Source organism: Streptomyces sp. NPDC048191, assembly GCF_040652655.1.
GTDB lineage: Bacteria > Actinomycetota > Actinomycetes > Streptomycetales > Streptomycetaceae > Streptomyces.
Window position 1 is genome coordinate 1 of record NZ_JBEZMO010000016.1, and the last position, 56,453, is coordinate 56,453.

51 protein-coding genes and 2 pseudogenes (1 of these 53 running past the window's edge) are annotated in these 56,453 nt (G+C 72.8%); 25 read left to right on the plus strand and 28 right to left on the minus strand.

Going from position 1 to position 56,453, the window contains the following annotated elements:
• From AB0D93_RS24670 to AB0D93_RS24680, 3 genes are all read left to right on the plus strand, one after another.
• Positions 1-1,041 (plus strand): DUF6777 domain-containing protein (locus AB0D93_RS24670; protein ID WP_362122840.1); only part of this gene is annotated, 1,041 nt, incomplete at its 5' end.
• 85 nt (positions 1,042-1,126) lie between these two features.
• Entirely contained in the window at positions 1,127-3,208 is a 2,082-nt protein-coding gene (locus AB0D93_RS24675; RefSeq protein ID WP_362122843.1) for a SpoIIE family protein phosphatase, read from the plus strand.
• A 45-nt stretch (positions 3,209-3,253) separates the two neighbouring features.
• Entirely contained in the window at positions 3,254-4,117 is an 864-nt protein-coding gene (locus AB0D93_RS24680) for a DNA-formamidopyrimidine glycosylase family protein (protein WP_362122846.1), read from the plus strand.
• Positions 4,118-4,137: 20 nt separating this feature from the next.
• On the opposite strand, the gene AB0D93_RS24685 is transcribed toward AB0D93_RS24680, so the two are convergent.
• From AB0D93_RS24685 to AB0D93_RS24695, 3 genes are all read right to left on the minus strand, one after another.
• Positions 4,138-4,791, minus strand: coding sequence for a zf-HC2 domain-containing protein (locus tag AB0D93_RS24685; RefSeq protein ID WP_362122849.1), 654 nt, complete (start codon positions 4,789-4,791; stop codon positions 4,138-4,140).
• A gap of 161 nt (positions 4,792-4,952) precedes the next feature.
• A complete protein-coding gene (locus tag AB0D93_RS24690) occupies positions 4,953-5,468 on the minus strand; it encodes a hypothetical protein (protein ID WP_362122852.1) in 516 nt (171 codons plus the stop codon).
• A 142-nt stretch (positions 5,469-5,610) separates the two neighbouring features.
• A complete protein-coding gene (locus tag AB0D93_RS24695; protein WP_362122855.1) occupies positions 5,611-6,180 on the minus strand; it encodes a sigma-70 family RNA polymerase sigma factor in 570 nt (189 codons plus the stop codon).
• 215 nt (positions 6,181-6,395) lie between these two features.
• Between AB0D93_RS24695 and AB0D93_RS24700 the strand changes: the two are divergent.
• Positions 6,396-7,545, plus strand: a pseudogene (locus AB0D93_RS24700) (CapA family protein).
• An 11-nt stretch (positions 7,546-7,556) separates the two neighbouring features.
• On the opposite strand, the gene AB0D93_RS24705 reads toward AB0D93_RS24700, so the two are convergent.
• Positions 7,557-8,981 (minus strand): amino acid permease, encoded by a 1,425-nt coding sequence (locus AB0D93_RS24705; protein ID WP_362122858.1) that lies wholly within the window; start codon positions 8,979-8,981, stop codon positions 7,557-7,559.
• 215 nt (positions 8,982-9,196) lie between these two features.
• Here AB0D93_RS24705 and AB0D93_RS24710 point away from each other — a divergent pair, with 215 nt between their 5' ends.
• Positions 9,197-10,456: an MFS transporter gene (locus AB0D93_RS24710; protein ID WP_362122861.1), complete on the plus strand. Its 1,260-nt coding sequence runs from the start codon at positions 9,197-9,199 to the stop codon at positions 10,454-10,456.
• Here AB0D93_RS24710 and AB0D93_RS24715 read toward each other — a convergent pair.
• Positions 10,392-10,868, minus strand: a complete 477-nt coding sequence (locus AB0D93_RS24715; protein WP_362122864.1) for a universal stress protein — start codon at positions 10,866-10,868, stop codon at positions 10,392-10,394. The genes AB0D93_RS24710 and AB0D93_RS24715 overlap by 65 nt on opposite strands.
• Positions 10,869-10,990: 122 nt before the next feature.
• Here AB0D93_RS24715 and lysX point away from each other — a divergent pair, with 122 nt between their 5' ends.
• Positions 10,991-14,269, plus strand: a complete 3,279-nt coding sequence (lysX, locus tag AB0D93_RS24720) for a bifunctional lysylphosphatidylglycerol synthetase/lysine--tRNA ligase LysX (protein ID WP_362122867.1) — start codon at positions 10,991-10,993, stop codon at positions 14,267-14,269.
• On the opposite strand, the gene AB0D93_RS24725 is transcribed toward lysX, so the two are convergent.
• Positions 14,214-15,671, minus strand: a complete 1,458-nt coding sequence (locus AB0D93_RS24725) for an MFS transporter (protein ID WP_362122870.1) — start codon at positions 15,669-15,671, stop codon at positions 14,214-14,216. The two genes, lysX and AB0D93_RS24725, sit on opposite strands and share 56 nt — an antisense overlap.
• 202 nt (positions 15,672-15,873) lie before the next feature.
• On the opposite strand from AB0D93_RS24725, the gene AB0D93_RS24730 reads away from it, so the two are divergent.
• Positions 15,874-16,704, plus strand: a complete 831-nt coding sequence (locus tag AB0D93_RS24730) for a polysaccharide deacetylase family protein (protein WP_362122873.1) — start codon at positions 15,874-15,876, stop codon at positions 16,702-16,704.
• A 49-nt stretch (positions 16,705-16,753) separates the two neighbouring features.
• On the opposite strand, the gene AB0D93_RS24735 is transcribed toward AB0D93_RS24730, so the two are convergent.
• The gene (locus AB0D93_RS24735) at positions 16,754-17,425 is read right to left on the minus strand and encodes a class F sortase (protein ID WP_362122876.1); all 672 of its coding nucleotides are present in this window, start codon (positions 17,423-17,425) and stop codon (positions 16,754-16,756) included.
• 333 nt (positions 17,426-17,758) lie between these two features.
• On the opposite strand from AB0D93_RS24735, the gene AB0D93_RS24740 reads away from it, so the two are divergent.
• Positions 17,759-18,565 (plus strand): hypothetical protein, encoded by an 807-nt coding sequence (locus tag AB0D93_RS24740; protein WP_362122879.1) that lies wholly within the window; start codon positions 17,759-17,761, stop codon positions 18,563-18,565.
• 117 nt (positions 18,566-18,682) lie between these two features.
• Here the strand turns inward: AB0D93_RS24740 and AB0D93_RS24745 are convergent, their stop codons facing one another.
• Both AB0D93_RS24745 and AB0D93_RS24750 read right to left on the minus strand, forming a co-directional pair.
• Positions 18,683-19,447 (minus strand): DUF4239 domain-containing protein, encoded by a 765-nt coding sequence (locus AB0D93_RS24745; protein ID WP_362122881.1) that lies wholly within the window; start codon positions 19,445-19,447, stop codon positions 18,683-18,685.
• Positions 19,448-19,480: 33 nt separating this feature from the next.
• On the minus strand, positions 19,481-19,609 hold the full coding sequence (locus AB0D93_RS24750; protein WP_362122884.1) for a hypothetical protein: 129 nt from the start codon (positions 19,607-19,609) through the stop codon (positions 19,481-19,483).
• Positions 19,610-20,358: 749 nt separating this feature from the next.
• Here AB0D93_RS24750 and AB0D93_RS24755 point away from each other — a divergent pair.
• The 3 genes from AB0D93_RS24755 to AB0D93_RS24765 all read left to right on the plus strand — a co-directional run bounded on the left by AB0D93_RS24755 (position 20,359) and on the right by AB0D93_RS24765 (position 24,563).
• Positions 20,359-21,315, plus strand: coding sequence for an SCO0930 family lipoprotein (locus AB0D93_RS24755; protein ID WP_362122887.1), 957 nt, complete (start codon positions 20,359-20,361; stop codon positions 21,313-21,315).
• Positions 21,316-21,609: 294 nt separating this feature from the next.
• On the plus strand, positions 21,610-22,422 hold the full coding sequence (locus tag AB0D93_RS24760) for an SAM-dependent methyltransferase (RefSeq protein WP_362122890.1): 813 nt from the start codon (positions 21,610-21,612) through the stop codon (positions 22,420-22,422).
• A complete protein-coding gene (locus AB0D93_RS24765) occupies positions 22,419-24,563 on the plus strand; it encodes an EAL domain-containing protein (RefSeq protein WP_362122893.1) in 2,145 nt (714 codons plus the stop codon). The genes AB0D93_RS24760 and AB0D93_RS24765 overlap by 4 nt, the downstream gene beginning before the upstream one ends.
• Before the next feature lie 90 nt (positions 24,564-24,653).
• Here the strand turns inward: AB0D93_RS24765 and AB0D93_RS24770 are convergent.
• The 3 genes and pseudogenes from AB0D93_RS24770 to AB0D93_RS24780 all read right to left on the minus strand — a co-directional run.
• Positions 24,654-25,886, minus strand: a pseudogene (locus AB0D93_RS24770) (MFS transporter); the annotation flags it as partial.
• A gap of 47 nt (positions 25,887-25,933) precedes the next feature.
• Positions 25,934-26,392, minus strand: a complete 459-nt coding sequence (locus tag AB0D93_RS24775) for a MarR family transcriptional regulator (RefSeq protein ID WP_362122896.1) — start codon at positions 26,390-26,392, stop codon at positions 25,934-25,936.
• A gap of 75 nt (positions 26,393-26,467) precedes the next feature.
• Positions 26,468-27,352 (minus strand): LysR substrate-binding domain-containing protein, encoded by an 885-nt coding sequence (locus AB0D93_RS24780; RefSeq protein WP_362122898.1) that lies wholly within the window; start codon positions 27,350-27,352, stop codon positions 26,468-26,470.
• Positions 27,353-27,472: 120 nt separating this feature from the next.
• On the opposite strand from AB0D93_RS24780, the gene AB0D93_RS24785 reads away from it, so the two are divergent.
• From AB0D93_RS24785 to AB0D93_RS24805, 5 genes are all read left to right on the plus strand, one after another.
• The gene (locus AB0D93_RS24785) at positions 27,473-28,144 is read left to right on the plus strand and encodes a succinate dehydrogenase (RefSeq protein WP_362123373.1); all 672 of its coding nucleotides are present in this window, start codon (positions 27,473-27,475) and stop codon (positions 28,142-28,144) included.
• A 1-nt stretch (position 28,145) separates the two neighbouring features.
• A complete protein-coding gene (locus tag AB0D93_RS24790; protein ID WP_362122900.1) occupies positions 28,146-30,095 on the plus strand; it encodes a fumarate reductase/succinate dehydrogenase flavoprotein subunit in 1,950 nt (649 codons plus the stop codon).
• Positions 30,092-30,841: a succinate dehydrogenase/fumarate reductase iron-sulfur subunit gene (locus tag AB0D93_RS24795; protein ID WP_362122903.1), complete on the plus strand. Its 750-nt coding sequence runs from the start codon at positions 30,092-30,094 to the stop codon at positions 30,839-30,841. Before AB0D93_RS24790 ends, AB0D93_RS24795 begins: the two co-directional genes overlap by 4 nt.
• A 236-nt stretch (positions 30,842-31,077) precedes the next feature.
• Complete coding sequence (locus AB0D93_RS24800) at positions 31,078-31,848, plus strand: GNAT family N-acyltransferase (protein WP_362122906.1); 771 nt, start codon at positions 31,078-31,080, stop codon at positions 31,846-31,848.
• Positions 31,848-32,798, plus strand: a complete 951-nt coding sequence (locus AB0D93_RS24805) for a lysophospholipid acyltransferase family protein (RefSeq protein ID WP_362122910.1) — start codon at positions 31,848-31,850, stop codon at positions 32,796-32,798. Before AB0D93_RS24800 ends, AB0D93_RS24805 begins: the two co-directional genes overlap by 1 nt.
• Here the strand turns inward: AB0D93_RS24805 and AB0D93_RS24810 are convergent.
• From AB0D93_RS24810 to AB0D93_RS24820, 3 genes are all read right to left on the minus strand, one after another.
• Entirely contained in the window at positions 32,774-35,104 is a 2,331-nt protein-coding gene (locus AB0D93_RS24810) for an excinuclease ABC subunit UvrA (protein ID WP_362122913.1), read from the minus strand. The two genes, AB0D93_RS24805 and AB0D93_RS24810, sit on opposite strands and share 25 nt — an antisense overlap.
• 29 nt (positions 35,105-35,133) lie before the next feature.
• Entirely contained in the window at positions 35,134-35,328 is a 195-nt protein-coding gene (locus AB0D93_RS24815; protein WP_362122916.1) for an antitoxin, read from the minus strand.
• Positions 35,329-35,403: 75 nt separating this feature from the next.
• Complete coding sequence (locus AB0D93_RS24820) at positions 35,404-36,411, minus strand: LLM class flavin-dependent oxidoreductase (protein ID WP_362122919.1); 1,008 nt, start codon at positions 36,409-36,411, stop codon at positions 35,404-35,406.
• Positions 36,412-36,482: 71 nt separating this feature from the next.
• Here AB0D93_RS24820 and AB0D93_RS24825 point away from each other — a divergent pair, with 71 nt between their 5' ends.
• Entirely contained in the window at positions 36,483-36,974 is a 492-nt protein-coding gene (locus tag AB0D93_RS24825) for a hypothetical protein (RefSeq protein ID WP_362122922.1), read from the plus strand.
• A 22-nt stretch (positions 36,975-36,996) separates the two neighbouring features.
• On the opposite strand, the gene AB0D93_RS24830 is transcribed toward AB0D93_RS24825, so the two are convergent.
• Positions 36,997-37,212, minus strand: coding sequence for a dodecin (locus tag AB0D93_RS24830; protein ID WP_362122925.1), 216 nt, complete (start codon positions 37,210-37,212; stop codon positions 36,997-36,999).
• A 223-nt stretch (positions 37,213-37,435) separates the two neighbouring features.
• Here AB0D93_RS24830 and AB0D93_RS24835 point away from each other — a divergent pair, with 223 nt between their 5' ends.
• Positions 37,436-38,689: an extracellular solute-binding protein gene (locus tag AB0D93_RS24835; protein ID WP_362122928.1), complete on the plus strand. Its 1,254-nt coding sequence runs from the start codon at positions 37,436-37,438 to the stop codon at positions 38,687-38,689.
• 1 nt (position 38,690) lies between these two features.
• Here the strand turns inward: AB0D93_RS24835 and egtD are convergent, their stop codons facing one another.
• From egtD to egtA, 4 genes are read right to left on the minus strand one after another with little or no spacing between them, the layout of a single operon-like run.
• Entirely contained in the window at positions 38,691-39,650 is a 960-nt protein-coding gene (gene egtD, locus AB0D93_RS24840) for an L-histidine N(alpha)-methyltransferase (RefSeq protein WP_362122931.1), read from the minus strand.
• Complete coding sequence (egtC, locus tag AB0D93_RS24845; RefSeq protein WP_362122934.1) at positions 39,647-40,426, minus strand: ergothioneine biosynthesis protein EgtC; 780 nt, start codon at positions 40,424-40,426, stop codon at positions 39,647-39,649. The genes egtD and egtC overlap by 4 nt, the downstream gene beginning before the upstream one ends.
• The gene (gene egtB / locus AB0D93_RS24850; RefSeq protein ID WP_362122937.1) at positions 40,426-41,763 is read right to left on the minus strand and encodes an ergothioneine biosynthesis protein EgtB; all 1,338 of its coding nucleotides are present in this window, start codon (positions 41,761-41,763) and stop codon (positions 40,426-40,428) included. Before egtB ends, egtC begins: the two co-directional genes overlap by 1 nt.
• On the minus strand, positions 41,760-43,094 hold the full coding sequence (gene egtA, locus AB0D93_RS24855) for an ergothioneine biosynthesis glutamate--cysteine ligase EgtA (RefSeq protein ID WP_362122940.1): 1,335 nt from the start codon (positions 43,092-43,094) through the stop codon (positions 41,760-41,762). The genes egtB and egtA overlap by 4 nt, the downstream gene beginning before the upstream one ends.
• Before the next feature lie 279 nt (positions 43,095-43,373).
• On the opposite strand from egtA, the gene AB0D93_RS24860 reads away from it, so the two are divergent.
• Positions 43,374-44,267, plus strand: coding sequence for a TIGR02452 family protein (locus AB0D93_RS24860; protein ID WP_362122943.1), 894 nt, complete (start codon positions 43,374-43,376; stop codon positions 44,265-44,267).
• On the opposite strand, the gene AB0D93_RS24865 is transcribed toward AB0D93_RS24860, so the two are convergent.
• Both AB0D93_RS24865 and AB0D93_RS24870 read right to left on the minus strand, forming a co-directional pair.
• Positions 44,252-44,698 (minus strand): type II toxin-antitoxin system PemK/MazF family toxin, encoded by a 447-nt coding sequence (locus AB0D93_RS24865; RefSeq protein ID WP_362122946.1) that lies wholly within the window; start codon positions 44,696-44,698, stop codon positions 44,252-44,254. The two genes, AB0D93_RS24860 and AB0D93_RS24865, sit on opposite strands and share 16 nt — an antisense overlap.
• A 198-nt stretch (positions 44,699-44,896) precedes the next feature.
• Positions 44,897-45,310, minus strand: a complete 414-nt coding sequence (locus AB0D93_RS24870; protein WP_362122949.1) for a hypothetical protein — start codon at positions 45,308-45,310, stop codon at positions 44,897-44,899.
• 127 nt (positions 45,311-45,437) lie between these two features.
• Between AB0D93_RS24870 and AB0D93_RS24875 the strand changes: the two genes are divergently transcribed.
• The 3 genes from AB0D93_RS24875 to AB0D93_RS24885 all read left to right on the plus strand — a co-directional run bounded on the left by AB0D93_RS24875 (position 45,438) and on the right by AB0D93_RS24885 (position 48,311).
• Entirely contained in the window at positions 45,438-46,109 is a 672-nt protein-coding gene (locus AB0D93_RS24875) for a helix-turn-helix domain-containing protein (RefSeq protein WP_362122952.1), read from the plus strand.
• Positions 46,110-46,246: 137 nt separating this feature from the next.
• Positions 46,247-46,675, plus strand: coding sequence for a hypothetical protein (locus tag AB0D93_RS24880; RefSeq protein WP_362122955.1), 429 nt, complete (start codon positions 46,247-46,249; stop codon positions 46,673-46,675).
• Positions 46,676-46,736: 61 nt separating this feature from the next.
• Positions 46,737-48,311, plus strand: a complete 1,575-nt coding sequence (locus AB0D93_RS24885; RefSeq protein WP_362122957.1) for a hypothetical protein — start codon at positions 46,737-46,739, stop codon at positions 48,309-48,311.
• Between the two features lie 74 nt (positions 48,312-48,385).
• On the opposite strand, the gene AB0D93_RS24890 is transcribed toward AB0D93_RS24885, so the two are convergent.
• The 3 genes from AB0D93_RS24890 to AB0D93_RS24900 all read right to left on the minus strand — a co-directional run bounded on the left by AB0D93_RS24890 (position 48,386) and on the right by AB0D93_RS24900 (position 50,874).
• Complete coding sequence (locus AB0D93_RS24890; protein WP_362122959.1) at positions 48,386-49,807, minus strand: amidase; 1,422 nt, start codon at positions 49,805-49,807, stop codon at positions 48,386-48,388.
• Between the two features lie 116 nt (positions 49,808-49,923).
• Entirely contained in the window at positions 49,924-50,169 is a 246-nt protein-coding gene (locus AB0D93_RS24895) for a hypothetical protein (protein ID WP_362122961.1), read from the minus strand.
• A gap of 141 nt (positions 50,170-50,310) precedes the next feature.
• Positions 50,311-50,874 carry an NADPH-dependent FMN reductase gene (locus tag AB0D93_RS24900; protein ID WP_362122963.1) on the minus strand — a complete coding sequence of 188 codons (564 nt, stop codon included), beginning with the start codon at positions 50,872-50,874 and terminating at the stop codon, positions 50,311-50,313.
• 99 nt (positions 50,875-50,973) lie between these two features.
• On the opposite strand from AB0D93_RS24900, the gene AB0D93_RS24905 reads away from it, so the two are divergent.
• Positions 50,974-51,654 (plus strand): helix-turn-helix domain-containing protein, encoded by a 681-nt coding sequence (locus tag AB0D93_RS24905; protein ID WP_362122966.1) that lies wholly within the window; start codon positions 50,974-50,976, stop codon positions 51,652-51,654.
• Between the two features lie 7 nt (positions 51,655-51,661).
• On the opposite strand, the gene AB0D93_RS24910 is transcribed toward AB0D93_RS24905, so the two are convergent.
• Complete coding sequence (locus AB0D93_RS24910) at positions 51,662-52,819, minus strand: FAD-dependent monooxygenase (protein WP_362122969.1); 1,158 nt, start codon at positions 52,817-52,819, stop codon at positions 51,662-51,664.
• 16 nt (positions 52,820-52,835) lie between these two features.
• Positions 52,836-53,498 carry a TetR/AcrR family transcriptional regulator gene (locus AB0D93_RS24915; protein ID WP_362122972.1) on the minus strand — a complete coding sequence of 221 codons (663 nt, stop codon included), beginning with the start codon at positions 53,496-53,498 and terminating at the stop codon, positions 52,836-52,838.
• A gap of 152 nt (positions 53,499-53,650) precedes the next feature.
• On the opposite strand from AB0D93_RS24915, the gene AB0D93_RS24920 reads away from it, so the two are divergent.
• The gene (locus AB0D93_RS24920) at positions 53,651-54,664 is read left to right on the plus strand and encodes a LacI family DNA-binding transcriptional regulator (protein WP_362122975.1); all 1,014 of its coding nucleotides are present in this window, start codon (positions 53,651-53,653) and stop codon (positions 54,662-54,664) included.
• Positions 54,665-54,873: 209 nt separating this feature from the next.
• Positions 54,874-56,310, plus strand: coding sequence for an aldehyde dehydrogenase family protein (locus AB0D93_RS24925; protein ID WP_362122978.1), 1,437 nt, complete (start codon positions 54,874-54,876; stop codon positions 56,308-56,310).
• Here AB0D93_RS24925 and trxA read toward each other — a convergent pair.
• Positions 56,307-56,453: the 3' portion of a thioredoxin gene (gene trxA / locus AB0D93_RS24930; RefSeq protein ID WP_362122981.1), read on the minus strand. 234 nt of this gene lie beyond the right edge of the window; 147 of the gene's 381 nt are visible here — the last part of the coding sequence; its start codon lies beyond the right edge, outside the window; its stop codon occupies positions 56,307-56,309. The two genes, AB0D93_RS24925 and trxA, sit on opposite strands and share 4 nt — an antisense overlap.

Here is a 56,453-nt window from a genome sequence, read left to right on the forward strand (position 1 = left end):
GCCGGGTCCTCCCGGCCGGCGCTCTCCGCGGCGCTGGTCGCCGTGCCCCTGCGCGCGATGCGCGTCCTGTCCGGCACCACCCCCGGCCTCTACGGCGGCACCGCCCGCGTGGCCGGCTGTGACGTCGAGCGGCAGATCGGGTACCTGATGGCGGACCGCGCCCGGAGCGTGGCCTTCGCCCGGGTGGTCGGGGTCCCCGCGAGCTACCTGGCCGGCTATCTGCACGGACTGACCCCTGTCGTGCTGCGCGCCGACACCCGGGTCACCACCCACGGCTACCGCGGTGGCCGGGCGGTCGGCTACCAGGCCGTGCTCCAGGCCGGCACCGCGGTGCTCGTCGACAACCGGGGCGCGCCCCGGATGCGCTGCGCCTGCGGCAACCCGCTGGCGGTGCCCGGGCCGACCCGCGCCGGCATCGGCGCCCGTGGCAGTGCCTGGGCGGGCTATCGGCCGGGCCAGGTGGTCGCGGTGACCCCGGCGCCCCGGGCCGTCACCAGCCTCACGATCGTCAACGCCGAGACGCACACCTGGATCCAGCGCCGGATCGGTCACGACGTGCGCGACGACCGGATCGTGCCGGCGCCCTCCCGGGCCACCGCGACGCCCGACGTCGTCCCCGGTCCGGCGGACCCCGATTCCCCGGGCGCCTCACCGCCGTACCTCATCCTGCCCAGCCCGCAGCCCAGCGGGCCGCAATCCTCTCCCGGGACGACCGGCAGCCCGCCCACGGGCCCCCCGCCGACGGCGTCGGACCGGCCCCCGGGGCCGGGCACCACCGGCAGTCCGCCCACGGGCTCCACCCCGACGGCACCGGAGCGGCCCCCCGGGCCGGGCACCACCGGCAGTCCGCCCACGGGCTCCACCCCGACGGCACCGGAGCGGCCCGCCGGAGCGGACACCTCGACCCCCGAGGCGACCGACCCGCAGACCCCGGCGTCCCTCGGTCTCGTCCCGGAGCTGCCCGACGGCATCCCGGACCCGTCCGACGTGCTCGGCCCGTTCGCCACCCTCCACGCCCCCGCGGACGTCCCCGACGGCTGAGCCCCCCGCACACACACCGGCCGCGGGCCGGGGAACGCACCGCCGGCAGCTCGAAGAATCGGATGAATCCTGGCAAGGTGGGCGCATGGCAGATCGGGGAGCGAGCGCCGTGTCCCTCCCGCAGGATTGGCCCGCCCACCCGGACCCGATCCTGGCGCTCAACCGCATGGGCACCTTCGACTGGGACCTGGACGCGGGCCTGATCCACATGGACGCCCAGGCGTACAGGGTGTTCGACCTGCGCCCCGAGGAATTCGACGGACACCCCGGGTCGCTGGGCGTCCGGGTGCCGCAGCCCGAGGCGGCCCGGCTGGACGCGGCGGTGGCTCGGGCCATCAAGGACGGCAGTGAGAACTACGGCGCCTACTTCCGCATCCGCTGCCGTGACGGCACCCCGCGCTGGACCCACACCCAGGGCTACATCCGCCGGGACGGCACCGGTCGCCCGCGCCGGGTGATCGGCATCGTCCGCGACGCCACCGAGGAACTCGCCGAGAGCGAGGTGCGCAGCCTGCGGGCGGCCCAGGACGAGGCGTTCCGTCAGCAGACGAACGTCGTCCAGGCCGTCTCCGCCGCCCTCGCCCACGCCCGCAGCGTCCGGGACGTCATCAGCGCCCTCAACGACACCGACGGCTTCCGCCACCTCGGCGCGGCCAGCATGGTGATGGGCCTGGTGGAGGCCGGGCGCATCCGGCTCGTCGCCGAGGGGCCCGTCGACGCCTCCGTCCCCGGCACCCAGGTCACCCGGATCGACGAGCAGTACCCGATGAGCGAGGTCGTCCGCACGCTGGTGCCGCGGTTCATCGAGTCCCCCGAGGAGTTCGCCGAGGGCTACCCCATCCTCTGGCCGCACCTCACCGACCTGCGGGTCACGTCGGCCGCCTATCTGCCGCTGATCGCCCAGGCCCGCCCGATCGGCGCGATGGGGCTGCTCTACAGCGACCGGCGCGGCTTCTCCACCGAGGAGCGCGCCGTCCTGGTCGCGCTCGGCAGCACGGTCGCGCAGAGCCTGCAGCGGGCCATGCTCTACGAGCGGGAGAAGGACCTCGCCCAGAGCCTGCAGCAGGCCATGCTGCCCCGCACGATCCCCAGCGTCCGCGGCGCCGACATAGCCGTCCGCTACCGCGCCGCCACCGCCGGGGGCGCCCTCGGCCGGGACATCGGCGGCGACTGGTACGACCTGATCCCGCTGCCGGGCGGACGGGTCGGCGCGGTCATCGGCGACGTCCAGGGCCATGACACGCACGCGGCGGCGGTCATGGGCCAGCTGCGGATCGTGCTGCGCGCCTACGCCGCTGAAGGGCACACCCCGGCCACCGTGATGGCCCGCGCCTCCGTCTTCCTGCACGAACTCGACACCGACCGCTTCGCGACCTGCCTGTACGCCGAGGCCGACCTGTCCACCGGAGTCCTGCAGGCGGTCCGCGCCGGGCACATCGACCCGCTCGTCCGGCACAGCGACGGCACCTGCTCCCGGGTCCCGGTGGAGGGCGGGCTGCCGCTCGGGCTGTCCGCGGAGTTCGGCCGCCTCGACTACCCCGTCTCCACCCTCCAACTCGAGCCCGGTCACACCCTGCTGCTGTGCACCGACGGACTCGTCGAACAGCCCGGCGCCGACCTCGACGACGGCATGCGGCGCCTGTCGGCGCTCGTCGCGGACGGCCCCGAGGACGTGCTGGCCCTCGCCGACCGGCTCATCCGCATGGCCGAGGACCGGGGCGGCGACGACGACGTGGCGCTGCTCCTGCTGCGCCGGCGCGTCCCGGAGGCCCCGCCCGCGGGTGGCCGGCTCCAGCAGCACGTGGCCTCCGGCGACGCGGAGGCCCTGATCCAGGCACGGCACCTGATCCGCGCCGCGGTCCGCTCCTGGGGCTACCGCGACCGCGCCGACGAGATCGAGCTGGTCGCCGACGAACTGATCACCAACGCGCTGCTGCACACCGAGGGCTCCGCGATCGTGACCCTTCGGGCCCTCGACCACGGCGCCCACCGGCTGCGGATCGAGGTCGAGGACTCCTCCAGCGCACTGCCGCGCCGCCTCGATGCGGGGGAGGACGGCGTCTCCGGCCGGGGTCTGCTGCTGGTGGAACGGCTCGCCGACGCGTGGGGCGTGGAGGCGAGGGGCGGCGGCAAGGCGGTGTGGTGCGAGTTCCGCCCGGACGCCTGACACGGCTCGTCCGGCGATGTCGGTACCGGATGGCACTCTGGACGTATGCCGGAACTGCCCGAGGTGGAAGCGCTGAAGGATTTCCTCACCGAGCACCTGGTCGGCCGCCGGGTGGCCCGGGTGCTGCCGGTCGCCGTCAGCGTCCTGAAGACGTACGACCCTCCGGTCACCGCCTTCGAGGGCGGCGAGGTGACCACCGTCCGCCGGTACGGCAAGTTCCTGGACCTCGGCGCGGACAGCGGGCTGCACCTGGTGACCCACCTGGCCCGCGCGGGCTGGCTGCAGTGGAAGGACCGGCTGCCGGACGGCCCGCCCAAGCCGGGCAGGGGACCGCTCGCCCTGCGCGTGGCCCTGGAGAGCGGCGAGGGTTTCGACCTCACCGAGGCCGGCACCCAGAAACGCCTCGCGGTGTACGTCGTCCGCGATCCGCAGCAGATCGAGGGCATCGCCCGTCTCGGCCCGGACCCCCTGGCCGCCGACTTCGACGAGGACCGCCTCGCCGCCCTGTTGAGGGACGAGAGACGGCAGCTGAAGGGCGCCCTGCGCGACCAGTCCCTGATCGCGGGTGTCGGCAACGCCTACAGCGACGAGATCCTGCACGCCGCGAGGATGTCCCCGTTCAAGCTCGCGGCCTCGCTCACCCCGGAGGAGACCCACCGGCTGTACGCGGCGCTGCGCACCACGCTCACCGAGGCGGTCGACCGCTCCCGGGGCGTGGCCGCCGGCCGGCTGAAGGCCGAGAAGAAGAGCGGCCTGCGCGTCCACGGCCGCACCGGCGAGCCCTGCCCGGTGTGCGGCGACACGATCCGCGAGGTCTCCTTCAGCGACTCCTCGCTCCAGTACTGCCCCACCTGCCAGACGGGCGGCAAGCCCCTGGCGGACCGCAGGCTGTCCCGGCTGCTGAAGTGAGCCCCGGCCACCTCGGGTGACTACGGCGCGTCGACGGAGACCAGGCGCTGACCGTCCGTGGTGCGCACGTCGTAGCGGGCGATGTCGCCGGGGTGCATCGTGGAGGACCCGACGGCGGTGAAGGTGCTGGTCTCGTGGCCGGGTTCCATCCAGGTGCCGGCCGTCTCCTCGGAGCCGTCGCGGCCCACGACGACGAGCTCGCAGGCGTGCGGGCCGGTGCCGTCCTTCACCCGCAGCCGCAGCCGGCTGCCCGTGTCCCCGTCGTCGGCCGTGACCTCGGCCCACACCCCGGTCTTCGGGTCGGTCGCCGCGGTGACGTGCACGGCCGGCTCCTCATGGCCGGCGTAGGCCACGATCCCCGGACCGGCCACGGCCAGCACCACGGAGGCGGCCAGGCCGTACAGGAAGCGCCGGCGGTGCGCCCGGTGCCGGTGCGCGATCTCGCCGAGCAGCCTGTCCAGCAGCCGGGGACCGGGCTGGGCCATGGGGTGCACAAAACGCGGCGTGGACCGGCGGTACAGCATCAACTGCCGTGTGGCCGGCCCGAACTCGGTCACCTGTGCCGCGCACTGAGAGCACTCCATGAGGTGGTCCTCGAAGCGGAACGTCTCCGCCTCGTCCAGCACGCCGAGCGCGTACGCGCCGACGTCGCGATGCCTTTCCAGGGACCTCATGCCGAATCCTCGTGCCGATGGGTGCGGGTGGGGTTACTCCGTGCACCCATCCGTACGCAGCCGACAGCCGAATCACTCAAGCCACCCACAGAATCCCGGACGAGAGATTCGGAGCCGCGCGGCCCGCGGATTGGTCTGATTCGGGAAAACTTCGGAACCGGTCAGAACAGGTGGATCGCGAGGTGCCCGAGGGGCAGCCCGAGCCGCCAGGCCGGGGTCCACACCTTGGGCCCGTCGTCCTCGCCGGCCAGGGCGCCGCCGCCCGGCACCGCGTCCAGGTCGGGGGCGAGCAGCTCGGTCTCCTCCAGCCAGCGCCAGGCGTCCACCGCGAGGGCCAGGTCGGGCGACGGGGTGCCGGAGTCGTCGGCCCGCTCGGTCAGCTCGGCCATGCGCTCGCGCACCCAGTCCCGCCACGGCTGGTCGTAGGCGGTCAGGGACAGCCAGTTCTCCAGCTGGGAGATCACCCGGACACCGGACAGCTCGCCGTCGGTGTCGGACAGGAAGACGGTCAGCGCCAGCGCGTCCCGGCCCGCCCGGAACTCGAAGGACGTCGGCGGCATCAGATCACCGGTGCGCAGCAGCTCGTCGGCGATGTACTCGGCGTACAACCAGGCCATGGGGACGGCCAGTTCACCGCCGTCGGAGCCGTCCGTGCTCTCTTGCCCTCTGTGCAGCATCCCTTCCTGCCCTTCCTCCGGTACGTGCGCGTCGCCCGAACCCGGGCCCGGCCCCCCGCCCGGAACGTGCATGAGGACAGCCCATTGCCCCAACGGGGGTCACAGCAAGGCGCTTTACCGAGGTTTGACCCGGCCTCCGGTTTCAGTGCAGGTCGGCCGCATAACCCGGAAGGACCCGGCGCAGCGCGCGCAGCGCGTAGTACGCGCGGGACTTCACGGTACCGGGTGGTACGCCCAGGGTCTGCGCCGCTTCCGCCACACTGGCCCCGAGGAAGTACACGAGTACCAGCACGTCACGGTGTTCCGGCGTGAGTGTCTTCACAGCCTCGCGGACATCGAGCATCGCGGCGGCCCGTTCCGCGTGGTCGGCGGACACCCGCGCGTTCTCGGGGACCTCGCAGCCGGTCTCCGGTGGCCGTGCCTGCCGGGCCCGGCGCGCGTCGATCGCGAGCCTCCGGGCGACCGTCAGCAGCCAGGGCCGTACGGAGTCGAAGCCCTCGGCGTGCACCGCCTCGGGATGCTGCCAGGCGCGCACCAGGGTCTCCTGGACGAGGTCCTCGGCGCGCTGCCGGTCGCCTTCGCAGAGCCTGAGCAGCAGGGCGAAGAGGGGGCGGCCGTGCTCGCGCTGGAGCGCGGCCAGTTCGTGCTCGGCGGTCGTCGGCCCGTGGGCCGGTGCCGCCGTCCCGTGACTGAGTGTGGTTACGCCCGTCATGGCCGTATGGCAGCGCAGGGGGCGGTCGCGGGACAGGGCGCGCGCAGGGCTCTGCGGCGGACGGTCGATCGCGTCGGCGAACGGTCGGACGAACGGTCCGCCGCGGCACCGGATGGGCTAACGACAGCGCCCGGGCTGTTCATCCGGCTGGACAGATTCGTACCCATATGCCCGTCACGGCTTTGTCGTACACACGGCATTCCAGGGGTGAGCTGATGATCGGACGCAGGCAACAGGTGGCCCTGGCCCTCACGGCTGCCCTCGCGGCCGCGGCCGCCTGCCAGAACCACGAGCGGCAGCAGTCCGGGCACCCGGCCCCGTCCGGGCCCGCCGCCCACGGCTTCACCCTGGTCGCCTCCGGCGACGTCCTGCCGCACAGCTCCGTCATCGCCCGGGCGGCCTACGACTCCGGCGACAGCGGCTACGACTTCCGGCCCATGCTCTCCGGCGTGGAACCGGTCATCGCCCGCGCCGATCTGGCGCTGTGCCACCTGGACTCCGTCCTCGGCGGCCGGCGGCGACTACTCCGGCTACCCCGCCTTCAAGTCCCCGCCGCAGCTCGCCCAGGCCCTGGTCGCGACCGGCTACGACGGCTGCGCCACCGCCTCCAACCACGCGATGGACGGCGGCGCGGACGGCATCGGCCGCACCCTCGGCGCCATGGAGAAGGCCGGCCTGAGGCACGCCGGCACGGCCCGCAGCGAGGCCGAGGCCCGCTCGGTCACGATCCAGAAGGCCGCCACCGCCGAGGTCGCGCACCTGGCGTACACCTTCGGCACCAACGGCATCCCGCTGCCCTCCGGCGAGCCCTGGGCGGTCGACGTCGTCGACGAGCGGCGGGTGATCGCCGACGCGCGCGCCGCCCGGCGGGCCGGTGCCGACGTGGTCGTGGTGTCCGTGCACTGGGGCACCGAATGGCAGGACGCGCCGGACCGGCAGCAGCTCGCCCTCGCCGAGCGGCTCACCGCCGCGACCACCGGCGGCCGCCCGGACATCGACCTGGTCCTCGGCACCCACGCCCACGTCCCGCAGGCGTACGAGAAGGTCAACGGCACCTGGGTGGTCTACGGCCTGGGGGACCAGATCGCCGGCGAGATGTACAACGGGCGGGGCGCCCGGGACGGCCGCGGCAACGAGTCCACGATCTGCCGCTTCACCTTCGCCCCGCCCGCGAGACCCGGCGCGCGCTGGCAGGTCACCAGGGCCGAGTTCGTCCCGCAGCTGTACGACCTCGACGCCGGCCGGGTCGTGAACCTCAACCGGGCCGTCGACGACGGCGCCCGGCTGGAGGGGGTGGGCGACCGCATCCGGGACGTGGTGCTCAGCCGCGGGGCCGCCGAGGACGGACTGGTCATGGGGGAGTGATCACCCGGTGCTCATGCGGCGGGCGGTACCTCGGCCAGCGCCGAGCGTTTGTAGGAGTAGCCGAAGTAGATCACGCACCCGACCACGAACCACACCGCGAAGCGTACCCAGGTCTCCCACGTCAGGAACGTGATCAGCCAGATCGAGAAGAGGACACCCAGCGCCGGCACGACCGGCATCCCGGGGGTACGGAAGGTGCGCGGCAGCTCCGGGTGCCGGTAGCGCAGCACGATCACCGCCGTGCACACCACCACGAACGCCAGCAGGATGCCGATGTTGGTCAGTTCCGCCGCCGAGCCGATCGGCACGAACCCGGCGATGAGGGCCGAGGCCACCCCGACGATCCAGGTCACCCTGGTCGGCACGTGCCGCGTCGGGTGCGTCTTGGCGAACCAGGCGGGCAGCAGACCGTCCCGGGACATGGAGAACCACACCCGGGTCACGCCCAGCATGAACGTGAACATCACCGTGAGGATGCCGATGATCGCGCCCACCGCGATCACGTCCGCGAGCCCGTTCAGCCCGACCGACTTGAACGCGCTGGAGAACCCGCTCTCCGGGTCGATGTGCTTGTAGTTCTGCATGCCCGTCAGCACCAGACAGGCCGCCACGTACAGCACCATCGAGATCACCAGCGAGTAGATGATCGCCTTCGGCATGTGCCGCTGGGCGTCCTTGGACTCCTCGGCGGCCGTCGACATGGCGTCGTAGCCGAACACCGCGAAGAACACGGTCGCCGCGCCGGTGAAGGCGCCGCTGATGCCGAACGGGAAGAACGGGTGGTAGTTCGACGAGTCGATGTGGAACACGCCCACGCCGATCACCAGCAGCACCACCAGCACCTTCAGCGCCACCACCAGGGTCTCGAACCGGGCCGCGCTGCGGATCCCCAGGTTGAGCAGCCAGGAGATCAGCAGGCACAGCACGGCCGCGAACAGATCGATCCGGTGTCCGTCGCCGGTGCCGGGCGCGCCCAGCATCCAGTGCGGCAGGTTCGCGCCCATCTCCTCGACCAGGAAGCTGAAGTAGCCCGAGATGCCGATCGCCACCACCGCCACGATCGCGGTGTACTCCAGCAGCAGGTCCCAGCCGATGAACCAGCCCGCGAACTCGCCGAGCACCGCGTAGCCGTAGGTGTACGCCGACCCCGCCTTCGGGATGAGCCCGGCGAACTCGGCGTACGACAGCGCCGCACAGGCGCTCGCCGCACCGGCGATCAGGAAGGACACCAGCACCGCCGGGCCGGCCGTGCCGTGGGCCACCGTACCGGCCAGCGTGAAGATGCCGGCGCCGATGATGCCGCCGACCCCGATCGCGGTGAGCTGCCACAGTCCGAGCGAGCGGTCCAGCCGGGGGCCCTCGCCGACCTCGGTCTCCTCGATGTGTTCGATCGGTTTGCGCCGGAGAATCCCCTCACCCGCGCGGAGCCTGGCCATGCGCCTCACCTCTTCGCCGACGGCAACGGCTGACGGCGGATCATGATGGCTCAGGGGCGCCGCGCAGGGAAGACGCCACGCACGGCCCGGCCCGGGGCGCGAGCGCGTACGTTTTCGCACCTGTCACAACCATCGGTTGTGACAGGTGCCCTCCCGGTTGTTTGATCCAACCCGGCCGGCTGGCTTTCATGTCCGGGGTCAACGGGAGGTTGTGCATGAGGCTGGGCCGGCGGTTCGGGTGGCTGTGGGCCGCGTACGCGGTGAGCGCGCTCGGCACCTTTCTCGCCTTCGACGCGTTCTCGGTGATCGCGGTCCTCGCGCTGCACGCCGGGCCGGCCCAGGTGGCGCTGCTCGCCGCGACCGGGCCCGCGGCGGGCGCCGTACTGGCGGTGCCCCTCGGGCCGTGGACGGAGTTCCGGCGCAAGCGGCCGGTGATGCTGACCATGGACCTCGTCCGGTGCGCCGCGCTGCTCAGCATCCCCGCCGCGTACGCGCTCGGCGGCCTCGGCCTCGGCCAGCTGCTCGTCGTGTCCGTCGCCGTGGCCGCCGCCGACATCACCTTCAACGCGGCCTCCGGCGCCTTCCTCAAGACGCTCGTACCGGCCGACCTGCTGCTCAGCGCGAACGCCCGGCTCGAGTCCACGAACTGGACCGCCCTGGTCCTCGGGCCGCCCCTCGGCGGCGCCGCGATCGGCCTGTTCGGTCCCGTCACGACGGTCGTGGCGAACGCGGTCAGCTTCCTGCTGTCGGCCCTGGGCATCCGGGCCGTCGGCAGCGGCGAGCCGCGCCCCGAGCGCACCGGCACCGAACGCCTGCGGGCGGCCGACCTGCTCGACGGCTGGCGGCACATCCTCACCAGCCCGGTCCTGCGGCCGCTGTTCTTCAACAACCTCGCGGCGAACGCCCTGATCATGGTCGCCATGCCGCCGCTGGCCGTCCTCATGCTCGGCCCGCTCGGCTTCGCCCCCTGGCAGTACGGCCTCGCCTTCGCCGTGCCCTGCCTCGGCGGCCTCCTCGGCTCCCGGCTGGCCCGCCCCCTGGTCGCCCGCCACGGCGGGCGGCGGGTGCTGCGCGCAGCGGGTACCCTGCGCGCCCTGTGGCCCGTGGGGCTGGCCTTCGTCCGGCCCGGGCTGCCCGGACTGCTGCTGGTGATGGTCCTGGAGTTCGGGGTGATCACCTGCTCGGGCGTCTACAGCCCGGTGTACGCCACCCGCCGCCTGGAGTACACCCCGAACGACCGGGTCGCGCGCACCCTGTCCGCCTGGTCGATCAGCGGCAAGGCCACCACGGCCGCGCTGACCGCCCTGTGGGGCGTACTGGCGAGCCTCACCGGCCCGCGTACCGCCATCGCCCTGGCCGGCCTCCTGCTCCTGGCGACACCGCTTCTGCTTCTGCGGGAGTCGCGCGAGGCTACGGCACGACCGTCACCGGCCAGCGCCCCGCCTTCACCAGCCGGATCGCCACCGAACCGATGAGCCGGTGGCCGGCCCGCTCCGAGGCGCCCACGACCACCGCGTCCGCCTTCAGCTCGTCCGCCGCCTTCACCAGCCCGCTGTAGGGGTCGCCGCGGAAGGTGTGGAACTCCCAGCGCACCTCGAATATCCCCTTGACCCGCTCGGCCGCCTCCCGGATGTAGGCGACCAGGTCCTCGGCGATCTCGTCGGTCGTCTCCGCCACCGGCGCCCCGAGCGCCGCGCCGGCCGCCAGCACCGGCTGCACGTACACCACGGCCAGCAGCGCGCGCTGCCGCCGGGCGAGCCCGCCCGCGTACGCTGCCGCGCGCAGCGAGGAGTCGGAGCCGTCCACGCCGACCACGATGACCTTCGGGCCGTCCGTGCCGCGCTCGAACTGGTGCGAGGGCGAGTGCTGCTCGTGCTGATCCGTCACGGCGCGAGGCTACCGGAATCGCCGGTTCCCGCGCCGATGCGGGGCCGCGTGGCCCGGGTGCCGGTGCTCCGGCGAGCCGCCTCGACGGGCGAGCCGCGCGCCCGCTTCCTAGAGTCGGAACCATGACCGCCAGCGCGGAGCCCGCCGCACGGAGGGACCCCACGGCTCCGATACGACCGACCGCCGGCGCGCGCCTCGGCTGGGTCCCCGAGGCCTTCGCGACGCTCTTCGCCGCGCTCGGCCTGCTCTGCGCCCTGCTCGCGCTCATCGAACCGCTGCGGCGGCTGCTCCGCCCGGTCGCCCACGCCCTCGACCTGCTGCTGGTGCCCGTCAGCGCCAACCTGGCCTACGCCGTCTTCCTGTTCCTGCTGGCCGGCGCCACCGCCGCCCGCAAGAAGGTCGCCTGGTGGCTGGTCGTCGTCTATCTCGGCCTGCTCGTCCTCACCGACGCGCTCGGCGTGGGCCTGGGCCTGTACGCCGAGTCCCTGCCCTCACTCGTGCTGTGCACCCTGCTGCTGATCCTGCTCGTCGTGGCCCGCGGGGAGTTCTACGCCGCCTCCCGGCGCGGTGCCGTGTGGCGGGCGCTCGCCGTGCTGCTGGGCGGGCTCGTCGTGGCGATCCTGCTGGGCTGGGGTCTGCTGCTGCTGTTCCCCGGTACGCTGCCGGCGAGCCAGCACCTGGCCTGGGCCGCCGACCGGGTGTGCGGCGGGCTGGTCTCGGGCAGCTCCTTCTCCGGCCGCCCGCCCCGCAAGGTGACCTTCGTGCTCGGCCTGTTCGGCGCCCTCGCCCTGCTCAACGCTGCCGCGACACTGTTCCGTTCGCAGCGCCTGGAAGCCGCCCTGCACGACGACGAGGAGGCCCGCATCCGCGCGCTCCTCGCGGCCTACGGCGAACGGGACTCCCTCGGCTACTTCGCCACCCGCCGCGACAAGGCCGTCGTCTTCTCGCCCAGCGGCAAGGCAGCCGTCACCTACCGCGTCGAGGCCGGCGTCTGCCTGGCCAGCGGCGACCCGGTCGGTGATCCCGAGGCCTGGCCGCACGCCATCGCCGCCTGGCTGGACGTGGCCCGCCGCTACGCCTGGGCGCCCGCCGTGATGGGCGCCTCCGAGGACGGCGCCCGGGCCTACGCCCGCGCCGGACTCGGCGCCCTCCAGCTCGGCGACGAGGCGATCGTGCACGTGGCCTCGTTCGACCTGAACGGCCGCGAGATGCGGGTGACCCGGCAGGCCGTGCACCGCGTCCGCCGCACCGGCGCCACCTGCCGCATCCGCCGCCACGCGACCCTCACCGAACGGGAGATGGAGGAGATCGTCGACAAGGCCGACGCCTGGCGCGACACCGAGACCGAGCGCGGCTTCTCCATGGCCCTGGACCGGCTCGGCGACCCGGCCGACGGCGACTGCCTGCTCGTGGAGGCCCTCGGCGAGGACGGCCGTCTCCTCGCCCTGCTCTCCTTCGTGCCCTGGGGACGCGAGGGGATCTCCCTCGACCTGATGCGCCGCGACCGCGCCGCGCCCAACGGGGTCATGGAGTTCATGGCCGCCGAACTGTGCGCCGCCGCCCCCAAGCTGGGCGTCCGCAGGATCTCGCTGAACTTCGCCGTCTTCCGGTCCGTCTTCGAGGAGGGCGCCCGCATCGGTGCCGGCCCCGTCCTGCGCCTGTGGCGCCGCCTGCTGCTGTTCTTCTCCCGCTGGTGGCAACTGGAGGCCCTGTACCGTTCCAACGCCAAGTACCACCCGGAGTGGTACCCGAGGTTCATCTGCTACTGCGACACCGCCTCCCTCGCCCGCATCGGCCTGGCCTCCGGCATCGCCGAAGGCTTCGTCTCCGTACCGTCGTTGCGCAAACTCTGGGGAAAGGGGCACCCGGGTACGGGGCAGCGGCCCGCCACCACGCACGGGCTGCCGCCCCTGACGGCGCTCGGCCTCGACGGAGGGGACCAGGCCGCGCCCGTCGCCCCGGACGCGGGCCTGCCCGACCAGGTCCGCGTCCGGCACCGCAAGCTCGACCGGCTGCGCGCCACCGGCACCGACCCCTACCCGGTCGGCGTCCCCGCCCCCACCCACGCCCTCGCCGACGTGCCCCCCGACGAGGACGTCACCGTCGCCGGACGGCTCATGCTGGTCCGCGACTTCGGCGGCATCGTCTTCGCCGTGCTGCGCGACTGGTCCGGCGACCACCAGATCGCCCTCACCCGCGGCGCCGCGGGCAGCGCCCTCGACCGTTTCACCGCCGCCACCGACATCGGCGACCACATCACCGCCACCGGCCACAGCGGCCTCAGCGACAAGGGCGAACCCACCGTCTTCGTGACCTCCTGGCAGCTCACCGGCAAATGCCTGCACCCGCTGCCCGACAAACGCCGTGGTCTGACCGACCCCGAGGCCAAGGTCCGCCGTCGCTACCTCGACCTCGCCACCAGCCCCGCCGCACGCGCCGTGATCCGGACCCGCTCCGCCGCCGTACAGGCCCTGCGCCAGGGCCTGCTGGACCGCGGCTACGTGGAGGTCGAGACGCCGATGCTCCAGCAGATCCACGGCGGCGCCAACGCCCGCCCCTTCACCACCCACATCAACGCCTACGACCTCGACCTGTATCTGCGCATCGCCCCCGAGCTGTATCTCAAACGGCTGTGCGTCGGCGGTCTGGAGAAGGTTTTCGAACTCGGCCGCACCTTCCGCAACGAGGGCGTCTCCCACAAGCACAACCCCGAGTTCACGATGCTGGAGGCCTACCAGGCCCACGCCGACTACGACGTCATGCTCGATCTCACCCGCGAGCTGATCCAGGGCGCGGCGACCGCCGCCTTCGGCGCCCCGGTGGCCCGCAAGAACGGGCAGGAGTACGACATCTCCGGGCGCTGGCCGGTCAAGACGGTCCACGGCGCGATCTCCGAGGTGCTGGGGGAGGAGATCGGCCCCGGCAGCGAACTGCTGCGGCTGCACCGGCTGTGCGACCGGGCCGGGGTGCCGTACACCGCCGACGACGGGCCCGGCGACGTCGTCCTGGAGATGTACGAGCGGCTGGTCGAGGAACGCACCCAACTGCCCACGTTCTACAAGGACTTCCCGACCGACGTCTCCCCGCTGACCCGGCAGCACCGCACCGACCCACGGCTCGCCGAGCGCTGGGACCTCGTCGCCTTCGGCACCGAACTGGGCACCGCCTACTCCGAGTTGACCGACCCGGTCGAACAGCGCAGGCGGCTCACCGAGCAGTCGCTGCTGGCCGCGGGCGGCGACCCGGAGGCCATGGAGCTGGACGAGGACTTCCTGCAGGCCCTGGAGTACGCGATGCCCCCGACCGGCGGCCTCGGCATCGGCGTCGACCGGCTCGTGATGTTCCTCACCGGCCTGACGATCCGGGAGACCCTGCCGTTCCCGCTGGTGCGCCGCCGCTGAGGTCCGGGTCACCGGCAGCCGTCCGGTCCCCGCGCCGGGGCAGGGCCAGCAGCGCGATCGTCCCGGCGGTCAGACACAGCGCCGTACCGAGGGCGAAGCAGTCGCGGAACGCGCCCGCCAGGAAGGCCTGGTACTGGTTCACGCGGTCGAGGTGGATCGCCCCCATCCGCTGCTGGGCGACCGTGACGATCCCCACGAACAGCGACGCGCCGAGCCCCGCGCCCAGCTGCCGGGAGGAGTTCAGCCCCCGGGGCAGCGCACCGCTCGCGGACCGCGCGAAGCCCACGGGCAGCGCGAGCACACCACAGCCGAAGGCGATCAGCAGCAGCGGCAGCAGCACGTCGGCGAACCGGTAGTCCGCGCCCGGAAGGCCGAGCAGTACGAACCCGACGGCCGACACGGCGCAGGCCCCGGCCACCGTGACGCCCAGCCCCACGCGGGCCGCCAGGCGGGGCAGGACCAGGCAGCCCAGCACCACCCCCGCGACGGCGGGCAGCAGGGCCCAGCCGACCCGCATCGGGGACAGGCCGCCGAGCAGCTGCAGGGCGAACGTCAGGACGAACACGGCACCGGACAGGCCCGCCGCCAGCAGTGCCACCACCGTGTAGGCGCCGAACGCGGCCCGCTCCCGGTGCAACCGGGCCAGTGCCGCCGGTACGCCCTCACCGCGGCCGAACCAGCCCAGCACGGACGGCACCAGCGCACCGGCCACGGCGATGACGATCACCGTGGTCGCGGACACGCTCCGGTCCCCGAGCCAGTCGGCGAACCAGGCCAGGAAGCCCAGCGGAACCACCGCCAGCGCGGCGTTGCCCAGCCGGCGCCCGGCACCCGGCTCGGGCGCGGACTCGGCCAGCGCGAGCGGAACCAGCAGCAGGAGCAGGACCCCGGCGCCGGCCTGCGCCCAGAAGATCGTCTTCTCCGTGTCCGCGGCGTCCAGCAGCAGCGTGCAGGGCAGCAGCGCCGCCGGAGTGGCACAGGCGACGACCGCGAAGTGCACGTTCAGCGCCCGGTCCCGGTCGGGGCCCGCCGGATGCGTCGCGTCGATCAGTGCCAGCGCGCCGGCCGTCATCGCCGCGGCCGCGATCCCCTGCACCGCCCGAGAGCCCATCAGCACCCACGCGGTCGAGGACAGCGCCGGTGCCGCCGTGGCGATGCTCGACAGCGCGAGCCCGCCCATCAGTACCCGCCGCTGCCCGAACGCCGCGCCGAGTGCCCCGGCGAACACCGGCAGCGCGGCGAAGCACACGCTGTACGCGGACAGCAGCCAGGTCAGCCCGGAGACGGACAGGCCCCAGTCGCGTGCGATCAACGGCAGCGCCACCGCGAAGGCCGTCGTGTCGAAGACGACCAGGAACTGGGCGACTGCCAGCAGCACCACCGCGAGCCCGCTGCGCGGCACGCCGTTCGTGTTCGTTCCCCCGTGTGCGGCCAACTCGGCTCGACCCCCGTGTCCTTCATGGCTCCGGTTGCGGACTGATTGCTTATCAGAACCGTGTCCGGCCGGCCACCGCCCGCCGCCCACTGGGCCGTTCGGGTGTATTTGCGCCGCCGCACCGGTGTCGTTGTGGTGTGCCGGAGGCCGGTGGGGCGACTGATGAGTCATGCAGAAGGATCAGTTGCTCACACGCCGCCGGATGCTCCTCGCCGGGGCCGCCGCGCTGGGGGCCGCCGGTACCGCCGGCGCCCTCCTGGCGGGCGGTACCGAGGAGTTCACCGGGACGGCCGCCGCCCCCGGCCCGCAGGCCCGTCAGGTGCTCAAATCCTCCGCCTTCCGGCTCCAGCCGCTCACCGGTGAGGGACCGCCGCGCGCCGCGCCGCACGAGCTGAAGGTCCGCACGGAGCCCATCCTCCGGATCTCCGGGCGCGGCCGGCACATGATGCTGACCTTCGACGACGGGCCCAACCCGGAGTACACCCCGCACATCCTGGACACGCTCGCCAAGTACGGCGTGCGGGCGATGTTCTTCCTGTGCGGCGAGTGCGTCGTCGAGAACAAGGAGCTGGTGGCCCGGATGGCGGAGGAAGGCCATGTCGTCGGGAACCACACCTGGACGCATCCCCTGCTGACCACCCTCAACCGGAGGCAGATCCGCCACGAGATGAAGAGCACCAGCGACGTCATCCAGGAGGCCTACGGCGAACGCCCGCAGTGGTTCCGGGCACCGTACGGCGCATGGAACCGCGCCGCGTTCCAGCTGGGCGCCGAGATGGGCATGGAGCCCTTGGCCTGGACGGTCGACACCACCGACTGGATGGAGCCCGGCACCAGGACCATCGTCGACCGGGTGGAGAGCGGCGCCGCCCCCGGGGTCGTGGTGCTGTCCCACGACGCCGGGGGCGACCGTTCGCAGACGGTCCACGCGATCCGTGAATGGCTGCCCCATCTCATCGACTCCGGATATCACATGACCGTTCCGGACCGACGCGTGTAACCGTATCCCCAGGAATATCCGGGTTCTTCGCCCGCCCGGCCGCTCTGATTCAGTTCACAGCGACCAGGCGGGCGAAGACGACGACGTTTCCGTCGTAGCCGTTCTGCTTCGAGAAACCGCCGCCACAGGTGATGACCCGCAGTTCCGGTGTTCCCTTCGAGCTGTACACCCGGTCGCCCGGAAAACTGCTCTTCGAGAAGACCTCGACCCCATAGGTCTCGAACACCGCGGTCCTTCCGTCCTTGCGCAGGACCTCGATGCGGTTTCCCTTCTTCAGGGACCCGAGCCCGTAGAAGACGGCGGGTCCGCGCTGGTTGTCGACGTGCCCGACGACGACGGCGGTGCCCTTCTCGCCGGGGGAGACGGCACCCGTGAACCAGCCCGCCAGGTTGGGGTTCTCCGGCGGTGGCGCGGCGATCCAGCCGTCCGTGTCCAGCCCGACGGGCATGACCGGCGCGTTCACCCGGATCACCGGGATGCGGACCCGGGCGACGGCGGAGAAGGCCAGCGGCGCCGGAGCCGCGGCGAAGGTGTTCGTGCCGGCACGGGTGTCGGGTGCCGCGACCGAAGCGGGCTGCGGCGGACCGACGTCGAACTCCCCGGAACCATTGCGAATGAGCGCCAGGCCGGTCAGCAGAACAAGCGCTATCACGCCCCACGGGGCACGCCTCCTCCGCCGCTCCTCCTCTTCGGCAAGCTCGGACAGCTCGGACGCAGACATTCGTCATCCCCTCTCGAAGCGGCCGTCGCCGTGTCCGTCGCGTATGGGAAAACGCTAAGTCCCGCGCGGGAGGCGGGCGACGGGGTGAGCGGCGAACGGGTGGCCGGAGGGCTTTCCGGTGCGCCATCCGAGTTGCCGTTCACAGGATTTTTCTGACGGACCGTGACCTGCAACAATATCCGATTATCTGCTTTTTATTGGGCGTGTTGGCTCACCAGGACGGACGATTCTCGACATGCGGGCGTGTTCCGCGCGCCCGAGGGTCGTCCCGGGAGGCGTTTTCTCGCCGATTCACCGGGGACGGGCCCCGGGGCGCCTTCCGCGGAGGATCACATGCGCAATCAACGCGCCCTGGCGGCCGCATGCACAGCGGTCGCCGTGCTCGGGCTCGCCACGCCCGTGGCCGTCGCGGACGACATGGGCAACAGCGGCGTCCCGTTCACCAACGTCGCGGGCGTGGGCCCGCACGACGGCGTCAGAGGCGACGTCAACTCCCACGGACACTTCAACGACGACGGCAACCACAGCCGCGACCCGGGCCGGGGCGACGACATGGGCCGGGGCGACGACAACTGGAACGGCGGCCGGGCTGACGACAACTCGGACAGCGCCCGCGGTGACGACAACTGGAGCGGTGGCCGGGGCGACGACTCCGGCCGGGGCGACGACTCCGGCCAGGGCGACGACTCGGTCGGTCGCGGTGACGACGGCGGGAGCGGCGACGGCGTCGACGGCAGTGGCGACGGTGGCCCGCGGAACATCGTCGCCACCCCGACGGTGCTCCCGGCCGGGGGCCGGCTCGCCGTCACCGTGGGCGGTTGCCGCGGCGGCACGATGTCCTCCCGCGCCTTTCCCACCACGCGGCTCGACTCGTTCCGCGAGGACTCGTCGCGCGGCAGCATCCACGTCGACCGCGACGCCCGCCCCGGCCGGTACGACGTCAGGATCCACTGCGACGGCAGAACACTGATCCGCCCGGCCGCGTTCACCGTGCTCGGCGGTGTCCGGGGCGGTGTCGGCGGCAGCAGATCCTCCGGTGCCACCCCGGCCGACATGGCCATCGGCGCCGGACTCGTCACCCTGGCGGTCGTCGGGGGCGGTGCGTTCTGGCTGCGTCGCCGGAACGAGAAGAGGCCCTGACGCCCCGTCGCCCGGATCGTTCCCCTCGCAGCGTGGACGTCGGACGCGGCCCTCGCCCCGGACCCTCGCGGGAACCTGGGCGAGGGCCGGGTGAGAGATGCTCGCGCGGTCGGCCGACTATGCGTGGAGGCCCGGGAACATGTTCACAAACGGTTCCGCGGTCACCGCGATGCCCCGGCTGAAGGGGGCGTCGAAGTCCCAGATGAGGAACAGCATGAACGCGATGGTCGCGGAGAACAGCCCGGCCAGGATCAGTTCCCGCCGGGTGCGGCGGATCTGCAGCGCGAACACCATGCCGATGGTGATCAGCGCCCCGGTGAGCAGCCCCCACCACACCACCGGTGGCATGGTGGGCCCGGTGGAGTCGGCGCGGGCGTTGCGCGCCTGGTCGGCGGCGGTCATCTGGTCCAGGAGCGGCTGGTAGGCCTGCGCCTCGAAGTCGTTCTTCGGCCGGTAGTCGGTGACGTCCTGGCGGACCTTCTGCAGCAGTTGGGCGCCGCGGTCGCTGACGTGCTCGTCCTGGGACATCGTCTTCCACTCGTGGTCGACGACGTAGGAGACATAGGCGTTGACGTCGCCCCGGATGCGGTCACGGACGTCCGCCGGATAGACCCGCACCCGCTCCGAGATCTCGTGCAGGGCCTGCGCCTCGGACTGCACGTGGTCCTGGGCGGAGTTGCGTGCCTCCCACACGCCCGCGATGGCCAGACCCAGGACGATGGCGTACACGACACCGATCCACATCGTCATGTACTCGATGACGTCCGGGGTCTCGCTGGGGTCCTCGTTCTCGGGTGCCCGCTTGTGCCGTAGGACGGTGATGACCACCACCACGGCACCGGCCCCGAGCATCGCGAGGATGAGAACAAGCCAATCCGGCAACGGATACCTCCAGAAAGTGAGCTGGCCGGCGTGTCAGCGCGGGCGCAGGGCCGCGACGGCGACGATCGCCGGAACGGTGATGAGCAGGACATAGGTGACCGGCGTGGTGTGGTCGGGGGCGGCGTGTGCGGTGGGATGCGGGTGGTAGGCGGGATAGCTCACCGGGGTCACCGAGGGCCGCGGAGCGGGTGCCCTCCTCGGCTTCGGCGTGGGGTCGGGGGTGGGCGTCGGCGCGGGCGGCGGTGCCGGGGGAGGCGGGGTGGGCCGGGCCGGCGGCTTCGGTCTCGGGGTGGGTTTCGGCGTCGGACGGGGCTTCGGCGTCGGCTTCGCAGGGGGTGGTTCCGGAGGCGGGGCCGGAGGTGGGGTCGGAGTCGGCGTCGGTGTCGGTGTGGGCGGGCACGGGGGCGGGGTGGGCGGCGGGCAGGGCGGCAGGGCGGGCCACTGGCCGCCGCCCGCGTAGGCCACCGCCACCGTGCCGTCCGGGCCCGTCGAGGCGTAGGCACAGGCGTCGGCCGAGGCGGTGCCGGCCGGACAACCCACCAGGGTCCAGGTCAGCGTCACCAGCGCCAACGCCCGTGCGACGGGCGCGCATCGGGTCACTTCGGGTCCATGCACGCGAAGATCATGGGGTGCGGAACCCGGTCGTACGCCGTAGTGAGCCGGTATTGCTCCGAAAGATGGACATAGCGCGATCAATGGTTTGACGCACTGAAGAGCGCGGTTGGCGCGAAACGTACGCCCATACGGTCACCGTGCCGCCGCCCGCGAGCGCACGCGTCACAGCATCCGGAAAGAAATTCCCGAAGAACTTCCCGCCCCGTTGAACGCTCCGCCCCTCTCCGTGCGTACCCATGGCCGTGCGGCGGCGCGGCAGAGCGCTGCAACATCCAGGCAGATATGGGGAGTTGGACATGAAGACCTCCTGGCGGACCGCCTCACTGGTGGCCACAGCCGCTTCGGTGCTGGCGCTGACGACGGCGTGCGGTCAGGACAACAGCACCCCCGCGGCCTCGGCGGCCCAGAACGTCGGCGCCACCGCGCCCGCGGGCAGCCCGACCACCGGCGCCGGAACGGTTGCTGGAAACGGTTACGGCGCCGACGGCAACCAGAGCTCCAGCTCCCCCACCCCCGCCGCCCCCGCGGGCAAGCTGACCGTGGCCGCCAACCCCGACCTCGGCAACGTGGTGACCGACGGGTCCGGCCTCACCCTCTACCGGTTCGACAAGGACACCGCCAATCCGCCCAAGTCGAACTGTGACGGCAACTGCGCCACCACCTGGCCGCCGGTGCCCGCCGGCGACGCCACCGCCGGCGCCGGCATCGACAAGTCGCTGCTCGGCGAGGTGACCCGCGCCGACGGCACCAAGCAGCTCACCATCGGTGGCTGGCCGGCCTACCGCTACGCCAAGGACGTCAACGCCGGGGACGTCAACGGCCAGGGCGTGGGCGGCAACTGGTTCGCGCTGGCCCCGAACGGCAAGAAGGCCTCCCTGGCGAGCCTGCCCGGTCTGTCCGTCCGCAAGGACCCCAAGCTGGGCGACATCGTCGTCGACAAGAACGGCATGACCGTCTACCGCTTCCTGAAGGACAAGGCCTGGCCGAAGTCCGTCTCGAACTGCACCGGGGCCTGCCTGGTGAAGTGGCCGGCCGTCGGCATCGTCAAGCCGGACGACACCAAGGGCGTCAAGAAGAAGGGCCTGATGGGCTTCACCCGTCCCGACGGTGTGAAGCAGATGACCGTCAACTGCTGGCCGATCTACACCTTCTCCGGGGACAAGGCCCCCGGCGACACCAACGGTCAGGGCGTGGGCGGCACCTGGTACGCCGTCTCGCCCGACGGCAAGCCGGTCGGCGCGCCGGGCAACTAGATCACCTCCCCAGGGTCGATCGCCCCGCCCGACCCGGAGCGCCACCGAAGGTCCGCCCCCTCCGCACCGCACGGAGGGGGCGGACCGTTGTGCGTGGTGGGGCGGCGCATCCGGGAAGGAGGCGGCCAAGGCGGCACAGGCGTCGCACAGCGGGGTCTTACGGGCACTTGCCGCAGGCAGTGGCGGGGAACGGACGGTCAATTTCCGTTTTGGGTCGCTCCTTTGGCGGGCGATCAGTAGCCTCAGCTCGAACACCGGATCGCCTGCCCCTGTCGCCTACCGTTGGAGAGATACATGGAGCGTCCCGCCTGGGCCCCACGAAGCATCGACATCTCGGTGCCGAGCGTCTCGCGGATCTACGACTACTACCTGGGCGGCTCGCACAACTTCGAGGTCGACCGGGAAGCGGCCCGCAGGGCGATGGAGTTCATGCCGGGCCTGCCGAAGATCATGCAGGCCAACCGGGCGTTCATGCGCCGTGCCGTACGGTACGCGGCCGGGGAGGGCATCACCCAGTTCCTCGACATCGGCTCCGGCATCCCGACCTTCGGCAACGTCCACGAGGTGGCCCAGGCGGCCGTACCCGGCGCCCGCGTGGTCTACGTCGACCACGACCCCGTCGCCGTCGCGCACAGCCAGGCGGTCCTGGCGGGCAACGACGGGGCGGACGTGGTCGCCGCGGACCTGCGCAAGCCGCAGGAGATCCTCTCCAGTCCCCAACTCGACCGGCTGATCGACCTGAACCGGCCGGTCGCGCTCCTTCTCGTTGCCATACTGCACTTCGTGGAAGACGCGGACGACCCCTACGGTGCGGTGGCCGAGCTGCGCGAGGCGCTCGCGCCCGGCAGCCTGCTGATCCTCACTCATGCCTCGTACGAGGGAATCCCGCTGCCTGCCGGGCGGGCCGAGGGCGCGGTGGACGTATACAAGGACATTCGCAACCCGCTGATCATGCGTTCGCGCGACGCGATCGCGCGGTTCTTCGAGGGGTACGACATGGTGGAACCCGGACTGGTGCCGATGCCGCACTGGCGGCCGGAGTCGGCGCCGGAGGACGAGGATCCGTTCGCCTTCTCCGGATTCGCCGGCGTGGGGCGTACGGCGTGAGCGCGGAGCCGGACGGGCCGGAGGACAGACTGCGCCGGTTCACGACGATCTGGAGCCGGGCGGTCTACCCGGTGACCTCCACGTCGCTGACCCGCCCGGAGTTCGAGGAGGAACTGCTTCCGCTCGCACGCCGGTTGAGCGAGCTGCTGCGCGCCCGGGGCTTCGACGCGGACGGCGCGAAGGCGGTCGGCGCCGCCCTCGTCGGCGCGCACTGCACCGACCCCGAGGCGCTCTCCCGGACCCTGGACTGCGTCGACGCCTATCTGGTGCTGTACTGCGCCGAGAACGGCCCCCAGGACGAACCGCGTATCCGTGCCTCGCGGTTGCAGCACGCGATGGCCGCCGGGTACGCCGAGGCGCTGCGCGAGCGCACGCTCGCCGAGCAGGAGTCCATCGCCCAGGCCGCGTTGCAGGCGCAGGGCGTGGTCGCGCAGGCGTTGCACGCCAGCGAGGCGCGCTTCCGCGCGCTCTTCGAGGGCGCGGCCATAGGCATCGGCATCGCCGACCTCGACGGGAACGTCCTGCAGGTCAACGGGGCGCTGCTGCGCATGTTCGGCCTCTCCGAGCACACCCTGCGCGGCCGCCGGGTGCAGGACTGGGTGCATCCCGAGGACGCGCCGCAGACCTGGAAGCTGTACGACGAACTCGTCCGCGGCGAGCGCGAGCACTACCACCTCGAAAAGGCCTTCAACCGGCCCGACGGCACGGTTCTGTGGACCAACCTGACGGTCTCCCTGCTGCGCGACGCCGACGGCGCCCCGCAGTACCAGCTCGCCCTCATGGAGGACACCACCGAGCGGCGGCTGCTCAATCTCCGGCTGCGCTACGAGGCGACGCACGACGCGCTCACCGGCCTGCCCAACCGCTCGCTGTTCTTCGAGCGCCTGGAGAAGGCCCTGAACGCGGGCGAGGGCCAGCGTTTCGGGCTGTGCTACCTCGACCTGGACGGCTTCAAGACCATCAATGACAGCCTCGGGCACGCGGCCGGCGACCGGCTGCTGGTGGAGGTCGCCGACCGGCTGCAGTCCTGCGCGACCGCACCCGGCGAGATGGTCGCCCGGCTCGGCGGCGACGAGTTCGTGGCCCTGACCACCGGCCCGGGCACCGAGCGCGAGGTCGACGAACTGGCCGAGCGCATCATGAACGCCCTGATCACCCCGATCAGCATCGACGGGCGGGACCTGATGGTGCGGGGGAGCCTCGGCATCGTCGAGGGGCCGGCGGGTGAGCGCACCGCGGCGGAGGTCCTGCGCAGCGCGGACATCACCATGTACCGGGCCAAGTCCGCGGGCGGCAACCGCTCCGAGCTCGCCGACCCCGAGGCCGACGCCCGCGCCATCACCCGCCACGGCCTGACGACGGCCCTTCCCACGGCCCTGGAGCGCGGCGAGTTCTTCATCGAGTACCAGCCCCTCGTCCATCTCGGCGACGGCAGTGTGCGCGGAGCGGAGGCCCTCGTGCGCTGGCTGCACCCGCAGCACGGCGTCCTCGGCCCCGACCGGTTCATCCCGCTCGCCGAGCACACCGGGCTGATCGTCCCGCTCGGCCGCTGGGTCCTGGAGGAGTCCATCCGGCAGGCCCGCGCCTGGCGAGAACGCCACGGCGAGGAGACGGCCGTCGGCCCCCTGCGCATCAACGTCAACCTGTCGCCGTGCCAGCTCAGTCATCCGGGGCTGGTGCAGGACACGGTGGACATCCTGGAGCGGGCCGGTGTCGCCCCGGACGCGCTGTGCCTGGAGGTCACCGAGTCCGCGCTCATCGGCGCCGACGACGATCTGCTCAAACCCCTGCACCGGCTGGCCGAGATGGGCGTCGACATCGCGCTGGACGATTTCGGAACCGGTTACTCCAACCTCGCCAACCTGCGCCGCCTGCCGGTGCGGATCCTCAAACTGGACCGCTCCTTCACCCGGGGTATGCAGCAGTTCCCCGCCGACCCCGTCGACCTGAAGATCGTCGAGGGGATCGTCACCCTGGCCCACAGCCTGGACCTCGCGGTCACCGTCGAGGGCGTGGAAACCGGTGCCCAGGCCGAGCAGTTGCGGATACTGGGCTGCGACACCGCCCAGGGCTGGTACTACGCCCGGCCGGGCCCGCCGGAACGGTTGCACGACCTGGCGCTGGTGGACGCGACGGGTTGACGGGGCGCGACCGTCCTCGGCTGCGGCTGCGTCGTGGCTGGTCGCGCCCCGCGGCGGTAGCCGCACATCGGGCAGAGCCCCGCGCGCCTAAGGGGCGCTCATCGGTGACGCCTCCGCCGGCACCGGGTCCACGTGGTCGCCCGCGTGTGCCTCGGCCTGTCGTACGAGTCGGTGTCCGCCGGCCAGGACGGGGACGGCCAGGACGAACGTGGCGGCACCCACGTAGAACGGCACGCTCAGATCGGTCGCGTCGGCCAGCTTGCCGGCGACATAGGGCGCGAGACCGCCGCCGATGAACCGCAGGAAGCCGTAGGCGGAGGAGGCGACGGGGCGTTCCACGGGCGAGACGAGCATCACCGCCTGGGTGGTGAGGGTGTTGTTGATGCCGATGAAGGCGCCGCTCACGACGACCGCCACGATGACCACGGCCGGCGTCCTCACCCCGGCGGCGATGACGGCCATCACGACGCCGAGTCCGAGCAGGTTGACGTAGAGCACGGGCGCCGTGCCGAAGCGGGCCTGGAGGCGCGGGGCGACGAACACGCTGAAGACCGCCACCAGCAGACCCCAGCCGGTGAAGACGAGTCCGAGCCGGTGGGCGTTCAGCTCCATCGGGTACGGGGCGTAGCCGAGCATGGTGAAGAAACCCCAGTTGTACAGCAGGGCCATGACCCCCATGGTCAGCAGCCCGCGATGGCGCAGGGCCCTGAGCGGGGCGACGGGCGAGGTGGGCCGGGCGGGCCTGGGCAGCGACGGCACGAAGGCCAGGGTCGCCGCCAGGGCTATCGCCATCAGTACCGCGACGCCGAAGAAGGGACCGCGCCAGCTGATGGCGCCCAACTCGCCGCCGAGCAGCGGTCCGACGGCGATACCGAGGCCGAGTGCCGTCTCGTACAGGATGATCGCGCCGCCGAAGCCGCCGCTTGCGGAGGCGACGATCACGGCGAGGGAGGTCGCGATGAACAGCGCGTTGCCGAGCCCCCAGCCCGCGCGGAAGCCGACGATGCCGTTGATGGAGCCGGAGGTGCCGGCCAGGGCGGCGAAGACGACGATGAGGGCGAGGCCGGTCACCAGGGTGCGCTTGGCGCCGAGGCGGCTGGAGACCCAGCCGACGATCAGCATGGCCACGGCGGTCACGATCAGGTAGCTGCTGAACAGCAGGGAGACCTGGCTGGGCGTGGCGTCGAGGCTCTGGGCGAGGGCGGGCAGGATCGGGTCGACCAGGCCGATGCCCATGAACGAGATCACGCAGGCGAACGCGACGGCCCAGACGGCCCTCGGCTGTTTGAAGGGACTCGCGGCCCCTCCGTGCGAAGCACTCATGTGCGGTTCTCTCCCGGTGGGTTGAGGGAGCTGCGGGGTGGCGGGTGTCAGTCGTGGGCCGCGCGGTCCTCGATCGCCCGGGCCAGGGCGGGCAGGGCGAGCCGCACCGCGTGCCGTTCCGGTTCGGTCAGCTCGTCGACGAGTTCGCCCAGCGCCTCCGCCCGTTCGGCGCGGCGGCGGCGGAAGACCTCCATGCCGGTGCCGGTCACCTCGACCAGGACGCCCCGGCCGTCACGGCTGTCGGCGGTGCGCCGGACCAGGCCCGCCCGCTGGAGCCGGGTGACGAGCTGCGTCATGTTGGGCTGGGAGACGCCCTCGGCCCGGGCCAGATCGGTCAGCCGGTGCGGGCCCTCGCGGCCCAGCCGGGCGAGTGCCGAGGAGGCGGCGGTGCTCAGCCCGCCGGCCGTGGCGCTGCGGCGCACGTACCGGACCAGCTGCTCGACCGCGATGATCAGGTCCTCCGCCGACGCATCGGGCCCGGCCGTTTCCATAACCCGCTTATGCATAACCGCATTATGCAGATAGATGCACACTGAAACAAGATGTGCCGTGAAACCCGTGCACGTCGCCCCGGTCGGGCGTCACCGCTCCAGCAGCATGCGCTGCAACTCCCGTGCCGCGCGCGGCGGAGCCACGTCGCTGCGATGGGCCAGCGCGATCGTGCGGTACAGACCCGGCCTGGCCAGCGGGGTCACCCGCAGCCCCCGTCCGGACCTGGTCGCGACCATGCGCGGTACCACGGCCAGGCCGAGCCCCGCCCGTACGAAACCGAGGACCGCGTCCATCTCGCCGCCCTCCACCGCGAAGTCCGGCTCGAAGCCCTCGGCGCGGCAGGCCGCCACGGTCAGCTCCCGCAGGTCGTAACCGTGCCGGAACATCACCAGCCGCTCGCCCTCCAGATCGGCGATGCGCACCACCCGCCCGCCCCTCCCCGGTGCCGGCGCCTCCGGGGAGGACACCACGACCAGGTCCTCCCGCAGCAGCTCCACGGTGGTGAGCGCGGGTGCCGGGGCCGGCAGCGGCAGCACGATCAGGGCGAGATCGAGTGCGCCCCGGGCCAGTTCCCGCACCAGGTCGTGCGAACCGCCCTCCTCGATCAGCAGCTGGATGCCCGGATAGCGGTCGTGGAAGGCGCGCAGCACGTCCGGCAGCAGGCCCGTGCACAGACTCGGCGTCGCCCCCAGCCGCACCCGGCCGCGCCGCAGCTGCACGAGCTCCTGCACCTCGTACCGGGCCGTGTCCGCGTCGGCCAGGATCCGCCGGGCCAGCGGCAGCAGCGCCTCGCCGGCGTCGGTGAGGGTGATGTTGCCGCGGGCGCGCAGGAAGAGATCCGCGCCCAGTTCCCGCTCCAGCGCCTTGATCTGCTGCGACAGCGACGGCTGGGCGACGTGCACCAGCTCGGCGGCGCGGGTGAAGTGCCGGGTCTCGGCGACCGCGACGAAGTACTGGAGCTGCTGGAACTGCATCCAGCAAGGATAGCTTGCGCCTATGGAATCAAGCTGCACCATGTCTTGGACTGATCGGCCACCTGGCCCCTAGCGTGCTGTGCCATGGCTCTGGCAACGCGGACGGACCGACGGCCGTCCATGGCGCGCACGATGTGGGACTCCTCCGTCGGCAAGAAGACGGTGATGGCCGTCAGCGGACTGATCATGCTGCTGTACCTGGTGGCGCACATGATCGGCAATCTGAAGATCTACTTCGGAGCGGGCGAGTTCAACCACTACGCCCACTGGCTGCGCACCATCGGCGAACCCTTCATGCACTACGAGTGGACGCTCTGGCTCATCCGGATCGTCCTCGTCGTCGCCGTGGTCGCCCACGCCACGTCCGCGTACCAGCTCAGCCGCCGCGACATCAGGGCGCGGCCCAGCAAGTACGTGCACTCGAGGCCCCGGGCGAGCTACGCCACCCGCACCATGCGCTGGGGCGGCATCATCCTCGGCCTGTTCATCGTCTGGCACATCCTGGACCTGACCACCGGCACCGTGCACTCCGGCGGTTTCCAGGAGGGCCACCCGTACCAGAACGTGGTCGACACCTTCTCCACCTGGTACGGCGACGTCATCTACATCGTCGCGATGCTCGCGCTCGGCCTGCACATCCGGCACGGCTTCTGGAGCGCCGCGCAGACCCTCGGCGTCGGCAGCCGCGCCCGCGACCGCGCCCTGAAGACCGTCGCCAACGTCCTCGCGCTGCTGCTCACGGCCGGTTTCATCGCCGTACCCGTGGGCGTCATGACCGGAGTGGTGAGCTGACATGACCGAATACGTGAACTACGCGACGGGCGAGCCGGTCGCCGACGGCAGGGCCCCGTCCGGCCCGATCAACGAGCGCTGGGACAAGCGCCGTTTCGAGGCCAAGCTGGTCAACCCCGCCAACCGGCGCAAGCACACGGTCATCGTCGTCGGTACCGGTCTCGCGGGCGGCTCCGCGGGCGCGACCCTGGCCGAACAGGGCTACCGCGTCGTCCAGTTCTGCTACCAGGACTCCCCGCGCCGTGCCCACTCCATCGCCGCGCAGGGAGGCATCAACGCGGCGAAGAACTACCGCAACGACGGCGACTCGATCCACCGGCTGTTCTACGACACCGTCAAGGGCGGCGACTTCCGGGCGCGCGAGTCCAACGTGCACCGGCTCGCGCAGATCTCGGTCGAGATCATCGACCAGTGCGTGGCGCAGGGCGTGCCGTTCGCCCGCGAGTACGGCGGGCTGCTCGACACCCGCTCCTTCGGCGGTGTCCAGGTCTCCCGCACCTTCTACGCCCGCGGCCAGACGGGCCAGCAGCTGCTGCTCGGCGCCTACCAGGCGCTGTCCCGGCAGATCGCCGCCGGCAACGTGGAGATGCATCCGCGCACGGAGATGCTGGACCTGATCGTCGTCGACGGGCGGGCCCGCGGCATCGTGGCCCGCGACCTGGTCACCGGCAAGATCGACACGTACTTCGCCGACGCCGTCGTCCTCGCCAGCGGCGGTTACGGAAACGTCTTCTACCTGTCGACCAACGCCATGAACTCCAACGCCACCGCCGTCTGGCGGGCGCACCGGCGTGGCGCCTACTTCGCCAACCCCTGCTTCACACAGATCCACCCGACCTGCATCCCGCGCACCGGCGACCACCAGTCCAAGCTCACTCTCATGAGCGAGTCGCTGCGCAACGACGGCCGGATCTGGGTGCCCAAGGCCAAGGGCGACACCCGCCCGCCGAACCAGATCCCCGAGGACGAGCGCGACTACTACCTGGAGCGCATCTACCCCTCCTTCGGCAACCTGGTCCCGCGTGACATCGCGTCCCGCGCCGCGAAGAACGTCTGCGACGAGGGCAGGGGAGTGGGCCCCGGCGGCCAGGGCGTCTACCTCGACTTCGCCGACGCCATCCAGCGGATGGGCCGGGGGGCGGTCGAGGCCAAGTACGGCAACCTCTTCGACATGTACCAGCGGATCACCGACGAGGATCCGTACGAGGTACCCATGCGGATCTACCCGGCCGTGCACTACACGATGGGCGGTCTGTGGGTCGACTACGACCTGCAGACCACCGTCCCCGGCCTGTTCGCGATCGGCGAGGCCAACTTCTCCGACCACGGCGCCAACCGGCTCGGCGCGTCGGCGCTGATGCAGGGCCTGGCCGACGGCTACTTCGTGCTGCCGGCCACCATCAACGACTACCTGGCCCGCAACCCGCACCAGGACCCGGTCACCGTCGCGCACCCCGTCGTCCAGGAGGTGCTGGCCGAGACCGACGACCGGCTCGCCCGGCTGCTCGCCGTGGACGGCGACCGCACCCCGGACTCCTTCCACCGTGAACTCGGCGAACTGATGTGGGAGTTCTGCGGCATGGCCCGCACCGACTCCGGCCTGCGCAAGGCCCTGGAGCGCATCCCGCAGATCCGCGAGGAGTTCTGGCGGCGCATCAAGGTGCCCGGCACCGGCGAGGAGTTCAACCAGTCGCTGGAGAAGGCCAACCGGATGGTCGACTACCTGGAGCTCGCCGAGCTGATGTGCCTCGACGCGCTGCACCGCAGCGAGTCCTGCGGCGGTCACTTCCGCGAGGAGTCCCAGACCCCGGACGGCGAGGCCGCCCGCAGGGACGACGAGTTCGGCTACGCGGCGGCCTGGGAGTTCACCGGTACGAGCACCGCACCCGTCCTGCACAAGGAAGACCTGGTCTTCGAGTACGTCCACCCCACCCAGCGGAGCTACGCATGAAGCTCACCCTGCGCGTCTGGCGGCAGAAGAACGCCGACGCCGAAGGCGCCATGTCCACTTACGAGGTGGACGGCATCTCGTCCGACATGTCCTTCCTGGAGATGCTGGACGTCCTCAACGAGCAGCTCATCCTGTCCGGGGAGGAGCCGGTCGCCTTCGACCACGACTGCCGCGAGGGCATCTGCGGCGCGTGTTCGCTCGTCATCAACGGCGACGCGCACGGGCCCGAGCGCACCACCACCTGTCAGCTGCACATGCGGTCCTTCAAGGACGGCGACACGATCGACATCGAGCCGTGGCGGGCCGCCGCGTTCCCGGTGATCAAGGACCTGGTCGTGGACCGCTCCGCGTTCGACCGGATCATCCAGGCCGGCGGCTACATCACCGCGCCGACCGGATCCGCGCCGGAGGCCCACGCGACGGCCGTGCCCAAGGCCGACGCCGACTTCGCGTTCGAGCACGCGGAGTGCATCGGCTGCGGGGCGTGCGTGGCCGCGTGCCCCAACGGCGCGGCGATGCTGTTCACCTCCGCCAAGGTCAACCATCTCAACGTCCTGCCCCAGGGCGCGCCCGAGCGGGAGACCCGGGTGCTGGACATGGTGGCCCAGATGGACGCCGAGGGCTTCGGCGGGTGCACGCTGACCGGAGAGTGCGCGACCGCCTGCCCGAAGGGGATCCCGCTGGTGTCGATCACGCAGATGAACAAGGAGTGGCTGAGGGCCAACCGGAAGGTGGGGAAGAGGTAGTACCCCGGGGAGGGAAGCGTTCGTCGCACAGGCGAACGGGCGGGGCCGGGAGTGGTGCTCACCGGCCCCGTCTGGTTTTCCGGTGATCGCCGGGACCCCGGCGTTCAGCATTCCCACATCCTGTCTCCTGGCACAGGTCACGCGCACGCCAACCGGCATCGGAAGAACAGGAACGGCGGGCCGACACGCACCAGCCCGCCGCCGTCGCCGAACCGGCCCGTGACCAGGAGAGAGCCATGACCGGCGTTTCCACCCTCGACCGCCCCCCACAGCCCGCGGCACCCACCCGCTACACCGTCACCCTCGCCCGGGACGAGGACGACGTGCGGGCCGCCCAGCAGCTGCGGCACGACGTCTTCGCCGGTGAGATGGGGGCCCTGCTGGCCACGCCGCACCCCGGACTGGACGTGGACTCCTTCGACGCCCACTGCGACCACCTGCTCGTGCGCGACACCGTCACCGGACAGGTCGTCGGCACCTACCGGCTGCTGCCGCCGGAGCGGGCCGCGGTGGCCGGCCGGCTCTACTCCGAGGGCGAGTTCGAGCTGTCCGCGCTCGACCCGATCCGGCCCGGACTGGTCGAGGTCGGCCGCTCCTGCGTCCACCCCGACCACCGCGACGGCGCCGTCATCGGGCTGATCTGGGCCGGCATAGCCCGTTACATGGTCGACCGCGGGCACGAGTGGCTCGCGGGCTGCTGCTCGGTGCCGCTCGCCGACGGCGGGATGCTCGCCACGGCCACCTGGGAGCGGGTGCGTGCAAGGCACCTGGCACCCGAGGAGTTCCGGGTACGGCCGCTGCTGCCGTGGGCCCCGGACACCGGGGCCCCGGCCGGGCACAGCGAGCTGCCCGCCCTGCTGCGCGGCTATCTGCGCCTCGGCGCCTGGGTGTGCGGCGAGCCCGCGCACGACCCGGACTTCGGGGTCGCCGACCTGTACGTGCTGCTGTCGATGCGCCGGGTGAACCCGCGCTATCTGCGGCACTTCCTCTCCCTCGTGCCGGCCTGATGAGCGTCTGGCTGCCCAGCGCGCCCTGCACCCCGGGCGCGTGTGTGGAGCAGGCCCGGGCCGCCGCGGCCGTACCCCGTGCCGTGCTGCGGCTGACCGCGGTCGTCGTCCTGATGCTGGCCGGTGTCGCGCTGTCCCCACTCGGCGGGAGGATCCCCGCCGAGTGGGTCAGGCGGTGGAGCCGGGCGATCGTGCGGGCCATCGGGGTCCGGGTCCGGATCAGCGGCACCGCCGCTCCGGCCGGCGGGCTGCTGCTGGTCGCCAACCACGTCTCGTGGCTGGACATCCCGCTGCTGGCCGCCGTGCGCCCCGCCCGGATGCTCGCCAAGACGGAGATCCGGCAGTGGCCGGTGGCGGGGGCGCTGGCCGCCCGTGGCGGGGTCCTGTTCATCGAGCGCGACCGGATCCGCGCCCTGCCGGCGACGGTCGCCCGGATCGCCGAGGCCCTGCGTGAGGGTGCGGCCGTGGCCGCGTTCCCCGAGGGCAGCACCTGGTGCGGGCGGGCCCAGGGCCACTTCCGCCGGGCCGTCTTCCAGGCCGCGCTCGACGCGGGCGTGCCCGTGCAGCCGGTCAGCCTGCGCTACCGGCAGGCCGGCGGCGGGCCGAGCACGGCGGCGGCGTTCGTCGGCGAGGACACCCTGCTCGCCTCCCTGTGGCGGGTGGCCCGTACCCGGGGCCTGATCGCGGAGGTGGAGACACGGCCGCTGATCCCCCCGGGCGCCCACCCCGACCGCCGGGGTCTCGCCGCCGCGGCGCAGCCGATCGCTTGCGAGCCCGCCTGGACCCACGCGGCCGTGGTCACCGGAGGTCCACAGCGCCCCCCAACGGCCGCGGGGCACCGTCCGACCCGCGGATACCGTCAGGGGGACGCGACCAGCCACGACGTCGCCATGGACGACCGACGGCACGGCGCGGCACTCACTCCTCAGGGCATGACCCGCGCCAGATAAGGGGCCGTCGCACTGCCCGCCGCCCGCGCGACCTGCTCCGGTGGACCCGAAGCGACGATACGGCCGCCCCGGTCACCCCCGCCGGGGCCCAGGTCGATGACCCAGTCGGCGCCCGCGACCACCGTCATGTCGTGCTCGACCACCACGACCGTGTTCCCGGCGTCGACCAGCCCGTGCAGCCGGTCCATCAGCACCTCCACATCGGCCGGGTGCAGTCCGGTGGTGGGCTCGTCCAGCAGATAGAGGGTGTGGCCGCGCCGGCCGCGCTGCAGTTCGCCGGCCAGCTTGATCCGCTGGGCCTCTCCGCCGGACAGCTCGGTCGCGGGCTGCCCGAGCCGCAGATAGCCGAGGCCCACGTCGAGCAGGGTGCGCAGGCTCCGGGCGGCGGCCGGTACGTCCGCGAAGAACTCCGCGGCGCCCTCCACCGTCAGATCCAGCACCTCGGCGATGTTCCGTCCCCGGTACGTCACCTGGAGCGTCTCGGGGTTGTACCGGGCACCGCCGCAGTCCGGGCAGGGCGCGTACGTGCTCGGCAGGAACAGCAGCTCGACGCTGACGAACCCCTCGCCCTGGCAGGTCTCGCAGCGCCCGCCGGCCACGTTGAAGGAGAACCGCCCGACGCCGTACCCGCGCTCCCGCGCCTCCCCGGTGCCGGCGAACACCTTGCGCACGACGTCGAACAGGCCGGTGTAGGTCGCCAGGTTGGAGCGTGGGGTGCGCCCGATCGGCCGCTGGTCGACCCGGATCAGCCGGTCCACGCCCGCCGGTCCCTCCGTCAACTCGCCGACGAACGTGGACTTCCCGGAGCCGGAGACGCCGGTGACGGCGGTGAACGCGCCGAGCGGGAACTCGGCCGTCACCGCGCGCAGGTTGTGCCGGCTCACCGGCCCCACCTGCAACCAGCCGCGCGGCTCACGGACTTCACGTGCCGGCCCGGGTGACTCGTCGAAGAGGAACGCGGCCGTCGCCGACTCCTCGACCGACGCCAGCTCGGCCGGCGGCCCGCTGTACAGCACGCGCCCGCCGTGCTCGCCCGCGCCGGGGCCCACGTCCACCAGCCAGTCGGCGCCGCGCACCACCTCCAGGTGATGCTCCACCACGAACACCGAGTTGCCCGCGGTCTTCAGCCGGTCCAGCACGGTCAGCAGAGCCTCGGTGTCCGCGGGGTGCAGCCCGGCGGACGGCTCGTCCAGGACGTACACCACGCCGAACAGCCCGGACCGCAACTGCGTCGCGAGCCGCAGCCGTTGCAGCTCGCCCGCCGACAGGGTGGGCGTGGACCGGTCCAGGCTCAGATAGCCGAGGCCCAGCTCGACCACCGGCGCGATCCGGGACTTCAGATCCTCGGTGAGGACCCGTGCGGTCGCGTCGCGGCCGTCGAGCAGCGCGGCGAGGTCGGTCAGCGGCAGCGCGGCCAGTTCGGCGATGGTCCGCCCGCCGAAGGTCACCGCGAGGGCCTCGGGCCGCAGCCGGCTGCCCCCGCACACCGGACAGGGCGCGGCGGTCAGGAAACGTTCCGCCTTCGCCCGCAGCGACGCGGACCTGGTGTCCGAGAAGGTCTTCAGCACATACCGCCGGGCGCTCATGTACGTGCCCTGGTACGGCCGTTGGATGCGGTCCGCGTCCCGCACGGGGTGGACCGTGACGACCGGCTGCTCGTCCGTGAACAGGATCCACTCCCGCTGACCGGCGGGCAGTTCGCGCCAGGGCCGGTCCACGTCGTGGCCGAGCGCGGCGAGGATGTCGCGCAGGTTCTTGCCCTGCCAGGCGCCGGGCCAGGCGGCGATGGCGCCCTCGCGGATGGACAGCGAGGGATCCGGCACCAGCAACTCCTCGGTGGTGCGGTGGACCTGGCCGAGCCCGTGGCACTCCGGGCAGGCGCCGGCCGCCGTGTTCGGCGAGAACGCGTCCGACTCGAGGCGCTCGGCCCCCGGCGGGTACCGGCCGGCGCGGGAGAACAGCATGCGCAGCGAGTTGGAGAGATTGGTGACCGTGCCCACCGAGGAGCGGGAGGTGGGGGCCGCCCGGCGCTGCTGCAGCGAGACCGCGGGCGGCAGCCCGGTGATCTCGCCGACCCTGGGCGCCCCGACCTGGTGGATCAGCCTGCGCGCATACGGCGCGACCGACTCGAAGTACCGCCGCTGCGCCTCGGCGTAGATCGTGCCGAACGCCAGGGACGACTTCCCGGAGCCGGACACGCCGGTGAACACGGCCAGCACGTCGCGCGGGATGTCCACGTCGACGCCCTTGAGGTTGTGCTCACGGGCGCCGCGGACACGGACGTACGGATCATGTGGGCTGTGCATAGAAGGGGGACTCTATCCGCCCCCGTGCGTCACGACCGCGGAGGGTTGTCCCGGTTCGGCCGGGTGCCGAACTCGTCCCTCGCCCGGTCCTGCGCGGCGTCGACCTGCGACTGGTACTTGTCGCCGGTGCGCTGGTCGATGTAGTCGCCGCCCTTGTCGATGCCCTTGTCGGCCATGCCCTCATGACCCTTGAGCATGCCCTTGATCTTGTCCATGAAGGACATGGCAGCCCTCCTCGTCGCTTGAGGCTTCCCCTCCCAGGGTCACCGGCCCCGGCGGCGTTCGCATCTCGAGCCCGGTCAGCCGCGCGGTGCGAAGAGCGAGGCGAGCCTGCGGTAGGAGTCCACCAGGGCGGCACGGTCGTACCCACTCGTGGTGACCAGCACCTCGTCGGCGCCCGTCTCCTTCAGCACCGTCTCCAGCTCGGCTGCGACCTGCTCCCCGGTGCCGGCGATGTGACCGGCGAGCCCCGCCTCGTAGAAACCGCGCTCCTTCGCGGTCATCGGGCGGGCCTCGATCTCCTCGGCCGGGGCGAGCGGCGGGAAGGTGCCGTGGGTGCGCGAGAACGCCATCGACCAGGCCTCCGGCAGAAGCAGCCGCCGGGCCTCCGCCTCGGTGCCGGCGACCGCGACCGCGCCGGAGATCACGACGTACGGTCCGAGGGCCCAGGGGGAGGGACGGAACAGGGAACGGTACTCGTCGATGCCGCGCAGCATCTTCTCGCGGCCGCGCAGATCGCCGATCACCATCGGCAGTCCGGCGCGCGCCGCGATCCGTGCGCCCTCGCCCATGGCCAGCACGAACGGCGGCACCCGCAGCCCCTCCGCCGGGCGCGCCCGCACCCCGGCCGGCGAGCCGCCCTCGAACCAGCCCAGCAACTCGCCGAGCTGGGCCGCGAAGTCCTCGGCGACCTCCTTGTCCCGGCCGAGGGCCTTGCGCACCCCGTCGGTGAAGCCGACGGAACGCCCGAGTCCCATGTCGATCCGGCCGGGGAAGAGGGACTCCAGGACGCCGAACTGCTCGGCGACGACGAGGGGTTGATGGTTGGGCAGCATCACCCCGCCGGTGCCGACCCGGATCGTGCGGGTGGCCGAGGCGACCGCGGCTGCGAGCACGGTCGGCGCGGAACCGGCGACCCCGGGCACCCCGTGGTGCTCGGACACCCAGAAACGGTGGTAGCCGAGCGCCTCCGCCTCCCGCGCCAGCGCCACGGTGTCCCGCAGCGCCTCGGCGGGTGGACGCCCCTCGCGGGTGCGGGAACGGTCGAGGACGGAGAAGCGGGTCCGGGCGATCACTGTGCTGCTCACGCAGTGTTCAACGTCCTGCCGGGCCCGGGATTCCCGAGGCGGTCCCGCCGGCCCCGCTAGGCTGGACCCCCGTGACCGACAGCAACAGCCGTCCGCTCGCCGTTTTCGACCTGGACAACACCCTGGCCGACACCGCTCACCGGCAGCACTTCCTGGAGACGCGGCCGAAGGACTGGGCCGCCTTCTTCGCCGCCGCGCCCGCGGACCCGCCCCTCCCCGAGGGCATCGCGCTGGCCGTGGAGAGCGCCCGGGAGTGCGAGGTGGTCTACCTCACCGGACGCCCCGAGCGGTGCCGGCGCGACACGTCGGACTGGCTCGCGGCCCACGGGCTGCCCGAGGGGCGGGTGCACATGCGGGGCAACGCCGACCGGAGGCCCGCCCGGTTCGCCAAGCTGGAGATCCTGCGCCGGCTCGCGCGGGACCGCGAGATCCGTGTCCTCGTGGACGACGACGAACTGGTCTGCGACGACGCGGAGCGCGCCGGGTTCACCGTCGTACGGGCCCGCTGGGCCGCGAAGTCCGCCGCGCTCGAAGAGGCTCAGGAGCGGGAGGGCCGCACCTGAGCCGGGAGGGGACCGGTCCGCATCAGGTCTGGTCCTCGATGCGGAAGCCCAACTTCAGGCCCACCTGGTAGTGCTCGATCCGGCCGTTCTCTATCTGGCCCCGGACCTGGGTCACCTCGAACCAGTCCAGGTTGCGCAGTGTCTGGTCGGCGCGGGCGATGCCGTTGCGGATGGCTTGGTCTATGCCCTCGTGCGACGTGCCGACGATCTCGGTGACCCGGTAGGTGTGATTCGACATCGGGGTGCTCCTCTCGTGTCACGCCGTATTCCACCGTGCCCCATCCCCGCGCCGCCCGCACGGTGTCCCGCACACGTACCGCGGGTAGCCCTTGCGCCCCCTTGACCCCTCGCATTGGTCCATACCAAAATCCAGCACACCCGTACGAGCGCCACCGCTCGTCCCCCCACGCCGGGCCCCCACCCCTGTCCGCATCCTCCTGCCAGACAGAACAGGACCCCTCGTGAGACGTCGTCTGCTCGCCGTCGTGTGCATCACCGGTTGCCTCGTGAGCGCCTGCGGGATGCTCCCGGGCCGGCACGAACGCAAGACCGTCACCGTGTGGCTGATGAAGGACAGCGCCTCCGAGGAGTTCCTCCGGCGCTTCACGGCCGACTTCGAGCGCGGCCACAAGGACCTGCGCCTCGACATCCGCATCCAGTCGTGGAACGGCATCGTCGACAAGGTCGACAAGGCGCTCAAGGACGACTCCGGCGGCGGACCCGACGTCATCGAGGTCGGCAACACCCAGGTGCCGCTGTACGCGGACGGCGGCAAACTCGCCGACCTCACGCTGGAGTCGATGCGCGACTGGGGCAAGGACAAGTGGCTGCCCGGCCTCGCCCAGCCGGGCAACGACGGCAACGCGCAGTACGGCATTCCCTGGTACGCGGCCAACCGGGTCGTGATCTACCGCAAGGACCTGTTCCAGGCGGCCGGCATCACCCGTCCGCCGACGACCCGCGAGGAGTGGCTCGCCGACACCGGAAAGCTCAACTCCGGCGGCAACCAGGGGATCTACCTCGCCGGGCAGGACTGGTACACGCTCTCCGGGTTCATCTGGGACGAGGGCGGCGACCTCGCCCGGCAGAAGGACTACAAGTGGCAGGGCACCCTCGACAGCCCGGCCGCGCTGCGGGGCATGGACTTCTACCGGCGGCTGCAGGCGCTGGGCCGCGGTCCCACGGACGCGGACGAGGAACACCCGCCGCAGGCCGGGGTGTTCGCCGGCGGCAGGGTGGCGCAGATCGTCGCCGTACCGGGACTCGCGCAGTCGATCGTGCGGCAGAACCCGGAACTGAAGGACGAGCTGGGCTTCTTCCCGGTGCCCGGGAAGACCGCCGCGCGGCCCGGCACCGTGTTCACCGGCGGCTCCGACCTCGTCGTCGCCGGACACACCAAGGACCAGTTCGCCGCGACCGCCGTGGTCGGGGCGCTCGTCGGCGCCAAGTGGGACACCGAACTCGCCCGCACCATGAACTACGTGCCCAACAAGACGACGCTGGCGGGCGCGGTGGCGGGCGAGGAGGGGGTCGCCGCCATGGCCGCGGGCGCGGCACACGGCAGGGCGACCCCCAGCACCCCTCAGTGGGCCGACGTCGAGGCCGACAACCCCATCAAGGAGTACATGACCCGGGTGCTGACCGGGGCGGACCCGGCGACGGAGGCCCGCCGGGCCTCCGCGAAGATCACCGGGGAACTCGCTCCGGACGTCTGAGTCACCGCACCACGCTCAGCGACAGCGCGAAACGGCCCTCCGCGTCCGTCCACCAGTGCGTCAACTCCAGTCCTGCGGCCGCCAGTTCCGCGGCGACGCCGTCCCTGCGGAACTTCGCGGACACCTCGGTGCGCAGCTCCTCGCCCGCCTCGAAGTCCACGGCGAGGTCCAGCGCGGGCACCTTCACGGTCTGCGCGACACGGGAGCGCAGCCGCATCTCGATCCACTCGTGCCCGGCGTCCCACAGCGCCACGTGGTCGAAGGCGTCCGGATCGAAGTCGGCGCCCAGTTCCCGGTTCACGACGGCCAGCACGTTCTTGTTGAACGCGGCCGTCACCCCGGCGGCGTCGTCGTACGCCCGGACCAGCACCCGCTCGTCCTTGACCAGGTCCGTGCCGAGCAGCAGCCCGTCGCCCGGAGCGAGCAGGGAGCGCACGGAGGCCAGGAACTCGGCGCGTTCGGCGGGCAGCAGATTGCCGATCGTGCCCCCCAGGAAGGCCACCAGCCGGGGCCCGGGAGTGGCGGGCAGGGCCAGCGGGGCGGTGAAGTCGGCGATCAGCGCGTGGACGTCGAGGTCCGGGAGTTCCTCGACGAGCGCCTTCCCGGCCTGGGTGAGGGCGCTCTCGCTGACGTCGACCGCCACGTAGGCGGAGGGCGCGAGCGCGTCCAGGAGGAAGCGGGTCTTCTCCGAGGAGCCCGAGCCGAGTTCGATCAGCGTGCGGGCACCGCTGGCGGCGGCGATCTCGCCGGAACGGGTGGCGAGGATCTCCCGCTCGGCCCGGGTGGGGTAGTACTCGGGCAGTGTGGTGATCTGCTCGAACAGTTCGCTGCCGCGGGCGTCGTAGAACCACTTGGGCGGCAGCCACTTGGGGTTGACGGTGAGGCCGCTCCGGACGTCGGCGCGCAGCGCGGCCTCCGTCGCGTCCTCGGGGAGTGTGCGGGTGACGAGAAGGGGGTTCACGTACAGGGCTCCTTCGAAGGTGCGGACGCCGGGTCCTCGAGCGGTGCGAGCAGCACGCCGGCGCGGCTCGCGGTGAGCACGGTGCGGTCGGGGACCTCTTGCCAGCGCGGGTCGTCGTCGTAGGGTTCGGAGGCGACGACCGTGCTCCGGCCGGGCTCCGTGCGGTACCAGAGGGTGTCGCCCCAGGCGGTGGCGGCGATCGTCGTGCCGTCCGTCAGCAGCAGGTTGAGCCGGGAGGCCGGGGCCGCCTCGGCCACCCGGCGAACCGTTTCACCGAGGGCCTGGTCCGGCTCGTCACCGCAGCGCAGCCGGTGCAGGACCAGCGCCCAGACGAACGCCGAGTCGGTACGGGCCTGCAGCGACAGCAGGTCGACCGGGGGCAGTGCGGACACCAGCGGTGCGGCCGAGTCGGGCCAGCCCGCGACGGCGCCGTTGTGACTGAACAGCCACCGCCCCGAGGCGAAGGGTGCCGCGGCGGCCTCGGCGTCGGCCCCCGCGAGCGTCGCGTCCCGTACGGCGGCCAGGACGGCGCCGGAGCGCACCACGCGGGCCATGTCGGCGAAGGACAGGTCCGCCCAGATCGGCCCGGCCCGGCGGTAGCGAGCCGGTACGGGGTCGACCGGGGCGTACCAACCGACGCCGAACCCATCGGCGTTGACGGTCCCGTAGCGCTGCCGCCTAGGCGCCCACGACTGGCGCAGCAGGCTGTGCTCGGGCTCCACGAGAAGCCGGCCGAGCGACTCCTCGGGCCCCACGTAGGCCAGGTGACGGCACATCAGACGGCCTCCGAACGGGCGGTGCGGAACCCGGAGAAGATCTGCCGCCGGATCGGATAGTCCCAGTTGCGGAACGTACCCCGGCAGGCCACCGGGTCCACGGCGAACGAACCGCCGCGCAGCACCTTGTGGTCGGAGCCGAAGAACACCTCCGAGTACTCCTTGTACGGGAAGGCCCTGAAGCCCGGGTACGGCAGGAAGTCGCTCGACGTCCACTCCCACACGTCACCGATCAACTGCCGTACGCCCAGCGGTGACTCACCGGCCGGGTAACTGCCGGCGGGTGCGGGCCTGAGGTGCCGCTGGCCCAGGTTGGCGTGCTCCGGCGCCGGGTCCGCGTCGCCCCACGGGTAGCGCCTTGACCGGCCGGTGGCCGGGTCGTGCCGGGCGGCCTTCTCCCACTCCGTCTCGGTGGGCAGCCGGCGCCCGGCCCAGCGGGCGTAGGCGTCGGCCTCGTACCAGCACACGTGCAGCACCGGCTCCTGCGGCGGGACCGCCTCGGTGACCCCGAAGCGGCGCCGCAGCCAGCGGTCGCCGTCCCGGCGCCAGAACAGCGGCGCGCCGATCGAGTGCTGCTTGATGTGCGCCCAGCCCTCCGCGGTCCACCAGCGCTCGGTGTCGTAACCGCCGTCGTCGATGAACGCCTGGTACGCCCCGTTCGTCACCGGGGTGGTGTCGATCCAGAACGGCGCCACCTCCCGGACGTGCGCCGGGCGTTCGTTGTCCAGCGCCCACGGCTCGGCCGACGTGCCCATCGTGAACGGGCCGCCCGGCACCAGGACCTCGGCCGGGCCGGTGAACAGCGCGACCGGTTCCGGGTCGGGGGCGGTCAGCGCCTGCGGACCCCTGCGGAGCTGATGGGTGATCAGCATCGTCTCGTCGTGCTGCTGTTCGTGCTGGGCGATCATCCCGAAGGCGAATCCGGCCTCGGTCAGCCGGGTGCCGTGGAAGTCCGCGCCCGCCAGCAGGTCCGTGACCCGGCCGCGCACCTCGGCCGCGTACCGGCGGGCCTCGGCGGGCGCCAGCAGCGGCAGCGCGGGCCGCTCGGCCCGCGGGTGCTCGAAGGCGTCGTACAGGCTGTCGATCTCGGGCCGCATGGCGTCCCGGCCGCCGACCGCCCGCAGCAGCCACAACTCCTCCTGGTTGCCGATGTGCGCGAGGTCCCACACCAGCGGGGACATCAGCGGCGAGTGCTGGGCGGTGAGGTCCGGCTCCTCCACGCAGCTGGTGAGCAGCGTGGTGCGGTCACGGGCGGTGGTCAGCGAGGCCAGCACACGCTCGCGCAGCGCCTCGGTGTCCACCTCGGTCGTCGCGGTGTCGGTCTCGGGGGCGGTCATGTGCGGATGTCCTTCCTGCCGTGTGCGGTGCGGCCGGGCCGGGACGAGGGCAGTTCACTGCCGCGCAGGTGGTCCAGCAGGTCGTCGGCGGGGCAGCGGCCGCGCGCGACATGGCGGTCCCGGTACGCGGCCACCGCCTCGATCACCCCGGTGGTGGCGCCGAGTCGGGGCAGTGCCTCCAGCGCCGCCGCGAAGCACACGGCGGCGGCCTCGCACAGCTCCGGGTCGGCGAGCCCCCGCCGGGCCGCGTCGGTCCACAGCGGGTTGTGCGGGGCGGGCAGGCCCAGGGTCCGCTCCGCAAGCGGTTTCACGGTCCGGTACGCCGTCTCGGCGGCCTCCGGATCGTCGAACAGCGCCGCCGTCACCGCGAGCGGCACGATCCAGCCGTCGTCGCCGGGCTGCGCGTCGATCATCCGCAGCTCCAGGTGGCCGCGCGGCCGGACCGGCGGGAACAGGGTGGTCAGGTGATAGTCCAGGTCCGTCCGGGTGGGCGGTCTGGGTGACCGGGACCGGGTCCACTCCCGGAAGGTGAGCCCCTCGGGCACCTCCCACGGCCCGCTGTCCCGGCGCACGCACATCACCGGGGAGTCCAGCACATGTCTGGCCCAGGCGGTCCGTGGCTCGGCGTCGAGCGGGGGAGCGCCCGCGCGGCCGGCGCCGATCTCCAGCCACAGCAGCTGCCGGGTGGACCGCCAGCCCGTGGGCTCGCGGCCGATCAGCGGGGAGTTGGCGAACGCGGCGACCAGGACCGGCCCCAGCTGATGGGCGAGCCACCAGCGGCGTGCGTGTCCGAGCGGGCCGGGCTCCTCGTGGCCGGCGTCCACACAGACTTGCACGGAGGCGGAGGCGCACATCATGTGGCGGCCCGCCGGGCCGGTGCGGTCCAGGCAGGCCTCCATCGCGTCGTAGCGCGGCTCGTGCAGGAACCTGCGGGGTGTGTGCCACGGGTCGTGGCCGATGCCGACGAGACCGAGGCCCTGCTCGGCGAGGACACCACGGACGGTGTCCAGGTCGGCGGAGACGGTGTCGATGCACTCCATCAGGGAGGCGGCGGGCGGCGAGCTCAGCTCCAGCTGGCCGCCGGGTTCGACGGTGAGCGGTGAACGCAGGGGCAGGGCCCGCAGAACCGCGTAGACCGCTTCGAGTCGTTCGGGTGTCACGGGGAGCTGCGGGGTCCGCAGCTCATGGATGAGCCACTCCAGCTCGACACCGAGCGAGCGGGGCGGCCCGGTCTTGAAGCAGATGCCCCTGACCAGGGCCTCCACCTCGGCTTCGGTGACGGCGGTGCGGCGGTTCGTACAGTCGCCGTCGTCACTCTGTGAGTCGGACATGTCGGGATCCTCCTGAGATTCCACCATGCCACCGGCCCGGTTCGGACATGGGGGCCGGGCAGGCACTCGTTCCACCCAAGACCCTTGAGTCGATTCGCACAAGGGTGCCCCTCCGGACGTTCTGGTTCCGTCATCTCCGTTTCCGTATCCGTTTCCGGACCGTTCCGGGGGGCGGGAAACTCCGTTGCACCGCATCACCAGCATCACTCAGGATGCGTGCATGAGCACGACGGGGGAGACCGCGCGGGCCGCGGGTACGGCGCCCACGGGGGTGGCGCCGTGAGCGCGCGCCTGCGCGGGATCGCCGCGGAGACGGAACGGATCGTGGCCGCGGGCCGGTACCGGACGGCGGACGGTCGGCAGGTGTCCCTCGCGGCCGGGATCGAGGCCGCGCGGGCCGGTACGCGGATGTTCGGCCCGGAACCGGTCTCTGTACGGCAGACGGGTGAAACCGGTCCCCCCGAGATCGCCTCGGCGCCCGCGACGGACACCGTTTTCGAGGTCACCGGCGAGAGCAGTCTGGAGGCCGCCCGCCGACTGGCCGGCGTGCCGGTCGCGGTCCTGAACTTCGCCTCCGCGCGCAATCCCGGCGGCGGCTATCTCAACGGCGCCCAGGCCCAGGAGGAGGCGCTGTGCCGCGCCTCCGCGCTGTACACCTGTCTGCTGACGGCCCGCGCCTTCTACGACCACCACCGCGCCCACCGCGATCCGTTCTACACGGACCGGGTGATCCACTCACCGGCCGTCCCGGTCTTCCGCGACGACCGGGGGCGCCTGCTGGCCGAACCGTACCTCGCGGGCTTCCTGACCGCGGCCGCCCCCAACGCGGGGGTGGTACGGCGTACGGAACCCGAGCGCGCCCCCGAACTGCCCGGTGCCCTCGCGGTACGGGCCGAGCGGGTGCTGCAGACGGCGGCCGCCCACGACTACCGGCGGCTGGTGCTCGGGGCCTGGGGCTGCGGAGTGTTCCAGAACGACCCGGCGCAGGTCGCGGGCGCGTTCCGGGCGTTGCTCGGCCCTGGCGGGCGGTTCGCCGGGGTGTTCGAGCACGTGGTGTTCGGGGTCCTGGACCGGACACCGGGAACGGTGGTGCGGAAAGCGTTCACACAAGCGTTCCCGGAATCGGGGGACCGCACGGCCGGTGCGCCGTACGCCGGTCAGGTCCAGCCGTAGCGCTCGTGCAGCCGCTGCCGGACCAGGTTGAACCGCATCCGGTCCAGCGCGCACGCCTCACGGCGCATGCCCTCCTCGTGCAGCCGCAGGACGCGGTCCACGTCCACCCACGACTCCCGGCCCGACCGGTCCCACGGCCCGCTGCCTATCGCGACCCACTCGCGGTCGGCGTCGTGCCGCTTGCTGGACAGTTGCACGGCGAGGAAGGTGCCGGCCGCCTCGCGGGCGACGACCAGCACCGGACGGTCCTTGCCCCGGCCGTCGTTCTCCTCGAACGGCACCCAGGTCCACACGATCTCGCCGGGATCCGGGTCCCCGTCGTGCGCCGGGGAGTACTCGGTGCGCACCCGGCCGACCTCACGCGGGTCGGCCTCGGTGGTCGCGTGGGGGCCGTGACGGCCGGGAACGTCCTCATCGGTAAACGTGGTCACGGGGGCACCCTAATGGGCGACACCGGGAGCGCAATGGGCGCCTGCCGTCCGGCCGTTGTCCGGGCGGTGTCCGTCACCAGCCCCGACCGCCGGCCGAACAGCGACAGGTCCGCCCTCCGACCTGGGCCGCCCCCACACCCCCCGCCCGCCAGGGGTGCCGGCGGATGCCCGTTGTGAGGTGTCGGCCGGCGAGCTCGGTCAGGTCCCGGGGCGGGTGCCGATGCGCATGCCCGGACGGCGCTGGTGGACGGTCACGTAGGCCAGTCCCGTCTCACCGGCGGTGATGCTGCGCGGTGCGCCGTGCGGCAGCCAGACCAGGGCGCCCTCGGCGAGCTGCTGCGGTTCGTCCGCCGGACCCGCGCCGAGCAGGCCGTCCCCGGCCGTGACCAGGAGCATCACGTCCAGCTGTGTCTCGGTGTGGGCCACGATCCGGTCGCCCGGGGCGAGCCGTACCACGTTGGCGTCGAGCTGCCGGCCGCTCTCGGCCAGCTTCCAGAGCACCCCACTCGGGGCCGGCGGGGCCTCGGCCAGCGTCCGGGTGTCGCACAGCACGCGGGCTTCCGGCGCGCTGCGGTCGGCCGGCCCGGTGCCCCTCGCGGACGGCGACGTCATCTGGTGTTCCCCTCGGCTCTTCCGTTTCCCGGCCGACAAGTACCCACGGCCGGCCCGCCTGCTCACTCTACAATTAATACATGTAGGGTTCGTGAAAAATAAGCACAGGTGGGAGAGGGGGTCGGAGATGACCGCGGGAGAGAGCCCGCGCCGCCGAGAGGTGCTGGACGTACTGCGCGCCGCACCCTCGCCGCTCGGTGTCGCGGAGACGGCCGAGCGCATGGGCGTCCATCCCAACACGGTGCGGTTCCACCTCGACGCCCTGACGGCCGAGGGCCTCGTCGAGCACCGGGCCGAACCGTCCCCGGGGCCCGGCCGGCCGCGCATCGTCTACTCCGCGCGTCCCGGCATGGACCGCGGCGGAAGGCGTGACTACCGGCTCCTGGCCCGAGTCCTGCTCAGCCGGTGGGCGTCCACCGACCCGGCGACGGCACGCGAGGAAGCGATGGAGGCGGGCCGGGCGTGGGGTGGTGTCCTGATGGAACCCCCGCCCCTCGCCGGCGAACCGACGGCCGGCCGCTCGGTGGCCGCACTCCTCACCCTCCTCGCCGAACTGGGCTTCGCGCCGCGGGCGGAGGGGGCGGAGGAGCCCGACGGCCCACCCCGGCGGATCAGGCTGCGGCACTGCCCCTTCCTGGAACTCGCCGAAGAGCACGCGGAGATCGTGTGTCCCCTCCATCTGGGCCTGATGCAGGGCGCGTTGGCCCGGCTGAACGCCCCGGTGACGGCGACCGGCCTGGAACCCTTCGCCGAACCCGACTCCTGTGTGGCCCACTTGGCCGGGACCGGCGCCGCCTGACCCGCACCCGGTCCGCTCCCGCGGGCCGGTCATGACATCCGTGGGCCGTCCGCCCCGCGCCGACCGCCGCCCCTCGCCTCAGCTCGACACCCCTCGCACCCCAGCCGCCGGACCCGGCGGAGAAAGGCTCCACGCACATGAACGCCACGTCCGCCGCCACCGCGAGCGCGATCACCTTCGTCTGGCTCGGCATGGTGCTGGCGATCTCCTTCCTGGAGGCCCCGCTGAAGTTCCGTGCCCCGGGCGTGACGATCCCCATCGGCCTGGGCATAGGCCGGCTGGTCTTCCGCGCGCTGAACGCCGTGGAGGCGGCGTGTGCCGTCGTCGTCATCGCCGCGATCGCCGCGGGCGGTTCCCCGGCCGGTCTCACGGCGCTGACCGCGGTCGTCGCGGTGCTGCTCCTCGTCCAGCTGGCCGTCGTCCGGCCCTACCTCAACCGACGGTCCGACCGGATCCTCGAAGGCGCGGAACTGCCGCGTTCCCGCAGCCACTTCTGGTACGTGGCGCTGGAGATGCTCAAGGTCGTCGCCCTGATCGCCCTGGGAATCGGCCTCCTCACGGTGTGACGGCGCGTAAGGTCGTCGGCCGGGGAGCCGCGAGGGCGGCCTAGGCAGGGGGGAGACAGCGGTGGTGCGTACGCCTGGCCGGATCTGGGAGGAGGCCGACCTGCCCGCGCGCCGGCTCGCCGGGCTGGCCCTCAACCCGTCCGCCGCACCGGACGTCCTGCTCCGGCTGCTCGCCGAGGCCCCGCTCGCCGCACGGATGGTGCTCTGCCGCGACCGTGATCTGCCCGGCGTAGTCGTGGACGCCGTGATCGGGCACCCCGACCGGCGCACCCGGGGCTTCTTCGCCGTCAACCCCCATGTCGATCCGGCCCAGCGAGCCCGGCTCGTGGACGATCCGGACTGGTTCGTCCGCGCCCACCTCGCCGAGGGGCCGTGCGTGACCGAGCCGGACCGGCCGAGGCCGCTGCCCGACGCCACCGCGGTCCGCATGCTCACCACGTACGAGCGGGAACACCTCTGGTCGCTGTTCCGGCAGTTGTCCCCCGAGCTGGTCCGGTCCCTGGCCACCCACCCGGACGCCGAGGCGCGCAGATACGGGGTCCTCCGCTGGCGTTCGATGTCCGACGACGAACGGGCCGCGCTGCTGGCGGACCCGGACGAAGGGGTCCGCGAGGCGGCACGGGCGTGTACGCGCGACGACGACCCGGCATGGGTGGAGAGCGCGCTGCCGGCCCGCCCCTGCCACGAACGCAGCCGCCTGCTGCTCCAGTGCGCGCTCAGCCGCGCCGTCGTGGACGGCGTCCTGACCGCACCGGCCGACGAGGACGAAAGGTGGGTGATCGCCCGCAATCCCACACTGCCGCCCGACGTGGTGGTCGCCCTGGCCACCGACCCCGACCCGAAGGTGCGGAAGGAGATCGCGGGGCGCACCGATCTCCCCGCCGCCGAACGGCACGCACTCGTCGCCGACCCGCACCCGGAGGTCCGCCGGGCGGTCGCCCGCCACCCGGACCTCGACGCGGACGACCGCCGTACGCTCGCCGCGGACCCCGAGCCGCGGGTACGGCTGGCCGTGTCCGTCCACCCCGGCTTCACCGAGGCGGAACGGGCCCGCATCGACTACACGGTCCCGGCGGGGGGCCGGTTCTGCGCCCACGGCGCGGCCGGAACACCCCGCGACCCGGCCGCCGTCCGCCGGGACGCCCTCTCCGGACATCCGCTGCTGCGCAGGGAGGCCGCCAGGGAACGCACCCTCCTGCCGGACCTCGTGGCACGCCTGGCCGAGGACGACGACCTCGGCGTACGCGTGCTGCTGGCCCAGAACCACCCGGACGCGCCCGCGGCACTGCTGCTGCGCAGTTTCCTGGAGTACACCGGCCCCGAGCGCGCCCGCCTGACCACCCGGCCGAACTTTCCGCGCGCCGGGCTGGCCGGGTACGCCGACCATGCCGACCCGCGGGTGCGCGCCCTGGCCGCCCGGGACCCGCAGACGTCGCCCGCCACCGTGGAGCGGCTCACCGGGGACGCCGACCCGGAGGTGAGATCGGCGTCGGCCCGGCACCCGAACCTTCCGCAGGACCGGCTCGTGGAGCTCCTCGCGGACGAGGAGCTCGCCCATGCGGCCGCCGCGAACCCCGCGTTGGGCACGGCCATGACGGCCCGCCTGCTGGAGACGCGGGGCCACGACTTCCGGTGAGCCACGGCCGGGCGGGGCGGACGCCCGATGCGCCCGGTCCGTGCTCCTCGGTCCTCCTCGACGAGCACCGGCCGTCAGGCGGCCTTCGGAGCCGGCGCGGGCTCGGGCGGCCACCGCTCGTGCCAGCGCAGCTCCGCCTCCAACTGGGCGGCCACGGACACCAGCAGGAGCTCGCTGCCCGCGGGCCCGAGGAGCTGCGCGCCCACCGGCAGGCCGTCACCGACGAAACCGGCGGGCACGTTCACACCCGGCCAGCCCAGCACGTTCCACGGCCAGGCGTACGGGCAGGCGGCGATCATCGCGCGGTCCGTGGCCAGTCCGCGCAGCCCGTGCAGGGCGCCGATCCGGGGCGGGGGAGCGGCCGTCGTCGGCGCGAGGATCACGTCGTGACGGCCGAAGAACCGGCCGATCCGCCGGTGCAGCACCGCCTCCGCGCGCCGGGCCGCCCGCAGCGGGACCCCACCGAGCAGCCGGCCGAGCCTCGCCGCGTCACGGGTGCGCGGGTCCAGCAGCGCCGGATCGGGGGCCTCACTGACCCACTCGGCGATCCCGGCGGTGGCGCGCGGCACGAAGGTCAGCCCGATCTGCCCGTAGGGCGGGTCGGCCTCCTCCACGTCGTGGCCCAACGCGGCGAGTTTCTCGGCGAGTTCGAGGACACGGGCCCGGACCTCCGGGTGCAGCCGGGCGGGTACGGCGGTGAACGGCGGCTTCAGGGACAGGGCGATCCGCAGCCGGCCCGGGTCGCGGCCGACCGCGTCCGCCACCGTCAGCGCGGGCGGCCGGTGCGGGTCCCGGTCGTGGTTGCCGCTCGCCGCGTCGAGCAGCAGGGCGGCGTCGGCGACCGTCCGGGCGAGGGTGCCGTTGACCGTGATGCCCTGGAAGGACTCGCCGCGCGGCCAGGTCGAGATACGGCCGCGCTGCGGCTTGATGCCGATCAGACGGGTCCACGCGGCCGGGATGCGCACGGAGCCGGCGCCGTCGGAGCCGAGCGCGGCGGGGACGAGTCCGGCGGCGACGGCGGCCGCCGAGCCGCCGGACGAACCGCCGGGCGTGTGCCCGGTGTGCCACGGATTGCGGGTGTCCCCGAACGCGGGTCCCTCGGTGAACGGCCACTGCCCGAGCTCGCAGGTGTTCGTCTTGCCGACGATCACGGCGCCGGCCGCGCGCAGCCGCCGTACCGCCTCCCCGTCCTCGGCGGCCGGCGGGAACGCGCCCGCACAGCCGAAGGCGGTCGGTTCCCCGGCCACGTCCATGTCGTCCTTCACCGCCACCGGCACGCCGAGCAGCGGGCGCCGTGTCCCGGCCGCCAACTCCCGGTCGGCTGCGTCCGCTTCGGCGAGCGCGGCCTCGGCCCGCACGATCCGGAAGGCGTTCAGCGTGCCCTGCGTGGCCTCGATCCGGGCCAGCGTCCGCTCCACCAGCTCACGGGCGGTCACCTCTCCGTCGGCGAGCGCACGCCGGGTCTCCACGAGGCCGGCGGCACGGTCGGGCGTCATCGGCGAGTACCTCCGGGAGGCTCCGGGAACGGTGTCTACCGAACGGTAACGTCAGAACCGGCCGGCCGGAGGAGTTTCGCCCGGATGCCCCGGGCGGCGGACGGCCGTGCCCGGGCTCACGGCTCGACCGTGACGCCGGTGTGCAGCGCGGCGAGCGTGCCCAGCGCGGTGTGCGGGGACGAGTCGCCGCTGCCGCCGAGTTCGGCCGGCCCGCAGAACACGTGCGGGGTGGTCTCACCGATGTCCGCCATATCGGCGGGCCCGGTTCCCGCGTCCGGACCGGTCGCGTACGTCCCGTCCAGCGAGGCGATGGCGTCGGCGACGCCCCGGAGCGCGGCATGCCGTCGGTCCGGCCGGGACACGTCGCCTCGGGCAGCGCGACCACCGTCTTCCCGCCGCCGCTGGGCGGTCCGGCGACCGCCGTCTCGGGGGGCGGCTCACACCGGGCCGGTGCGCGGAAAAGGGGCCGGAACGGATCCGGCCCCTTCGTGGTGCTGTGCTGCTCAGGCGGCCACGGCCTCGCCCACGTTGCCGTGCAGCCGGGCGACGACCTCGGTCAGCTGGGCGGCGACCTCGGCGTCGTCGACCGGGTGGGTCTCGGCGAAGCGGGTCACCGAGCCGGGGATGGACAGCTTGATGTCCTCGATCACCTTGCCGCCGGCGATGCCCACGGCCTTGCGCGCCTCGTCCTGCGCCCACACGCCGCCATACTGGCCGAAGGCGGTGCCGATCACGGCGACGGGCTTGCCGCCGAAGGCGCCGGCCCCGTACGGGCGGGACAGCCAGTCGATGGCGTTCTTCAGAACGGCCGGGATGGTGCCGTTGTACTCGGGAGAGAAGAGCAGGAAGGCGTCGGCGGCCTGGGCGGCCTCGCGGAGCTTCGCGGCGGCGGCCGGGACGTTGCCCTCGACGTCGATGTCCTCGTTGTAGAACGGAATCTCGGCCAGGCCCTCGAAGAGCACGACCTCCGCGCCCTCGGGGGCGAGCTTGACGGCCGCTTCGGCGAGCTGACGGTTGTGCGAACCGGCGCGGAGGCTGCCGACGAGCGCGAGAATGCGAACAGACATGGAAACTCCAAGGGGCTGAAACATCGCCGTTACGATCCGGACCAAGGTCCGCTTAGATGTCTACCATGGTAAGCGGACCACGGTCCAGTTTTGTTCCCCATGCTTTACGCTGTCTTCATGTCCAGCGCCCTCCCGCCCTTCCCGCCGCCTCACGAGCCCTTCGACACGTCCCGGTTGCTGGAAGTCGGCCCTGCTCCCGAGGAGCCGTGCCTGCGTGCCGACGCGGCGCGCAACCGGGCCCGTCTGCTGGAGGCGGCCGCCCGGCTGATCGCGGAGCACGGGGTGGCCGGGGTCACGATGGAGGCGGTCGCGGCCGCGGCCCAGGTGGGCAAGGGGACGGTCTTCCGCCGCTTCGGCGACCGTACGGGGCTGCTGATGGCCCTGCTGGACCACTCCGACCGCACGCTGCAGGCCGACTTCCTGGGCGGGCCCCCGCCGCTCGGGCCCGGGGCCCCGCCCCTGGACCGGCTGCGGGCGTTCGGCGTGGCGGTGCTGTACCGCTACGCCGAGCAGCTCGACCTCCTGCTGGCCGCCCAGACGGAACCCACCCGCAGACTCTCCCACCCAGCGGTCAACGCGCTGCGTACGCACGTCACGATGCTGTTGCGGCAGATCGTGCCGGACGCCGACTGCGAACTGCTGTCCCAGACCCTGCTCGCCTCCCTCGACCCGGCCGTGATCCACCACCAGACCCGGCAGTGCGGGATGCCCATGCAGCGGCTGGAGGCCGGCTGGATCGACCTGGTCGCCCGGGTGACCGGAACCGAGCCGCCCCGCTGAGCGCAGGTCAGCCGGTGGGCTGAAGGCCGTGGGCCGCGAACATGTCGAGCACCCCTTGCGGCGCGTCCGTGCGGAAGAGCACCACGGCGTTGTGCGCCGACTCCGCGGCGGACACCTCGGCGCGCCGGAACATCCGGTCCTCGTAGGCGGCCAGCGCCGCGTCGGTGTCGCCCGGGTGGGCGGCCAGTGCGAGGGCCAGTTCGGCGCCGTCGAGCAGGGCCAGATTGGCGCCCTCGCCCGCGAACGGCGACATCAGGTGCGCCGCGTCCCCGAGCAGCGTGACGCCGGGCACCCGGGCCCAGCGGTGACCGACCGGCAGCGCGTGGATCCGCCGGGGCACCAGCGGCCCGTCCGCGTCGGCGACCAGGGCCCGCAGGCTCTCGTCCCAGCCGTCGAACTCCTTCAGCACGGCCGCCTTCGCCGCCTCGGTGTCGCCGAAGTCGATGCCGTCCAGCCAGTCCTCCGGCGCCTCGACGGCCGCGTACACATGCAGACTGCCGTCGGTCTCGCGGTGCGCGAGGAAGCCCCGGCCCGCGCCGAGCGCGAAGAGCATGCCGCCGCCGACGACCGCCGCGCTCGCCGGATGCCGCACATCCGCCTCCAGCAGATCGGCCTCGACGAAGGACATGCCCGTGTACGAGGGCTCGGCGGGGGACAGCAGCGGGCGGATCCGGGACCAGGCGCCGTCGGCGCCGACCAGCAGATCCGTGGTGAACGAGCTGCCGTCGGCCAGGTCGACCTCGTGCCGCCCGTCGCCCAGCGGGCGGGCGCCGGTGACCCTGGCACCCCAGCGGACCGTGCCCTCGGGCAGCGAGCCGAGCAGCAGCGCGCGCAGGTCCCCGCGGTCGATCTCGGGCCGGCCGCGGGAGTCGTCGTCGTCCTCGGCGAGCCGGACGGTGGCGTGCCGGTCCAGGACGCGCTGAGCCTGGCCGCCGTGGTGGACGCGCTGGAGGAACTCCTCGTGCAGACCGGCGGCCCGCAGCGCCTCCTGGCCGGAGTCGTCGTGGATGTCGAGCATGCCGCCCTGGGTCCTGGCGGCCGCCGAGGGGTCCAGGTCGAAGACGGTGGTCCGTATGCCGTGCACGTGCAGAACACGGGCGAGCGCGAGCCCGCCGAGGCCCGCGCCCACGACGGCGATCGGGTGGTGGGCGGAGCTGGTGGTCATGGGTGCCTCCTGGCGGTCAGTCGGGAACGGCGGTGCGCTCGATGCCGTTGATCAGGGTCCGGACGGCCCACGACAGGCGGGCCTCGGGGGCGCCGGAGAGCAGCGCCTCGGCGTTCGCGGCGATGTGCGGATGGGTGTCGGACGGCGCCTCGCGCAGGGCGCGGACGAGTGCCTGCCAGTCGCCCGGGGAGTCCTCCCCGGCGTGTTCGGCGGCGGTCGCGGTGGCGTGCTGCAGCAGCAGGTCGACACCCCATGCCGCCTGTGCGCGCGGCACGCCGCCCGAGCGGAGCAGGTCCAGCAGGGTCTCGACGAGGCCCAGATAGTTCGGGCCGCTCGGCCGCGCGGTCAGGGCCGAACGGGCGAGGCTCGGATGCTCCAGGAGCATCCCGGTGTAGGCGGTGAGCACCTTCTCCAGCCGCTCCCGCCAGTCGCCCCCGGCCGGGGGCGGGGGGACCGTGCCGAGCAGCTCGTCCAGGACGGCCGCGTGGAGCTCGGCGGTGTTGCGGACGTAGACGTACAACGAGGCCGGGCCGGTGTCGAGCTCCTGCGCCAGCCGGCGCATGGTCACCTTGGGCAGCCCCTCCGCGCGCAGGATCGCGACGGCGGCGGAGACGATGCCCTGCCGGGTCAGGGCGGGTTTGGCGGGGCGCTCGCGGCGGGAACGGGAAGCAGCGGTCATGTCTGCACCGTAACGAACATGTTCGTTACGAACAAGGTCGTGACGAACAAGGTCGTGACGAACGTGTTCGGCGAGTGTCTCGCGCCCCCGCTTTTCGTCGAACCGTGAACCACGTCGCCCCGCCTCTCCCCGGCCTCCGCGCCTCTGCCAAGATGCGGTCTGTCATGGTGCAGATACCGAACACCCCCACGAGTGCCGATGTGGCCCGCCTGGCGGGCGTCTCGCGCGCGACCGTGTCCTACGTCCTCAACAACACCAGCGCGGTACGGATCAGCGAGCCGACGCGCCGCCGCGTGCACGAGGCTGCGCGGGAACTGGGGTACGTCCCCCACGCCGCCGCCCGCAGCCTGCGCGCCGGACACAGCCGCATGGTCCTCATGCCCGCCCCGGCGATCCCCGTGGGCCCGCTGTACAGCAGGTTCCTCAACGAGTTGCAGTGGGCGCTCGGCCGGCTCGACTACACCGTCGTGCAGTACGGCACCGTCGGCCTCCAGGGCGACGAAGCCGCGCGTGCCTGGGCGGAGTTGCGGCCGGTGGCCGTCCTGGTGCCGGGCACCGGACTCGGACCGCAGGGTGTGGGGCTGCTCAAGCGCTCCGGCGCCCGGGCCGTGCTCACCCTCGGTCCCGAACGCGTGGACGGTGCGCACGCCCTGCTGATGGACCACGACGCCGTCGGTCAGTGCGCCGGCGCCCACCTGTACGCGCGGGGCCGGCGCCGGATCGGTGTGGTGGTGCCCGACGAGCCCGGCCTGGAGGTCTACTCCCGGCCCCGCCTCGCCGGCGTGCGCCAGGCTCTGCACGGCACGGACGCCGTCGTCACGGAGCTGGCGCTCGCGTACACGGAGGAGTCCGCCGCCCAACTCGCCGCGGGCTGGCGGGAGTCGGGGCTGGACGCGGTGTTCGCCTACAACGACGAGTACGCGATGCTGCTGATGCGCGCACTGCAGGACGAGGGCGTACGCATCCCTGAGGACGTGGCCGTGATCGGCGCCGACGACCTGATGCTCGGCCGGCTGCTGCGGCCCCGCCTCAGCACCGTGCACATCGACCTGCCCTCGGGCCGTGACCTCGCCGAACTGGTCGACCGCGCGGTCCGCGACCCCGGCCGCGAACCGGAGGTCCACAAGGTCCTGGGCGCCTCCGTGATCCAGCGCGAGTCCAGCTGACGAGGTCTGCGAGTCGGCGGGAGCCGATCCGAACCGGCCCGCTTCCGGTTCGCTGGGCTCGCGATGTAGTTTCGCGCTCAACGAATTGGTGCGTCCGGGAGGCTGAACCTGCGCCCGACGCCGGGTGCGCCCCGAGCGCGCAGCCGCGGCGCGTCGGCAAGCCTGCTCAGACCCCAGCCGTACCGCCCGGCGATCGATCGGAGAGCCGTATGCCGCTGCTCGACCCGAAGACCTGGCAGGACCGCAGCCTGGCCGGTCCCGCCCACACCGTCACCGAGCCCGCCACCGGCGACGCCCTCGGCGCCGTCACCCTCGCCGCCCCCGGGGACATCGGTGACGCCGCGCGTACCGCCCGCGCGGCCCAGGCCGCCTGGGCCCGCGCACCGCACTTCCAACGGGCCCAGGTGCTGCGCCGGGCGGGAGACCTGTTCACCGAGCACGCCGACGAACTGCGCGACTGGCTGGTGCGCGAGTCCGGATCCATCCCGGGCAAGGCGGACTTCGAACTCCATGTGGCCGCCCAGGAGTGCTACGAGGCCGCCGCCCTCGCCTCCCGGCCCACCGGGCAGGTGCTGCCCAGCGAGGCGCCCCGGCTGTCGTACACCCGCCGGGTCCCGGTCGGCGTGGTGGGGGTGATCGCCCCGTTCAACGCGCCGCTGATCCTGTCCATCCGCTCCGTCGCGCCCGCCCTGGCGCTGGGAAACGCGGTGGTCCTGAAGCCGGATCCGCGCACCGCCGTCTGCGGCGGGCTCGCCCTCGCCGCCGTCTTCGCGGCGGCCGGCCTGCCCGAGGACCTGCTGCACGTCCTGCCCGGCGGCGCGGAGGCGGGCCGCGCGCTGGTCGAGGACCCGCTCGTGCCCGTCATCTCGTTCACCGGTTCCACCGCGGCGGGCCGCGCCGTCGGCGAGGCGGCCGGCCGCCACCTCAAGCGCGCCCACCTCGAACTCGGCGGCAACTCGGCCCTGATCGTGCTGGAGGACGCCGACCTCGACGCCGTGATCTCCACGGCGGCCTGGGGCTCCTTCTTCCACCAGGGCCAGATCTGCATGACCACCGGCCGCCATCTCGTGCACGCCTCGCTCCACGACGCGTACGTCGAACGGCTCGCCGCCAAGGCCGATTCCCTCGCCGTCGGTGACCCGCACCGCGAGCAGGTCCACCTCGGCCCGGTCATCGACGCGGGACAGCTCGCCAAGATCGACGGCCTGGTGCGCACGAGCACCGCCCGCGGCGCGAAACTCGCCGCGGGCGGCACCCATGAACACCTCTTCTACCGGCCGACCGTGCTCGCCGACGCGGGCGACCACACCCCGGCCTACACCGAGGAGGTCTTCGGGCCGGTCGCGCCCGTCCGCTCCTTCACCACCACCGACGAGGCGGCGGCGCTCGCCGCGGACAGCCCGTACGGCCTCTCCCTGGGCATCGTCACCCGGGACACCGCACGGGCCCTCGACCTCGCCGAGCGGATCCCGACCGGCATCGTCCACGTCAACGACCAGACGGTGAACGACGAGGCGGTGGCCCCGTTCGGCGGTGTCGCCGCGTCCGGCACCGGCGCCCGCTTCGGCGGCGAGGCCAATCTGGACGCCTTCACCGAACTGCGCTGGACGACCGTACGCGGCGACGTGGCGCCGTACCCGTTCTAGGACTCCTGGGCCTGGCCCTCCTGGGCCGCGATGCTCTTGCGGACCTCGTCCATGTCCAGTTCCCGGGCCTGCCCGATGATGTCGGTCAGCGCGGCCTCGGGCAGGGCGCCCGGCTGGGCGTAGACGGCGACCTTGTCGCGGAC

Coding starts and splice junctions, on each gene's coding strand:
- AB0D93_RS24675 (WP_362122843.1), top strand. CDS start 1,127: ATGGCAGATCGGGGAGCGAGCGCCGTGTCCCTCCCGCAGGATTGGCCC.
- AB0D93_RS24680 (WP_362122846.1), top strand. CDS start 3,254: ATGCCGGAACTGCCCGAGGTGGAAGCGCTGAAGGATTTCCTCACCGAG.
- AB0D93_RS24685 (WP_362122849.1), bottom strand. CDS start 4,791: ATGAGGTCCCTGGAAAGGCATCGCGACGTCGGCGCGTACGCGCTCGGC.
- AB0D93_RS24690 (WP_362122852.1), bottom strand. CDS start 5,468: ATGCTGCACAGAGGGCAAGAGAGCACGGACGGCTCCGACGGCGGTGAA.
- AB0D93_RS24695 (WP_362122855.1), bottom strand. CDS start 6,180: ATGACGGGCGTAACCACACTCAGTCACGGGACGGCGGCACCGGCCCAC.
- AB0D93_RS24705 (WP_362122858.1), bottom strand. CDS start 8,981: ATGGCCAGGCTCCGCGCGGGTGAGGGGATTCTCCGGCGCAAACCGATC.
- AB0D93_RS24710 (WP_362122861.1), top strand. CDS start 9,197: ATGAGGCTGGGCCGGCGGTTCGGGTGGCTGTGGGCCGCGTACGCGGTG.
- lysX (WP_362122867.1), top strand. CDS start 10,991: ATGACCGCCAGCGCGGAGCCCGCCGCACGGAGGGACCCCACGGCTCCG.
- AB0D93_RS24730 (WP_362122873.1), top strand. CDS start 15,874: ATGCAGAAGGATCAGTTGCTCACACGCCGCCGGATGCTCCTCGCCGGG.
- AB0D93_RS24735 (WP_362122876.1), bottom strand. CDS start 17,425: ATGTCTGCGTCCGAGCTGTCCGAGCTTGCCGAAGAGGAGGAGCGGCGG.
- AB0D93_RS24740 (WP_362122879.1), top strand. CDS start 17,759: ATGCGCAATCAACGCGCCCTGGCGGCCGCATGCACAGCGGTCGCCGTG.
- AB0D93_RS24755 (WP_362122887.1), top strand. CDS start 20,359: ATGAAGACCTCCTGGCGGACCGCCTCACTGGTGGCCACAGCCGCTTCG.
- AB0D93_RS24760 (WP_362122890.1), top strand. CDS start 21,610: ATGGAGCGTCCCGCCTGGGCCCCACGAAGCATCGACATCTCGGTGCCG.
- AB0D93_RS24775 (WP_362122896.1), bottom strand. CDS start 26,392: ATGCATAAGCGGGTTATGGAAACGGCCGGGCCCGATGCGTCGGCGGAG.
- AB0D93_RS24780 (WP_362122898.1), bottom strand. CDS start 27,352: ATGCAGTTCCAGCAGCTCCAGTACTTCGTCGCGGTCGCCGAGACCCGG.
- AB0D93_RS24785 (WP_362123373.1), top strand. CDS start 27,473: ATGGCGCGCACGATGTGGGACTCCTCCGTCGGCAAGAAGACGGTGATG.
- AB0D93_RS24790 (WP_362122900.1), top strand. CDS start 28,146: ATGACCGAATACGTGAACTACGCGACGGGCGAGCCGGTCGCCGACGGC.
- AB0D93_RS24795 (WP_362122903.1), top strand. CDS start 30,092: ATGAAGCTCACCCTGCGCGTCTGGCGGCAGAAGAACGCCGACGCCGAA.
- AB0D93_RS24800 (WP_362122906.1), top strand. CDS start 31,078: ATGACCGGCGTTTCCACCCTCGACCGCCCCCCACAGCCCGCGGCACCC.
- AB0D93_RS24805 (WP_362122910.1), top strand. CDS start 31,848: ATGAGCGTCTGGCTGCCCAGCGCGCCCTGCACCCCGGGCGCGTGTGTG.
- AB0D93_RS24810 (WP_362122913.1), bottom strand. CDS start 35,104: ATGCACAGCCCACATGATCCGTACGTCCGTGTCCGCGGCGCCCGTGAG.
- AB0D93_RS24815 (WP_362122916.1), bottom strand. CDS start 35,328: ATGTCCTTCATGGACAAGATCAAGGGCATGCTCAAGGGTCATGAGGGC.
- AB0D93_RS24830 (WP_362122925.1), bottom strand. CDS start 37,212: ATGTCGAATCACACCTACCGGGTCACCGAGATCGTCGGCACGTCGCAC.
- egtC (WP_362122934.1), bottom strand. CDS start 40,426: ATGTGCCGTCACCTGGCCTACGTGGGGCCCGAGGAGTCGCTCGGCCGG.
- egtB (WP_362122937.1), bottom strand. CDS start 41,763: ATGACCGCCCCCGAGACCGACACCGCGACGACCGAGGTGGACACCGAG.
- egtA (WP_362122940.1), bottom strand. CDS start 43,094: ATGTCCGACTCACAGAGTGACGACGGCGACTGTACGAACCGCCGCACC.
- AB0D93_RS24870 (WP_362122949.1), bottom strand. CDS start 45,310: ATGACGTCGCCGTCCGCGAGGGGCACCGGGCCGGCCGACCGCAGCGCG.
- AB0D93_RS24875 (WP_362122952.1), top strand. CDS start 45,438: ATGACCGCGGGAGAGAGCCCGCGCCGCCGAGAGGTGCTGGACGTACTG.
- AB0D93_RS24880 (WP_362122955.1), top strand. CDS start 46,247: ATGAACGCCACGTCCGCCGCCACCGCGAGCGCGATCACCTTCGTCTGG.
- AB0D93_RS24890 (WP_362122959.1), bottom strand. CDS start 49,807: ATGACGCCCGACCGTGCCGCCGGCCTCGTGGAGACCCGGCGTGCGCTC.
- AB0D93_RS24900 (WP_362122963.1), bottom strand. CDS start 50,874: ATGTCTGTTCGCATTCTCGCGCTCGTCGGCAGCCTCCGCGCCGGTTCG.
- AB0D93_RS24905 (WP_362122966.1), top strand. CDS start 50,974: ATGCTTTACGCTGTCTTCATGTCCAGCGCCCTCCCGCCCTTCCCGCCG.
- AB0D93_RS24910 (WP_362122969.1), bottom strand. CDS start 52,819: ATGACCACCAGCTCCGCCCACCACCCGATCGCCGTCGTGGGCGCGGGC.
- AB0D93_RS24915 (WP_362122972.1), bottom strand. CDS start 53,498: ATGACCGCTGCTTCCCGTTCCCGCCGCGAGCGCCCCGCCAAACCCGCC.
- AB0D93_RS24920 (WP_362122975.1), top strand. CDS start 53,651: ATGCGGTCTGTCATGGTGCAGATACCGAACACCCCCACGAGTGCCGAT.
- AB0D93_RS24925 (WP_362122978.1), top strand. CDS start 54,874: ATGCCGCTGCTCGACCCGAAGACCTGGCAGGACCGCAGCCTGGCCGGT.